Consider the following 57671-nt stretch of genomic DNA (forward strand, 5'->3'; position numbering starts at 1 on the left):
CGGCGGACGACGTCCGGCCGCTGTCCGCCGCGCTGCGGGCCCGGCTGCTCGAACCCGGCGTGTTCTCCGCGCATTGGGTGGACGCGCTGCGGGTCACCGTCGAGGCGGCCGACGCGGACGTGGTCGAATCGGCCCTGGCTGCGATGTCCGGGAAGTTGTCCCTGCTCGACCGACTGATCGCGGCCCACAACGTGTTGCGCTTCGGCGGCGCGCACCGGCTACGTGCGGTGATCGACGGCGGCCTCCTGGGCAGCGGCGCCGCCAGGGTCGCCGGCAAGGCCCTGGAGGCGCACGATCGGGCGCTCGACGCCCCGCCGGCCGGGGCGGGTGCCGGGCTCGACGCGCCGCCCCCGCCGGCGCGCGCCGCGCTCGACGCCGGGCTCGCGGTGCTGAGCGAGCGGATCGAGCGGGAGTCGTCGCCGGCCCGACTGGTGGCCCGGCTGCGCGGATGCCGACGGCTGCCGGACGCGGAGCGGGTCCTGGATCGGCCGTACCGGCGCGACTGGGCGCTGCTGGCGCGCGAGCACGCGCGCGAGCCGTGGCCGGCGGGGGTGCGGCACGCGCTCGCGAGCCGGCCGGACGCGCCCGACGAGATCGTGGTGGCGATGTCGGCCGACCTGCACCCGGCGGAGGCGTTCGCCGCGGCCCGGCGCGGTCCGCGCACCGCACGGGCGGTCGCCGCGCGGGTGGTGCCCGACGGCGGCACCGCCGAGTGGCACGCGGAGGTGGAACGCCTGGTCGAGGCGGGCCTGTTGACCGGCCGCGACCTGGTGCACGAGGTCGGCCACGCGGAACGGGCGCTGCGCTACCTGGCCGACGCCCGGGCGCGGGCCGACCTGTCCGGGCCGGTGCGCGCGGCGGTCGACGCGGCATACGTGGAGGTCGCCGCGCTGACCGTCGACCTGCTGGGGACCGAGGACCGCTCGTGGCAGCGCCTGTTCGCGGCACTGACCGAACGCGACGAACACTGGCGCCGCGTCCACGGCCCGGCCGCCGGAATCGCCGGCCTGTTGACGTACGCGGCCCGCGAACCGCTGGGACCGGCCTGAGTCGGCCCGGCCGGCCCCGCCGTGAGCGGCTCAGCCGGCCAGGTTCTTCTCCAGGTCGCCCAGGATCGAGTTCGCCGCGACCACGCCGAGGCCCAGGTACCAGGTCTCGTCGGGGACCGTGACGGCCTTGCCCTTCTCCACCGCGCCGAGCTTCTTCCACAGCGGGTTGTCGGTGACCCTGCCCTGCGCGGTCTTGTCCGCCGGGCCGTAGGTGCCGACGAAGATCCGGTCGGCGTCCGCCTCGGTGATCCGCTCCTCGGACAGCTCCACCGCCAGGTCGTCGATGTTCTGGTTGGCCGGGCGCGGCAGGCCGACGTCCTGGAGCACCGTGCCGATCAGCGACTTGTTCGCGTACAGCCGGATCTTGCCCGGCATGAACCGCACCATCGAGATGGTCGGCTTGTTCGGACCCAGCTTCTCGCCGAGCGCCTTGGCCCGGGCCTGGTAGGCGTCCAGCTGCTGCTTCGCCTCGGCGGTCTTGTCCAGGGCAGCGGCGTTGAGCAGGAAGTTCTCCTTCCAGGTGTAGCCGGGTCGCACGGAGAACACGGTCGGCGCGATCTTGGCCAACGTGGCGTACTGCTGTTCCGCGCGCAGCTTGCTGCCCAGGATCAGGTCCGGCTTCAGGTTCTCGATCGCCTCGAGGTTGAGGCTGTTGATCGTGCCGACCTTGGCCGGCTTGCCGGCCTTGCCCTCCAGGTAGGCAGGCAGTTCCTGGGAGCCGTCGGTGAACGCGACGCCGACCGGCTGCACACCGAGCGCGGCGACGTTGTCCAACTCGCCGGTGTCCAGCACGACGACCCGCTTGGGCTGCGCCTTCAGCACCACGTCGCCCATCGCGGTACGGATGGTGCGCGGGTACTGGCCCGGCGCCGCGTCGGTGCCCAGGCCCGTGGTGACCTGGCCGGCGTTGCCGAACTCCTTGCCGCCGGCGGCGACGGCGGGCTTGCCGCCCTTGTTGCCGTCGGACGAGTCCGAGCTGCCGCAGGCTCCGGTGAGCAGGGCGGCGGACAGGGTCACGGCGACGGCGGCGATCCGGCGGCGGGGTATCGGCATGGGTCCAGGTTCCTTGGCGCGTGGGGGACGCGGGCCGAACACCGCGGTGCGGCGACGATCGACCCGCCTGTGTTCAGGTAAGGCTTACCTTTCCTCACCCTAGAGGATGGTTGGCGCGGAACCGCCATCAGGGGTGAGAACGGGCATCCGGAACCCGCCGCGTCCGTATCCGTTGACGTGCGCTCCGCGCGGGCGCGAGACTCGGACGTCCGGGGGGGTGGGGACCGTGGCAATCGCCGAGCCGGCCGGACCGCCGGACTTCGAGGCGATCCGCCGCACGGAATACGGCTACCTCGACGAGCAGGGCCTGGTCTACCTCGACCACACCGGCGCCGGCCTGGCCGCACGCCGCCAGTGGCAGGCGCACGCCGCACGCATGGCGGACCGAACCTACGGCAATCCGCACTCCGAACACCCGGCCTCGGTCGCCTCGACGCATCTGGTCGAGCACACCCGCCGGGCGATCCTGGCGCACTTCAACGCCGATCCGGACCACTACGCGGCGGTGTTCACCGCGAACGCCACCGGCGCCTGCCGACTGGTCGGCGAGGCCTATCCGTTCCGGCGCGGCACCCGGTTCGTCCTGCCGATCGACAACCACAACTCGGTGAACGGGATCCGGGAGTACGCCCGCGCGCGCGGCGCCCGCACCGAGTACATCGGCCTGTCCGGGCCGGAACTGCGCCTGGACGGCGAGCGATTACACGCCACGCTGGCCCGCCGTCGGGGCCTGTTCGCGTTCCCCGCGCAGAGCAATTTCACCGGCGTGCGCCACCGCCTGGACTGGATCGACGTCGCCCACGAACACGGCTGGGACGTGCTGCTCGACGCGGCCGCGTACACCCCCACCAACGTGCTCGATCTGGCCGTAGTACAACCGGAGTTCGTCGCCGTCAGCTGGTACAAGGTGTTCGGCTACCCGACCGGCGTGGGCACGTTGATCGCCCGTCGGGACGCGCTGGCCCGGCTGCGTCGGCCGTGGTTCGCGGGCGGCACGATCGAGGCGGTCAGCGCGCAGGGCGGCTGGCACCGCATGGCCGACGACGAGTCCGCGTACGAGGACGGCACGCTCAACTTCCTGGCCGTGCCCGACGTGGCGCGGGGCCTGGCCTGGATCGGGGAGGTGGGCATGGCGGCGATCCACGAGCGGGTCGCCGCGTTGACCGCGCATCTCCTCGCCGGGTTGGCCGGGTTGCGGCATTCCGGCGGCGAGCCGCTGGTGCGGGTGTACGGGCCGGGCACGACGGACGAGCGGGGTGCGACGGTGGCACTCAACGTCCTGGACGCCGCGGGGCGGGTGGTGGACGAGCGGGCCGTGGCGCGCGACACCGCCGCCGCCCGGATCTGCGTGCGCACCGGCTGCTTCTGCAATCCCGGTGCGGGCGAGGCGGCGTTCGCGATCGGCCGACGCACGCTGCGCGGCGCGGTGATGCGCACTGCCGCGTCCGGCGGCACCCTCGACGACTATCTGACCCGGCTCGGTCTGCCCTCGGGCGGCGCGGTCCGGGTCTCGCTCGGCCTGCCGTCCACCCACGCCGACGTGGACGCCTTCCTCGACTTCCTGGTCCGCACCTACCGCGACCGACCTGCCGACCCGAGCGGACTGGCCCCGCGACTGCGCTGCTGATCGCGCCGGCGTGCGCTCACCGCCCGGCCCGGGGGCAGCGGCGGGCCAGCACGGCGCAGGTCGCGGCGACGAACAACGCGGCACAGCCCGCGAGAACGGCCCAGCCGAGCAGCGGCGAGTGGTCGAAGCTGTCCCCGTACGAGGCGAGCAGCGGCGGCCCGAGCGGGGAACGGCTGTGCGCCCAGCGGCCGGACAGGTCCAGGTCGCTGCCCAGGGCCTCGAACGCCCACCGGTTGGTCATCGCGTAGCTGAGCGTGTGCCCGATCGCGGGCATCCGGGGCACCGGTACGAACGCGCCGGAGAAGAGCACCTGGGGAAAGCACAGCAGCGGCAACATCAGGGTGGCCTGGCCCACTTCGGTCACCGCGGCGGAGGTGAGCAGCCCGAGCGCGAGCGCGGCAGCCGAGGCGAGCAGCAGGGTCACCAGGAGGGATCCGTACACGCTCCAGGACGCGGCGGGCAGCCGGTTCATCCCGCGCAGCACGGCGAGCAGCAGTACGTCGGCCAGCACCAGGATCGGCAACAACACGGTGAACTTGGCCGCGAGGTACGGTCCGATCCGCAGCACGGTCAGCCGTTCGCGGCGCACGATCGGCAGTTCCACGCAGATCTGCAACAGCCCGTAGGTGAGCCCGAAGAAGAAGCCGCCGAACGCGATCCAGAACAGGATCATCGCCGCTCCGGACGGACTCGGCGCGAGCGGGTCGAAGGCGCCGGGGCGAAAGAGCATCGCGAACATGGCCACGATCACCAGCGGTGAGCCGATCAGCATCGCGGCGGTCAGCCGGTCCCGGGTGATCAGTTCGAGGTCGCGGCGGGCCAGGATCGACCATTGGCGCAGCGGGTGATCGGCTCTTCCCGCGGCACGGGCCGGACCCGGCCTGCGGACGGCCGCGGGTTTCGCGGGGGCGGGACGTGCCTCGGCCGCGCGAGACCCGGCAGCCGGGTCCGGCCCCCCTACCCCGGCAGATTGCTCCAACTCGGGCTCCAGCGCGCCCAGTTCGGGCTCCAGCTGCAACTCCGGCTCACGGCCCGCGTCCACGCTCGCCCCTCGGGAGGCCACCGCGGCGTACACGTCGGCGTCGGTCGCCACGCCGAAGTGCGCGCACATCGCCCGGGGATCGCCGACGTAGGCGGGCCGTCCGTCGGGCGCCAGGAAGGCCACCCGGTCGCAGCGGGCCAGGTCGGCCGGGGCGTGCGTGGTGAGTACGACGGTGGTGCCCGCGCGGGCCAACGCCTGTAGCAGGGCCATCAGTTCGGCCGCCGCGGCCGGGTCGAGGCCGGACGTCGGCTCGTCCAGGAACAGCACCCTGGGCCGGGTCAGCAACTCGACCGCGATGCCGGCCCGCTTGCGCTCGCCGCCGCTGAGCGTACCCACCCGCTGACCTGCCCGCTCGGTCAGCCCGAGCGCGGCCAGGGTGCGGTCGACGGCATCGGCCGGCCCCTCGCCGGCCGGTACGCGCAGCGCCGCCGCGTAGCGCAGGCTGTGCGCCAACGGCAGCGCGCGGTGCAGGATGTCGTCCTGCGGTACGTAGCCCAAGCCGCGTGCGTCGGGCCGCCCGCCGTCGTGCCGCACCTCGCCCGCACTCGGCGGCCGGATCCCGGCCAGGGTGTCCAGGAGCGTGGTCTTGCCCGAGCCGCTGCCGCCCGCGATCGCCGACACCTCACCGGCCTCGGCGACCAGCGAGACGCCGCGGAGCACGGTCCGCCCGCCCACCGTTCGCTCCACGTCGCACGCCGCGACCCGGATCCCGTGCCCTGTCATGAGCGCCCCCCGACGACTGCCCCCGAACCATCGACGCGTCATGTATAGCCCGTGCGCCCTGCCCCGGGCACCCCGCCGGGGACGATCGGTGTCGGGTTCGCCGAGGTTCGTCGGCGCCGGATCAGTCGTCGAGCAGCCGCATCCGGTGGGCCAGTGCGGCGGCCTCGCCGCGGGTGGCCACCTCCAACTTGGCCAGGATGTTGGACACGTGCACGCTCGCCGTCTTGACGCTGATGAACAACGTCTCGGCGATCTGCCGATTGCTCCGCCCGTCCACGAGCAGGCCCAGCACCTCCTGCTCTCGGGGCGTCAGATCGCCCGCCTGATGCGTCGATCGACCCGCGGTCGACGTCGCGCCGGCGCGGCCGAACGGTTCGAGCCGGGCCCGTCGGGCGAGCAGTTCGATGCGTTCGCGCAGCGGCACGGCGCCCAGGCGCACCGCCGTCTCGTGGGCCCGGCCCAGCACCTCGGCGGCGGCCTGCCGTTCACCGGCGGCCACGAGCGCGGCGCCGAGGTCGGCCTGTACCTGTGCGGTGGGATAGGGCTGCGTGGTCGCCTCCCAGCCCGCCACCACCTCGCGCCACCCCTCCACGGTGTCGGTGCCCTCGGCGCGGTCCAGGTACGCGGTCAGGGTGCGTGCCTGGGTGCGGTCCAGCGCGCAGTCCTGGGCCAGCGCCGCGCCGGCCGCCCGAATCCGGGTCAGGTCCGCCCGGAACGCCTCGGTCGGCTCGTCGTCGGCGTACGCCCGTGCCGCCTCGATCAGCAGCGGGAGGGCGAACCGCTGGTTGCCGACGCCGAAGCCGGCCCGCAGTTCCGCGTCCAGGATCTCGGCCACCTCGGCGCGCCGGCCCCGCGCCCGGGCCAGCGCGATCGCGGCGCCGGACTGCGGGATGCGGTGTTGCGCCTCCTGATGCCTGCCGCGTGCGCTCTCGCGCGCGTGCGTCAGGGGGGCCGCCGCCTCGGCGATGTCGCCGCGGACCAGGCGGGTCATGGCCGACATGCGTTCGGCGTGGCCGGTGGCGCAGCCGTCGGCGTTGTGTTCGCGGATGTCGTCCACCGTCCGGGCCACCTCGTCCCAGCGGCCGAGCGAGAACAGGCTCTCCGCGAGGTTGCCCAGGAGGAACGCGCCGGTGTTGCGGACCACCCCGCGCTCGCGGGACAGGTCGAGCGCGCGCTCGAGCGCGGCCACCGACTCCTCGTGGCGGCCGACGCCCTCCAGGACGGAGGCCCAGTTGCCGAGCACGTAGATCAGCGTGTCCGGCTTGCCGCCCCTGGCCGCCTCCGCGACGTGGACCGCCTCGAGTCCGTACGCGAGCGCCTGCGTCTCGTCCGGCTCGCCGGACCCGGTCAGGAACCAGGACAGCGCCTGGAGCGTGCCGGCGATCATGTCCTGGTCGTCGAGTCGGCGGGCGATCTCCAGGACCTGCCGGGCGATCCGCAGGGCCTCCTGGACGTGCCCCTCCAGGAAGTGTGCGCGGGCGCTTCGCAGGGCCACCTCCGCGTACTCGATCGAGTCGGATCGATCCTGCAACAGGCTTTCGGCGTGCTCCAGTTCGGCCATGCCGGAGCCGCGGCCCAGCCGGTTCAGCGATTTCGCCCGCTGGGCCCAGAGCAGCGCCGCCCGGAGCGGATCGCGTTCCTCGTCGACGAGGTCCAACGCATGGCGCAGCAGGGCGAGTTCGCGGTCGCCGGAGTTGTCGTAGCGGGCCGCGACGATGGCGCCGTCCAGGACCTGCGCGAGCGTGGTGCCGGTCGACTCCTCCGGATCGGGGACCATGTCCCACATCGCGATCGCCCGCTCGTACAGTTCCCGGGCCTCGCCGAAGGCGTATCGATCGGCGGCGGCGACCGCCGCGGTCAGGCTCGCGGGCAGCGCCTCGGCGGGGCGGCCGGCGGCGGTCCAGTAGCGGGCCCGGCGCTCCACGTGGTCGCGGTGCGGGGACAGTTCGCCGCGCTCCAGCAGGGTGTCCTGGGCCCGGGCGAACGCCGCGTACATCCGGGTGCGTTCGCCGGGCAGCAGGTCGCCGAGTGCCGCCTCGCCGACGAGCGCGTGCCGGAAGGTGTATCCCTCGCCGTCCGCGTCGGAGACCAGGACGTGCCCCGACACGGCCGCGCGCAGCGCCGTCTCCAGGGTGTCCGGGTCGAGACCGGCCACCTCGGCGAGCAGCCGGTGCTCCACGCCGATGCCGCCGACAGCGGCCAGCCGGACCACCCTGCGGGCCTGTTCGGGCAGTTGCTCGATCCGGATCAGGAGCAGGTCGCGGAGCGTGTCGGACAGGTCGGTGAGCCGCCCGTCGCGGATGCCGGCGGCCAACTCCTCGACGAAGAACGCGTTGCCCTCGGAGCGTTCGAAGACCTGCCGGGTCAGGGCCCGCGAGGGGGTTTCGCCGAGCAGGCCGGTGAGGTGCTTCTCCACCTGCGGCAGGGTGAGCCGGCCCAGTTCCACCCGGGCCACCGAGCGGATGCGTTCCAGTTCGGCGACCAGGCGGCGCATCGGGTGGCTGCGGTCCATCGCGTCCGCGCGCAGCGTGCCGACCAGCAGGATCCGCCCCCGACGCAGCGAGCGGACCAGGAAGGCGAGCAGTTCGCGGGTGGCCGAGTCGGCCCAGTGCAGGTCCTCGAAGGCGATCACGAGGGTGCGGTCCTCGCCGGCGCGCTCCAGCAGGCGCAGCGCGGATTCGTACAGCCCGGCCCGCTCCGGTGCGGGTCCCACGACGGGTTCGGCGGCGAGCGTCGGCGAGATCCAGGCCAGTTCGCGGCGACGGTCGCCGACCATGGCGTCGAAGTCGTCGCCGAGCGTGGTCGCCAGCGCCCGCAGGATGGCCGAGAACGGCGCGAACGGCAGCCCCTCGGCACCCAGTTCGAGACAGGCTCCGACCGCGACCACGGTCGGCTGCGACCGCCCGGCGGCCTCGGCCAAAAACTCGTCCAACAACCGGGTCTTCCCGACCCCGGCCTCCCCGGTGAGCAACACGACCCGGGGCTCCCCGCGGTCGGCCTCGCCAAGCGCCTCGACAAGTCGCCCCATCTCGGGCTCACGACCAACAAACAGCGGCATCCCGACAAGAACAGTCACACAACGCAGCTTCCCACGCCCCCCACTCGGCCGAACGGATCGGGTGGCGACAACGAGCCCTGCCGAGCGGGCGGACCGCCGGGGGCCGGGGCCGGATGAGCGGGCAGCCGGGCAGCCGGGCGAACGGACCGGCGGCCTGATGGGCGGGCGGCCTGACAGCCGGCCGAGCAGGCGGGCGGGCGGCCGGGGCCGGATGGGCGCGCAGCCGGGCAGGCCGGCCGGCCGCCGGAGGGGCGGGGCCGTGGCGGCCGGCGTGCGGGGGTGGCGGGGCCCGTCAGGTGAGGGTGGGCCGCGTTCGGAGGAGCCATTCGGCGCGGGTGATGGTGTATTCGACCTCGCCGTGTTCGGAGCCCTCGATCGGCTCGGGCCAGTCGCCGAAGTATGTGCGTCGCAGGGTCAGGCCCAGCTTTTCCAGCACCCGTCGCGAGCCCCGGTTCACGGACATCGTGTTCGCCGTCACCTCGCGCAGTCCCGGCTCGGCGAAGCCCCGGTCGAGCAGCGCCCGCGAGCCCTCGGTCGCATAGCCCAGCCCCCACGCGTCACGACGCAGGCGATATCCCAGCTCGACCACATCGACGCCGTCCTCGGCGAGCGGACGCAGCTCGAACCACCCCACGAACCGCCCGCCGTCCCGCTCCCGCGCGGCCCAGAAGCCCGGGAGGCCCCACGCCGGGTACACGTGCCGCAGCCGCGGCAGGACCCGCTCCCGAACGGCCTCGACCGACGTCGGCCGCCCGCCGTCGATGAAGCGCATGACCTGCGGGTCGCCGTCCAGCTCGACCAGATGCGTCAGGTCCGACTCGACGAACGCCCGCAACTCCAGCCGGGGCGTCTCCAGAAAGATCGACATCCCGCCATCCTGGCCGACGGCCCGGCGCCGTGCCGGCCGATTTTCCGGGCCCGCGACTGCGTCGACCCCGGTGCGCGCTCGGCCGCTCGGCTCTCGTACCATGGCCGGCGATCCTCTCGCCGCTGGGCGCTCATGGCGGACAGTCTCCCTGGAAGGACCCGATCCATGGCCGCCGTCGAGACTCGGCTCCGCATATCGGCCCGCCTCGCGCGGGGCGGGCGCATACCCGGCGTGCGGGCCGGTGACCGGTGGGTCGCCATGGGGTTCCTCGTGCTCGCCATCTGGCTCTACCACGACCTGTGGGCCGATCTCGATCACGCCTACCTGGCCTCCGCGGGCCAGGACCAGAACATGTGGGAGTGGTTCTTCGACGCCACCGCCGACGCGGTGCGCGACCTGCGCAATCCGCTGATCTCGGACCTGCAGAACCACCCGCTGGGCGTCAACATGATGGCCAACACGGCCATGCTCGGCCTCGGCGTGCCGCTGACCCCGGTCACCCTGCTGTTCGGCCCGACCAGTACGTGGGCCCTGGTGCTCACCGGCGGCATGGCCGCCAGTGCCTTCGCCTGGTATCGCCTGTTCATCCGCCGGCTCGTGCGCCACCGCGCGGCGGCGGTGATCGCCGGCGGGTTCTGCGGGTTCGCGCCGCCGATCGTCGCGCACGGCAACGCGCATCCGAACTTCGTCGTGCTCTTCGTGATCCCGCCGATCATCGGCGTGCTCATCCGGCTGTGGCGCGACGAGCGCCCGGTGCGCAACGGCATCGTGCTCGGGCTGCTGATCGCGTTCCAGATCTTCATCGGCGAGGAACCGCTGGTATTCGCCGCCACCGGCCTGGTGGTGTTCGGGTTCGTCTACGCACTGGCCCGCCCCGAGGCGGCCCGGGCGGCGGCCCGACCGCTGGGCACGGGACTGCTGATCGCCGCCGCCGTGTCGTTCGCGCTGGTGGCGTATCCCCTGTGGGTGCAGTTCTTCGGTCCACAGCACTACTCCTCGCTCGAACACGAGTCCGGCAACGACCTGGCCGCGTTCACCGCGTACGCGAGCGATTCCCTCGCCGGCGACCGGAGCGGCGCGGCGGCGCTGTCCGAGGGCCCGACCGAGGAGAACGCGTTCTTCGGCTGGCCGCTGGTGATCCTCACCGGATTCCTCGTCGTATGGCTGCGCCGCGAGGCGGTCGCCCGGGCCGCGACGATCACCGCCCTGGTCGCGGCACTGCTCTCGCTCGGGCTGCGGATCGTCGTCGACCACGAGAACACCGGCATCCCGGGGCCGTGGCAGTTGGTGAACAAGCTGCCGCTGTTCGAATCGATCCTGGAATCCCGGTACGCGATGGTCTGCGTTCCCGCGATCGCGGTCCTGTTGGCGATGGCCACCGACCGGGTACTGACCTCGGTGCGGGATCGGCCCGTCGCCGAGCGGGAGTTGCCGGTGCGGCTGATCTGGGCCGGCGTGCTGACCATGGCCCTGCTGCCGATCGCGCCCACCCCGCTGGACGTGGTCGACCGCCGCCCGGTGCCGGCCTTCTTCGCCGACGGACGGTGGCGCCCGTACGTGGACCACGGGTCGGTGGTCGTGGTGCCGCTGCCGAGCGTGGTCGAGGCGTCCGCGCTGCACTGGCAGAGCGTGGCCGATCTGGGCTTTCCGCTCGCGGAGGGCTACTTCGTCGGCCCGTGGGGTCCCGATCGGGTGGGTGTGTACGGCGCCGACTACAGCCCGACCTCGGCGCTGCTGGGCCGGGTCGCGTCCGAGGGCAAGGTCCCCGAGATCACCGACGACCAGCGCCGCGAGGCCCGCGAGGACCTGACCCGCTGGCGCGCCGACGTGGTCGTACTGCCCCCGCACCCGCACGGCGCGGAACTGACCGGGACGTTGACCGCGCTGCTCGGTCCGGGTCGACGGGTCGCCGACGTACAGGTATGGGACGTACGACCGCTCGTGGCGGCGGCCCGGGCCGGATAGGCCGGGCCCGAAACCGCGCACCGGATCAGCGGTATCCGGCCTCGATCTCGGCGAAGTACGCCTTCGCGATACGTGTCGACGCGGTGCTCGATCGAGGCCCGACACGCATCGATGTAGGTCTGGTCGTAGCGGTTCACGCACACCACGCCCGCCACCTCCCGACCGATACTCGACGGCGTCATCCGACTGACGCGCCTCGTCCCGCGAATGTGACCACGGATGTCGGGCTAAGCTGCCGGATGTGCGTCCCGATCTGGTGTGGTATGTCGCGTACGGGTCCAACATGCACGCCGCCCGCCTCGACTGTTACCTGCGCGGCGGCCGACCGCCCGGCGGCGTCCGGGACTATCCGGGATGCCGGGACCCGGCCGCACCGCGCGCGACGCGGCCGGTGGTGATACCGGGCCGGATGTACTTCGCCCTCGAGTCGAAGGTATGGACCGGCGGGCTCGCCCTGTACGACCCGCTGGACCCGGGCCGCACACCCGGCCGGGCATATCTGCTGACGCTCGGGCAGTTCGCCGACCTCGCCGCACAGGAGATGCACCGCGCCCCCGGGCTCGACCTCGACCTCGGCGACGTGGCGACCACCGGGCGGGTGACCCTGGGCCCGGGCCGCTACGAGACGGTGGTCCGCGTCGGTACGGCCGACGGCCTGCCGATACTCACCCTGACCTCGCCGTCCCGCAGCGCCGACATGCCGTGGAACGCTCCCGCAGCCGCATATCTGCACCACCTGAGCGCCGGTCTCGGCGAGGCGCACGGCTGGTCCCGCAGACGCGCCGCCCGCTACCTCGCCGGCTGCCCGGGCGCGGCCGGCACCTGGACCGAGGACACGATCGCCGCGCTGCCGAGCCCCCCGGACCCGCCGAGTCGACCGCTCCCCGATCCGGCGTCATCCCCCGATCGTCCCCCGCGATGTCCACGGATCGGTTGATCACGGCGAGCCGGTGGTCTTGGATGGCCGTGTATCGCGCATGTATGGCGCGTATCGCATCGGGAACTCGGGGGTTACGGCATGACGACCGATTTCGACTCGATACTCAATCCCGGGCTACCCCGGGTGAAGGTGAACGACAGTACGTTCGCCGCCACGAACACGCCCGACCCGCGCCCGGGTTGCGCACCGCAGGCACCCGACGTACACGTCGAGCCGGGCACACTGGACACCGCCGCCGGCCGACTGCGGGAGATCGCGGGGGACTTCCGCACCACCGGCCTCAAGGGCGTCACCGCGCTCGAACCGGTGTCCAGGGCACTCGGCGGCTTCGACCTGGCCAAGGCGGTGGACGCCGCGCACACCGCGTGGCACGACCGCACCATCGCGGTCGCCGACACCCTCGCGGGCCGGGCCGGCGACCTGAACACCGCGGCGACCACATGGCGCAACACCGAGGGATCCGTCTGCACGACCTTCGGAGGCTGACGTGGTCGATTTCATCCACCTGCGCGACGTCGACCTGGGCGCACTCGTCACCGCGGCCGAGATATGGGCCACGCTGCCCGACCGCATGCACACCCAGCACGGCGACGTGGACCGCGACGTGGTCTCCCCGCTCGCCGGCGGCGCCTGGAAGGGCGCCGAGGCCAACGCCGGCATCGGCGAACTCCGGGCCATGTCCGGCCAGATGGAGGACGCGCACACCGAGGCGGCGGCGCTGCGCACGGTGCTGCTCGACGCGGCGAGCGACCTGAAGACCGCCAAGGAGCACCTGACCAAGGCGATCACCGACGCGGCCGACCAGAAGTTGACCGTGGACGACAGCGGCGGCGTGCACTGGACCGCGCCGTCGTACGCCCGCAACCTGCCCCCGGACGACTACGACGCGGTGACGAAACCGCTCGAGGAGGCGGCGAGGGGCATCGCGGACCGGATCGGCCGGGCGCTGACCGAGGCCACCGCCGCCGACCAGCGCGCCGCCTTCGCGCTGAACGCGGACACGCGCGGCGACGATCCGAAGAAGTTCAACGGCAAGGCGGTCGGCGCGGGTCCGGCCCAGGACGCCCGGCGCGCCACCGACCTGGCCAACCGGCTGATGATGCTCGACCCGGCCGAGCGCGGCGAACTGCGCAATCTGCTTGCCGCCAACGCCGACGACCCCACGTTCAGTACCCCGTTCCTGAACCAACAGGGTCCGCGCGGCACGCTCTGGCTGGCGGGGATGATCGCCAAGCTCGGCGGTGTCGATGCACCCAAGGGTTTACAGGAGGACCTGAAGGCGATCCAGGCCGACCTCGGTCGGGTGCTGGCCGCCGGTACCGGAAAGGGTGCCGGACCGCACGTCGATCGCGCGTGGGTCGACGAACTCATGCGGGCGGGCCGGGAGAAGACCGACATCGGGCTGTATTCGTTTCGGCCCTACGGATACCAACTCCTGGGCACCCTGCTCGACACCGGGCATCAGGACACCGATTTCCTGCGCCTGATCGGTCAGGACATGCGCGCCATGGAGCGGGACGATCCCGCCGTATGGATGAGGAACACGCCGTCGGGCGCGATGTACAACGGGTTCCGACTCGACATCGCCGACGGACACGGGGCTGGGCTCGACCCGATGACCGGCCTGATGGCCGCCTTCGGCAACAACCCCGAGGCGTCGAAGGAGTTCTTCGACCCGGCCAAGCACCCCGGCGAGGTCGGCTACATGCTCAAGCGGCACTGGTTGCCGGACTGGGCCGGTGCGGGGCCGATCCCCGAGGGGTACGACCCGCCCGGCCTCGACCAGTTGGGCCGGGCGCTGGAGGCCGCCTCGACCGGGCGGACTCCGGGCGGCGGCTACGGACTGCCCGGCGGCCCGCATCCGCCGCACGACGAGACGATGCGGCAGATCATGCGGGACACCGTCGCCACGCTGGGCGGCGAGGACGGCCTGCGCGGCACGTTCGCGGCCAACCTGCGGGACAGCGTCGGCAACATGGTCGCGTCCTTCATGGGCGACGGCGTGTACGACCAACTCGTCGCCAAGGACGGGCAGAACGGCTCGATGTTCCACGACCGGGACCTGATGCGGGTGATCACCGGCGCGGGCAACGACCCCGAGGCGTTCGCGGTGATGCACGGCGCCACCGTCGAGCACGCCGCCGGCGTGCTGGCCACGCACCCGGTGGTCAAGGCGCCGGGGGCACTGCCGGCGATGGACGTCGAGGCCCGGCAGGCGTTCAACGCGCTGGGCACGATGGACGGTCTGCGTGACGAGTCGATCGTGGCGGCGCGCGAGGCGGGGGTCACCGAGGCGACCTGGAACCGCAAGTACCAGACCCTCGCGAGCGCGCAGATCCTGAGCTACATCCCGCACGTCGGCATTCCCGCCGGCCGGATGATGGACATCTACACCGCACACGCCCTGGCCGCCGACACCGCCGCCCTCGAACACGGCTCCGGGCTCAGCCGGACCGAGAACTACTGGAGTGGCTGGTCCAGTTCGCAGGCGATGGCGGAGGAGTACGCGCGGGCGAACACCACGAATCCGGAGGAGATCGCCGATCTGGCCGAGGACCGCCGGGCCCAGGCGATGGACACCGCCGCCCGCCGACTGGGCCGCAAGTAGCCCGATCGAGCCCGCCGCCCACTCCCCCGGGCGGCGGGCTCACCCGGATCCGCCGACGGCCCCGGCGCGCGACGAAGGCGATCCGGGCGGCACGAGCCCCGGCGGCGGCGTTCGGCCGCTCGTGCCGTCGACGCGCACATGGGGGCGGTCCCAGGGGCGGTCGGCGGCCAGGTGCGCGGCCTCGGCGGCGCGCCACAACCGCCAGAACCAGGCGAGCCCGGGCCCGTCGCGCTCCAGCGCGCGGGCGGCGGCGACCTCGTCCGGGGTGTCGACCAGGATGCGCAGCGCGGTGACCGTGCCGAGTTCCCGCCGGGCCGCGCCGACGCCCTCCAGGACCACCACCGGGGCGGCCGGTATCTCGCGGTAGCCGCCGATCCGATAGGCGGGCCAGTCGTAGCTGTCGCACCGCGCCGCCTCGTGCCGGGCCAGCGGCGCCAACAACTGCTCGCGCAGCCGCGGCAGCCAGCCGAAGAAGTCGCCGGGCCGGGCGAAGTCGTCCAGCCGCACCACGGGAGCGCCGGGCACGTGCGCGGCGAGCGCGTCGGCGAACGTGGTCTTACCGGAGCAGCCGATCCCGTCCACCACGATCAGCCGGGTCCCGCCGACGGACGGCGGGAGCGCCATGGCACGCGCGGCCAACCGGGCGGCCGTCGCGCACCGGCGCGGATCGGGCCGTTCCGGCCGTTCGGTGGACATCGGCGCAGCCTACCCATCACCACGAACACACCCGCCGGGGGCCGGCGGCCACGCAGCCCGTTCCAGTACGTTTGTACCTGTACATCTGTACAACTCGGTGGGGAGGGTGCGTGGCCTGGTTGTTCCTGGGGTTGGCGATCTCGTGTGAGGTGATCGCGACCAGTCTGCTCAAGAGCACCGACGGCTTCACCCGGCTGTGGCCGACGCTGGTGTGCCTGGGCGGCTATGCCGGCGCCTTCTACCTCCTGACGCTTTCGCTGCGCCAATTGCAGGTGGGCACGGCGTACGCGATCTGGTCGGGGCTCGGGACGGTGGCCATCGCCCTGGTCGGCGCGGTGTTCCTGAACGAGCCGATGACCCTGCTCAAGGCGTTCGGGATGGCCCTGGTGATCGCGGGCGTCGTGGTGCTGAACCTGGGCGGTGCGCATTGACCGCGACCCGGGATCCGGAGGGCCGCCGGTTGCGGATCGTGCGCGGCGCCGTCCAGGCCATCGCCGAGGTGGGCGTCGGCAACACCACACACCGCCTGGTCGCGGCGCGGGCCGAGGTCCCGTTGGGGGCGACCACGTACTACTTCGCCTCGCTCGACGACCTGGTCGCCGCGGCGTTGGCGTACGCGTCGGCGGAGACCGTGCGGATGGTGGACGACTGGGCGGCGCGGATCCGGGGCAGCGACGACGTGCCCGGCGTGCTCGCCACGCTCACCGCCGAATACCTCGCGGACCGCCCTCGGGCGCTGGTCGAGTACGAGTTGTATCTGGCCGCGGCGCGCAGCCCCGAGTTGCGCGGCTTCGCCCGGGCCTGGGTCGAGGGGGTCGGCGGCTTCCTGGCCGACCGGTTCGGACCGCCCGCGGCGGCGGCGGCGGTCGCGGTCCTGGACGGCACGATGTTGCAGGTGCTGACCCTGGGCAGGCCGCTGGACGAGGAGCAACTGCGCTGGTCGCTGGCGCGCTGCCTGGCGTCGTGAGCCGGATTCGGGCGCGCCCGGCGCTGCTCGGGCGGGGCGTCCGCGTGCGGTAGGGTCGCAGCAGCGAAGGGGAGTAGCCCCGCGAACCGGTCGTCGACATGCTGGAGCCCTCGGGTTCCCGGTGGCCGGGCCCGGTCATCCCGGGTGGGCGAGACCTTCGGCCAGGCAACGACGCGTCCGCGTTCCTCGCGGACGCACCCCGTCGTGCCGGGCCGAGTGGTCCTCCAATCCGCCGAGCGGCGCTTCGTGAAGACCCGGGGCCCGGCTCTCGCAGAAAGCCACCCGGAATGCACCTCGACCTCCTGGCGATCCTGACCGCCTTCGGGCTGATCTTCCTCGCCGAGCTCCCGGACAAGACCATGTTCGCGTCGCTCGCCATGGGCACCCGCATGCGCCCGCTCTACGTCTGGTTCGGTACCTCGACCGCGTTCGCGGTGCACGTCGCGCTCGCCGTCGGCGCCGGCGGCCTGCTCGGCCTGCTTCCCGGGTGGATCGTCAAGCTGGTCTCCGCCGCGCTGTTCGGCTTCGGCGCGTTCATGCTGCTGCGTGGTGGTGGCGACGACGAGGACGCGGACGGCGGCGGTGCGCGGATCACCGGTTTCCGTGCGGTGTTCTCCACCGCCTTCATGGCCGTGTTCATCAGCGAGTGGGGCGACCTGACCCAGATCACCACCGCCAACCTGGCCGCCACCAACGGCACCTGGTCCACCGCGATCGGCTCGGTCGCGGCGCTGATGTCGGTGTCCGCGCTGGCGCTGCTCGCCGGCCGGTTCATCGCCAAGCGCATGCCGTTGCGGACCGTGCAGCGGATCGGCGGGGTGTGCATGCTCGGCCTGGCGATCTGGTCGCTGGTCGAGGTGTTCACGGGCTGACCCGTGCGGGTTCAGGTCCGGGCGGCCGGGTCGTCCGCCGACTCGGGGGTGGTGCGGCCGAGCAGGCGTTCGTAGCGCTGGCGGGCCGCCTGCGGGGTGCCCAGGCCCAGGCCGAAGGCGATCTCCTGCCAGGTCATCTCGCGCCCCCGGGCCATCCGCAGCAGCCCCGCCTCCAGGTCGTCCATCTCGCCCCGGGCCATCGGGATCAGGCTCAGCGCGGCGGTGATGTCGGCGTGGTCGACCGCCGGCTCGCCGTCGGCGGGCTGGGCGATGCCGCCGAGCAGGAACGACACCAGGCGGATCGCCTCGTGCGGGCCGAGCATGTACGGGTTCACCTGCCGCGCGCGCTGCTCGTCGGTGGCCGCGTGCCGCTCGGCGATCCGGAACAGGGAGGCGTGTACGCGCCGGGCCCGCGCCTGCTCGGGGTCGGGCGCGCTGAAGGGATCGTGGGATTCGGGGGTCTCGAGGGTGTCCGAACTCGACGTCATGGGCACAGCATGCCGAGAGGCACGGAAAGGTGTCAACGAATCGTGTCGCACAGTCCATGTTGAACATCTTGTTCATATGAGATTTCGCCCCCGCCACGGGCGCGGCCGGCCCGCCGGGCGAATGTGATGTAGCCCGCACGGATAAAACGGACATAAATTATATAGCCGACTTCGAGCGGCAATTCATTTCCGGTGGCCGGCGACGGATCTCGACTATTTTCCGTTACCGCTCCGTCACGCCACTCTCCGAGATATGCCCTCGTCATCGCGGGTGCTTCCGACCGAAGCCGGCCGAGATGTCGCCTTTATTCCGCCTTTACGCTCCGGGCAAAGGCTGCGATTCGGTTGTGATCTCCCCATCGCATTGCCTACCTTTCTCGCCGATTCACCTTTCGGGTGAACCCTGCCGCCGGTACGCCGAATCCCGTCGCCGGCAGCGGGATGTCTACAGCGAACAATCCGACGGGAGCGGGGGAACCAGGTGAATCGCCGTGGCCGGGATCGTTCCGGTGACGGCTAGGGGTGAAGTCGCGTGAAGCGACCGGGCTGCTCCAGTCCGAATCCGACAGCTCACCTCGTAGGCGACAGGAGAGGACCCCATTTCATGCTGTCCGCAAACGCTCGCCATCGAGCCGCTCGCCCCGCCAACGTCCGCCGCTTCGTCGCGGCGGTGGGCATCGCCGGCATGGGAGCCGTCATCCCGGTCGCCGGCGCCGGTGCGGCCCACGCGCAGGTCCCCACCACCGACCAGACCCCCACCGGCGCCTCCGCCGTGCTGTCGGCCACGCCGACCGCCGCGGTCGAGAGTGCCCCGGTCCAGGCCGAGGCCGCCGCCCCCGCGGCCGCCACCGCCGCGGACAAGGCCCGCTACCTGGTCCAGGCCGGTGACACGCTGTCCCAGCTCGCGCTGACCAACAAGGTCTCCGGCGGCTGGCAGAGCCTGTACCAGCTCAACCGCGACGTGCTCCTGTCCGGCCCGGACCTGATCGAGATCGGTCAGACCCTGCGGCTGACCGGCTCGGCGCCCGCGCAGCCCAAGGCGGACGCTCCGGCCAAGCCGAGCATCCGGGTCCAGCCGAAGACCACGGTCACCGGCAAGACCGCGCCGAAGCCGACGAGCAAGCCGGCGGTCGACGTCGCGGCCAAGCCCGCCGCCAAGCCCGCCGCCAAGCCCGCCACCGGTGGCTCGAAGGGCAACCAGGCGCCGACCGGCGGTTCCTCGAACGCGTCGAGCAAGGCCGCCCAGGCCGTCGCCTTCGCCAAGGCGCAGGTCGGCAAGCCGTACGTGTACGGCGCCACCGGCCCGAACGCGTACGACTGCTCGGGTCTGGTCCAGGCCGCGTACAAGGCGGCGGGCATCTCGCTGCCGCGCGTGACCAACGACCAGTTCGCGGCCGACCCGCACGTGTCGATCGCCAACCTGCAGCCCGGCGACCTGGTGTTCTTCTACTCGGGCATCAGCCACGTCGGCATCTACATCGGCGACGGCAAGATGGTGCACGCCGCCAACTCGCGCAAGCCGGTGGAGATCGCCTCGATCAACACCATGCCGATCGCCGGCGCCACCCGCCCGAACTGATCGCGCGACCCGGCCGCGGCGGCGCCCGGGTGACCATCGCACAGCAGTGGCGGTGGCAGTAGTGCTCGGCGCCGTGCCCCCGACCGTGGTCGGGGGCACGGCGCCCTCGCGCGTGCGGTGCCCTCGTGTGCTCGTACGTGTGCCCGGTGCTAGCCCTGCGCGGGACGCGGTCGGGCGGTGAGTACCGCCATGTCCAGCGGCAGCGGGCGCAGGTCGAGCAGTTCGAAGCCGCCCTCGGCCAGCAGCGCGCGATACTCCGCCACCGTGCGCTCGCGGCCCCGGGCATTGGTCATCATCTGGATGTCGAAGCGCAGCGGCAACACCGACCCGCACGCCTCCACGATCGGCCGTTCGACGATCGCCAGACGTGCGTCGACCGGCATCGCCCGGGCCAGTGCCCGCAATACGACCAGGCACTCCGGGTCCGCCCAGTCGTGCAGGATCCGGGCCAACAGGTACAGGTCGCCGCCACCGGGCAGCGGATCGGTGAAGAAGTCGCCGACCACCGGGTCGCACCGGTCCCCGCCCGCCGACGCGGCGAGCAACTCCCGGGCGGCGTCGACCACATGCCCCCGCTCGAAGAGCACCCCGCGCGCGGTCGGATGGTCGCGCAACACGCGCAGAAGCAACTCCCCGTCGCCGCCCCCCACATCGACCACGGTCGCGGCCGGCGGCAGGTCCAGGGCGGCTGGCACCGCGTCGAAGACGATCGTGCCGAACGCCATCGCCTCCCGGAACAACCGGGCCTCGTCCGGGTGTTCGGCGAAATACTCGAACGACTCCCGGCCGTGCACCCGGGTGAACGCGTCCTCGCCGGTGCGCACCGTGTGCTCCAGGCCGAGATACGACGTGAAGAACAGACCGCTGTACAGGTCCGCCAGCGCGGCCAGCGAACCGTCCCGATCGGTGCGCAGCAGCGCGCCGCGCTCGGTGAGCCGATAGTGCCCGTCCGCCTCGGCCCGCACCACCCCGTGCCCGGCCAGCAGGCGCAACAGCCGCCCCAGGCGGTCCGGTTCCGCGCCCGCCACCTCGGCCAGGTCGGTCACCGACCGGGACCCGTCACCGAGGTGGTCGGCCAGGCCCAGCCGCGCCGCGACACCGATCGCCTGGGTCACCCACGCGCCGGTGACCAGGTGCAACATCTCGCGTGTCGGGTCCTCGCGCGGCGGGTCCTCCTGTGTCGTGTCCTCGCGCGGCAGGTCCTCGCGCGGGGGCGAACCGGCTCGACCGGCCGCGGGGTTCGAAGCCGCGTGGCGCCGCAGCACCTCGGGATACGAACCGGTGGCCAGGATCTCCAGCCGGCGCGGCCAGCGGTCCGAGGCCGGTTCGCCCGTGCTGCGGAAGTACAGCACGAAGGTGTCCTCGTGCGGGTTGAAGCCGCCGCCGTCCCGGAGCACCTCGTCCCGGGACACCAGCAGGTCGTGCAGATCCAGCAGGGTGACCGGAGTCGGCTCGACCACGCGGAAGGCGAAGTGTGTCTCGCCGTTGCGGGCGCGCTCCTCGGCGCGCAGTCGAGCGAAGTCGGCTCCCGGGACCGGTGCCACGGCGAACAGTTCGAGGTTGCGGCCCTCGCAGGCGGCGACCCCGTCGCCGGGCAGGGCGCATCGGACGATGTGTACCTCGACCGATTCCGCGCGCAGGCCCAGGCGTTCGGCGATCCGGTTGCGCACGACCGTGCTGGGCACGACCTCGGTGGTCCGTAATCCCCAGTGCGGCAATCGGTCGAGCAGGTCACCGAGCCGCTCCGGGAACACGAGCAGCGCGGCGTGGTCGAAGCGGCAGTGCCGGGACACCATGTCCACGACCGCGTCGGGAACTCCCGGCGGCAGCGCGGCCCGGAGGATGTCCGCCGCGCCGTGTCCGCAGACGTGGTCGATCAACGCGCGGATACGCTCGGCGTCCGGATCGGACAGGTGCTCGGGGGCGATCCCGGTCGGGACGGCCGTCGAAGATGCAGGGTTCATCGAAGCTCCGTTTGTCCGTGGTCCGAGGGGTGGTGCGCGCGTCCCGAACGGCCCGGCGGGGGTGCGCGGGTCGGGGCGGGGCGCCATAAGGAGGGAATGGGGAGTCAGGGGGGATGCCCGGGGAGGTGGCCCCGGGGGTGGCGGGGCGTCACGTCGTCAGGTCGCCGATCGGGTCGTCCCCGGCCAGGGCGCCCCGGACCAGGCCCGGCGGTACGTCCAGCAGGTCGATCAACGCCCGGGCGTGCGGCGCCAGTCGGGCACACACGGCGTCGATCCGGGCCGACAGGGTGCGGACCTCGTCGACGGTGAGCAGGCCGGCGGCCAGGAGCCGGCCGTCGTGCGCCGAGACTTCCTCCAGGACCCGGAGCAGGCACAGGTCGTCGAGCACCGGCTCGGCCACCCGGTGCCCGAACATCGAGCGGGCGTCGTGGATCAGCGCCTCGACCGTGATCCGCGCCGCGTGTGCCTCGCCCAGGCGCTCGGCGGCATCGGCGCAGTCGTTGCGCAGGACGAACGGGTCGGTTCCCCGCTCCGCGCCGATCCGCAGCCGCTCGACGAGTTCTTCGTGCAGCAGTCGCTCGCGGGCGCGGAACAGGCCCGCCCAGCCGTGGCGTTCGAGGGGCGCGGCGGAGCGGCCCGAGGCGTCGGGGGCTTGGGGATCGTCGGGAGCGGCCGGGGGCTCGTACTCGACGCCGGTCGCCATCGACCAGCCCGCGTCGAGGAGGATCAACTGGTTGTCGCCGCCCGCCGCGTTGAAGGCCATCGCCAGGCCCTGGTAGTCGATCAGCCGGTTTTCCGCGAAGAAGCCGAAGGCGCCGCACGCCCGCCGGCAGCGCGACACGGCCTGTTCGGCGAGTCGGTCGGTGGTCACCTTGAGCAACGAGGCGGTGCGCATCGTCGCCGGGGGCAGACCCCGATCGGCCGCCCGGTGCACCGGCAACCGCCAACACAGGTCGGTCGCCCGCCGGGCCAGCACCGTCGCGGTCAAGGCCGCCGCGTGGGCGCCGAACAGTGCGCGCTGCTGGTTGCGGTGGGCCAGCGCCGGGGTTTGCGGATCGAAGCGGCCGACCGTGCGGCGCCGGTGGGCATGGGCGAGGGCGATCGCTGTCGCGGCGCGCGTGACGGCGGCCATCCCGGTCGCGATCGCTCCCCACGCGAACCTGCTCTGGCCCTGGCTGCGCCGGCTGCGGGCCGCCGGGTCGAGCGGGTCGTGATGGCCGCCGGGTACCGTGATCGTGGCCCCGTCGCGCAACCAGCGGGCGGCGGGCACCCGGACGTGGTCGAAGCGTACGGCCGCGTAGTCCAGGGGCAGCAGACCGGTCGGCGGTCTCGGCGTGATCACCACCCCTTGGCACGGGCCGGCCGCGTCCCGCAGCGGCACCAGGAACAGCCCGGTGCCCCGGCCGACGCCGTCCACCACGATCCGCGCGCCGACGACCGCCACTCGGGGTACACCGCGAAGTCCCACGTTGGGCGGATACTTGCTCGCTCCGGCATCCGGGGTGTGCAGGTCGAACGCCTCGCCCACCGGGTCCCAGACCGCCTCGGTACGGATGCCGGCGGAGCTGTTGCCCAGGCCCACCTCGGTCATCAGCGCGGCGCCGATCGCGGGGCCGAGGGCCAGTCCGGCGATGTCCTCGGGGCTCGCGCCGAAGTCCAGCGCGGGGCCGAGGGTCATGCAGTGGTGCAGGAACAGCACGTGGAACACGCTCGGGTCGACCATCGCGGCGAGTTCGAGCAGTTCGCGCAGGTACGCGGGATGGTGCAGGAGCGGATCCTCGCCGGATATGCGCTCGTGCAGCCACCGCACCCGACGGTACGTCAGCGCGTCCCGGGCCGGTCCGGCGATCGCCGCGTCGGGCCCCGCCGGCGGATCGAAGAGCATGTCGGCGAACAGCTTGGCGGGGTCGGGGAAAGCGGGTTCGGGGGGCGGAGCGGGGGTGTGTCCCAGGGCGGCTCGCCTGGCGTGCTCGGTCATCCGAGTGGCTCCTGACACAGGGGGTGGCCGCACGACGCCGGGGGCCGGCGGTGCGGTGGTACGACGGGCGGACGGGGTGCGGACGGGGTGGTCACCGATCCGCCGCGTCGAACGGGAGCCGGAGCAACCAGGATTCGACCGCCGCGACCACCGGTCCGGCGTGCGCGTCGAGCACCGAGAAGTGGTCGCCGGGCACGTCGACGCGGGTGTGCGGGAGCGCCCAGTCGGCGGCCCCGACGAGCGGTCGTTCGGCCCGGAGCAGCAGCGTGGGCGTGCCGATCGGCTCCGGTTGCCGGGCGGTCAGGATGCGGAGGTAGGCGCCGGTCGCGGTGAGCCGGGTCGGGCCGGCGTCGAGCGGGTCGGCGGCTCCGGGGCGGGCGCCGGCCCCGGCCTCGGGGCCCGACTCGGGCCCGGCCGTGGGCGCGGCGAGGATCGTCGGCAGCGCCGTGGCGAGGAGGGCGGGATCGGGACGGGATGTGTCCAGCAGGACCACCCCCTCGGCCGGTCGGCCCAGCGCCTCCAGACGGCCGGCCACCGCGTGGGCGATCAACCCGCCGGAGGAGTGCCCGCACACCACGAAGGGCGCCGAACCGTCGCGGCGTTCCAGACCCGCGACGTGTGCCGCGACGAGGGCGTCCAGGTCGCGCGGCAGCGGTTCGCCGGCCAGGAAGCCCGGTTGGGACAGGACGTGGACCGTGCGCACGCCGGCCCAGTGGGCGACCAGGCGGGCGTACTCGTGCGGCCCGCTCATCGGCAACACCGAGGGGAGCCACACCAGATCCGGGTGCACCGCGCCCCGGGCCCGGGTGCGGCCGATAAGAGCGTGGCCGGACGCGGTCGCCGTGTCGAAGGTGGGGCGCAGTCGCGACGCGCTCGCGAGGATGTCCAGGGCGACGGCGGCCTGTCCGTCCGCGCAGGCCCGGCGCACCAACGCGGCCAGTCCGTCGGGCAGTTCGGGACTCGGCACGGCGGATGGGACGGCGTCGACGATCCGGGTCCAGACGTGGGCGGCGAGTCGGGCCGGGGTGGGGAGGTCGAACACGACTCCGGCGGGCAGCCGGACACCGAGCAGATCGGTGAGCCGGCGGCGCAGGCGGGCCGCGGCAAGCGAGTCGAACCCGTGCTCCTGGAAGGCACGATCGGCCGGGATCTCGTCGGCGTCGGGGTATCCGATCACGTCGGCGGCGATCCGCCGGACCAGGTCCGACACGGCGATCCGGCCCTCGGCTTCCGGGAGGGCGCGAATACGGTCGGCGGTTCCGGCTGCGGTGTCGGCGTCGGCGGGTCGGGCGGGCGCGGGCGGCAACGGGGTGGCGGGCGTCGACGTGTCGGGCAGCCAGTACCGCTCCCGCCGGAACGGATACGTGGGCAACTCGACCATGTCCCGCGCCCGCCCGGGGCAGACCGACCGCCAGTCGACGGACACGCCCTGGACATACGCGTCGGCCATCGACAGCAGGAAGCGACGCATCCCGCCGTCGCCCCGGCGCAGGCTGCCCACGGCCACCACGTCCCGCCCGGCCGCCTCCGCGCTCTCGTGCACGGCGTGGGTGAGCAGCGGATGCGGGCTGGGTTCGACGAAGCAGCGGTGGCCGTCGGCCAGCAGCTTGCCGACCGTGGTGTCGAACGCGACCGGCAGGCGCAGATTGCGGTACCAGTACTCGGCGTTCATCCTCCGTGTGTCCAACCGGCCGGGGTCGACCGTGGAGTACAGCGGGATCCGTCCGGCGCGCGGGGTGATCCCGGCGAGTTCGGCGCGCAGGCGGTGTTCGGCTTCGGCCACGTGCGCCGAGTGTGAGGCGTAGTCGACGGGGAGTCGGGCGACTCGCACGTCCTCGGCCCGCAGTTCGGCCAGCAGCGCGTCCACCTCGGGGGCGTCCCCGGCGAGCACCACCGAACGCGGTGCGTTGACGGCGGCGATGCTCACCCGGCCTTGCCGAAGCGCGGCGCGGGCCCGGAGTTCGTCGGCGGACAGCGCGACGGAGGCCATCGCACCGCCCGCGAGTTCGCGCACCACCCGGCCCCGTACGGCGACCACCCGGGCGGCGTCGGTGAGCGACAACGCTCCGCTTATGTACGCGGCGGCCACCTCGCCCTGGCTGTGCCCGACCACGGCGGCGGGTCGTACGCCGTAGGCGCACCAGAGTTCGGCCAGCGAGACCTGCGTGGCGAACAACACCGCCTGGATCACCTCGACCCCGTCCGCCGGGGGGCCGTCGGCGGCGCCGCGCAGGACGGCGAGGGGGGACCAGTGCAGGTGTTCGGCCAAGGCCGCGTCGCAGGCGTCCATCGAACGGGCGAACTCCGGTGACTCGGCGAGCAGTCCGTCGACCATGCCGGCCCACTGCGACCCCTGGCCGGGAAACACGAACACGGCTTCGCCGACCGGTCCGGCGATCCCGCCGACCAGCTCCGGCGGGTCCTGCCCCGCGGCGAACGCGCGCAACGCGGCCCGGAAGGCGGCCGGTTCGTCGGCGATCACGACGGCGCGGTGCTCGAAGCCGGTCCGGGTGCGGGCAAGGGTGTGGCCGACGGCGGCCGGTGTGACGCCGGCCCGGACGGTGGGGTGATCGGCCAACCGCTCGGCGAGCGCCCGCAGCGCGGCCGGGGTCTTCGCGGACAGGACCCACGGTACGGGTCGGCCCGGCGCGGCGGGCCGCGCGGCCGGCGCGTCGTCGGCCTCGTCCGCCTCCGCCACCAGGACATGGGCGTTGGTGCCGCTGATCCCGAACGCCGATACCCCCGCGACGCGCGGGCGGGCGGCGGACCTCGGCCACGGGGTCGCGGCCGTCAGCAGCCGAACCGTGTCGCCCGACCAGTCGACGTGCGGGGTCGGCGCGTCCACGTGGAGTGTGCGGGGCAGGACGCCGTGGCGCAGCGCCAGCACCGTCTTGATCACCCCGGCGATCCCGGCGGCGGCCTGGGTGTGGCCCAGGTTCGACTTGATCGAGCCCAACCACAGCGGAGCACCCGCGCGGCGCCGGCTGCCGTAGCCGGCCAGGATCGCGCGGGCCTCGATCGGGTCGCCCAGCGGGGTTCCGGTGCCGTGTGCCTCGACCGCGTCCACCTGGTCGGCGGTCAGCCCGGCGTCGGCCAGGGCCTGGCGGATCACCTGCTCCTGGGCGCCGCCGTGGGGCGCGGTCAGCCCGTTGCTCGCACCGTCCTGGTTGACGGCGGAGCCGCGCAGTTCGGCCAGGACGGGGTGGCCCAGGCGCCGGGCGTCCGAACGCCGTTCCAGGATCAGTACGCCCGCGCCCTCGGCCCATCCGGCGCCGTCCGCCGCCGCCGCGAACGCTTTGCAGCGGCCGTCGGCGGCCAGCGCCCGCTGCCGGCTGAACTCGACGAACGAGCCGGGGCCCGCCATCACGGTCACCCCGCCCACCACGGCCAGCGCGCACTCGCGGCGGCGCAGCGCCTGACCGGCCAGGTGCAGGGCGACCAGCGACGACGAGCAGGCGGTGTCCACGGTGAGCGCGGGACCGGTCAGGCCCAACTGGTAGGCGATCCGGCCGGACGCCACGCTCGCGGCGTTTCCGGTGAGCAGCCGACCGTCGAAGCGCTCCGGGGCCTCGCCGACGCGGGGCGCGTAGTCCGCGGCCATCATGCCGACGTAGACGCCGGTGGGCGTACCGCGCAGGGAAGCGGGGTCGATGCCGGCCCGCTCCAGCGCCTCCCACGTGGTTTCCAGGAGCAGCCGCTGCTGCGGGTCCATGGCCAGCGCCTCGCCGGGGCCGATGCCGAAGAAGCGGGCGTCGAAGTCGGCGGCGTCGGAGAGGAATCCGCCGTGTCGGACGTAGGAGGTACCCGGGTGGTCGGGGTCGGGGTGGTACAGCCGCGCCGCGTCCCAGCCGCGATCGGCGGGGAACTCGGTAATCGTGTCGCGGCCTTCGTCGAGCACGCGCCACAGGTCGGCCGGGGAAACGATCCCGCCGGGGAAGCGGCAGCCCATCCCGACGATCACCAGGGGCTCGCCGTCGTCCCCGGCGGCCGGCCGCGGCACGGCGGTGTCGTCGGGTTCCGTCTCGTCGCCGAGGGCGAGCAGGTGTCGGGCCAGCGCACGCGGGGTCGGGTGGTCGTAGACCACGGTGCTGGGCAGCGGAACCCCGAAGGCGTCCGACAGACGCAGCGCGAGCCGCACCGCAGCCGCCGACTGCAAACCGAGCGACCCGAACGTGGCGTCGGCCACGACGGGCCCGGCCACATCGCCACCGACCGCGTCCGCCGCAAGCCCCAGAACCAGGTCGAGCACGTCGACCGATCGCCCCACCCAAACCGCCGACCCGGCCGGCTCGGCCGGCTGCGCCGGACAGCCCGAGTCGGCCGGGTCAGTTGGGTCGGCCGCGTCGGCCGCGTCGGCCGCGTCGGTTCGGCCGGCCGCGTCGGCCAGGTCGGTTGGGTCCGTTGGGTCGGTTGAGCTGGTTGAGCCGGTTGGGTCCGCTGGGCAGGCGGGGCGGGCTGGGTGGGCCGGGTCCGCTCGGTCGGCCGAGCCGGTCGGGTAGGGCGGGTGCGCCGGGCAGGCCGAGTCGGTTGGGTCCGCCGAACCGGCCAGGCACACCGTGCGGGCCGAGTCGGGTGGGTCCGCCGAACCGGCCAGGCACACCGAGCGGGCCGAGTCGGGTGGGTCGGCCGAGCCGGCCGGGCAAGCCGGGCAGGCCGAGTCGGTCGGGTCGGCCGGGTGGGCTCGGTCGGTTGGGTCGGTCGGGTCGGGTGTTGTCCGGGTCGGCCGATCTCGGTGGGGTGTCCCCCTTCGGCCCGGCCCGGTCGCGTGCTCCGCACCACTGCCCCGGGTGCCGCCGGATGTCGCGTCGGTTCGGTTCGCCAGCAGCTCCGCCAGCCGGCCGCGCGCGATCTTGCCGGTCGGGGTGACCGGCACCTCGTCGACCACGATCAGCGCCAACGGCCACTTGTACTCGGCGACCTCCCGGCGCGCCAGGTGTGCCCGGATCCCGTCCAGGTCGATCGCGGCGCCCGGGCGCAACGCGGCGACGACACACGGGTATTCGCCCAGCCGGGCGTCCGGGCGCGCGCCGATCGCGACGGTGGCGAACTGCGGCAGCTCGTCGAGCACCGCCTCGACCTCGGCGGCGCCGAACTTCAGCCCGCCGACGTTGATCGACTCGGCATGCCGGCCGTGGAAGGCCACGGTGCCGTCCTCGGCGAGCGCGGCCCGGTCCCCGGTGCGCAACCAGCCGTCGGCGGTCATCGCGGCGCGGGTGAGTTCCGGATCGCCCAGATAACCCCGGAACAAGTGCGGCCCCCGGTACTGGAGTTCACCCACCTCACCCACCGCGCACGGCGCACCGCTCTCGTCCAGCACCCGCACCCGGGCGTCCTGGAGCGGGCGACCGATGCTGCGGGCGGCGACCTCGGGGGGATCGTCCGGGAGCGTGTACGTGCCGGCGCCGAGTTCGGACATGCCCCACTGGACGATCGTGCGGGCCCCGGCGACACGTCGCAGTTCCGCGACCAGCCGGCCCGGCACGGCGGCGCCGCCGGTCCGGACCTCGCGCAGCCGGATCGGCGGGTGGATCCCGGTCCGGCCCACCACGTCGCGCAGTTGCGCCGGGACGGCGAACAGCACCGTGGCGTCGACCCGGGCGGCCAGGTGGGCGAAGGTCTCGACGTCCCAGGCGGGAAGCAGTCCTTGACGGTGGCCGACCAGCACCGACAGGTGGATCGACAACAGGCCGAACAGGTGGGTGAACGCGCTTGCGCTGACGATCGTGTCGTCCGCCCGGACGCGCCCCTCCCGGGCCACCGTCGCGGCGTTCGCGAGCAGTCCGGCGTGGCTGTGCAGGCAGAGTTTGGGCCGGGTGGAGGTGGTTCCGGAGGAGGGCAGCAGGACGAACGGCTGCTCCGGACCCACCGGAACCGGGCGCGGACGGCGGCCGGCATATGCGCGCAGCAGCGCCGCGAACGAGCGCACGTCGGGGGTCTCGGTGACCGTACCGGTCACCAACAGGCGGGTGGGGACGGCCAGTCCCGTCGATATTCGCCGCGCGTCCGCGAGTTCGTCCCGACCGCGCCACTCGGCCGGCAGCACGAGGACCCGGGGCGTCACCCGCTCCAGCAACGACCGTACTTCGCGCGGGCCCAGGGCCAGGTGCAGCGGCACCATGACCGCGCCCAGGTCGGCGATCGCGACATGCGCGAGCAGGAACTCCCAGGAGTTGGCCAGCCGTACCGCCACGGGATCGCCCGGGCGCACGCCGAGGTCCTGGAGCCCGGCGGCCAACGCGTGCGACTCGGCCCGCCATTCGCGCCAGGTCCGGACGTGTTCCCCGTCGGACACGGCGGGTGCGTCGGCCCACGCGGCGGCGGCCTCGGCGAACAGGTCGGGCAGCGTACGCGGGTTCTCGACCCGGTCGTGCATCGTGTCGTCGATCAGGTAGTCGCCCACCGTGATGGCCATCCGCACCTACCCCCGCACACCGAATGGGCCGCCACCCGCCGACCGTTGCGCACACAGGCGGTGACCATGGCGCGCGTATGCGTGTGCATGGTGCGGGTGGGGCGCACATCTTGTCAAGACGAAAGGGTCTTATCGGTCGATCATTTCGATCGGGATGCGGAAGCCGACGTGCGGCGGGCGTTCTCGGCGGCCGACGGAAGTCGCCCGGCATCGGCCCCGAGCGGACTCCGGTCGCGGCGATTTCGGAGCGCCCGTTGTCCGGGTGGGGACGAATTCCGACGCGCATATCGCGCGTGCCGCGCCCGAATTCGACTCCGGTGTGAAATCGACGCAGGCGAACCTGGTACACGTTCCGAATGCGGTCCGGGCGCATTCGGAACGTGTACCGGGCGGATCGCGAGCGCACTCGGTACGTTCCCGGCGCCCGCGTGCCGGACTAATTCGATCCGCAATTCCCCTGTCGTCCCGTCCGATTCCGGACACGTATCGAGCCGGGGCACTCCCTCATGGTCGCCCGACATTCGACGTCGCTCCGGCGGCGGCCGTCCGCACGCGGGGCGATTCGGCGGCGAGCGAAAGGGCGCCCCGCAGGGAGGCGTCCTGGAGGAAGCGGGCCGGGACGACCACCGGCGGGAAGGGCACGGCGGTGCGGATCCGGGCGCGCAGCGCGGCCAGAACACGCGGAGCGGATCGCATCAGGCCGCCGGTGATCGCGATACGTTCCGCGTCGATCGTGATCGCCAGATTCGCGACGTGGAGGGCGAGTTCGTCCAGCGCCTCGTCGACCAGGGCCCGCACTCGCGGATCCGGGTCGGTGAACAGGGCGGCGGCGTCCAGTTCACGGCCGAGCAGTTCGCCGCCGCGCCGGCCCAGGCCGCTGCCGGCGGCGTACTCCTCCAACGGGGCGCGCCCGGCGCCGAATCCGATGTCCGCACGGTCCCGAAGCAGGTAACCGATCTCGCCCGCCGCGCCGTTCGCCCCGGCCAGGACCCGCCCACCGAGCACGATCGCCGCGGCGATCCCGGTACCGAGAGTGAGCAGGATCGCCGGATCCGCCCCTCTCAGCGCACCCCAGCGGGACTCGGCCAGGGCCGCCGCCTTGCCGTCGTTGCCGACCGCGACCCGCTCGGGGTCCAAGTCGAACCCCTCGGCCAGGGTGGTCGCGAGCGCCAGATCCTGCCAGCCGGGCACGTTGGGCGCGAGCAACACCCGGTCGGGCAGCACGATTCCGGGACTGACCGCGCCCACCGCCGCGCAGTGCCCACCGGTGTCGGCCGCCGTCCGTGCGACCAGGTCGCGCGCCGCGTGGATCGCCCGCCGCACCGCCTGTTCGGCGCCTTCACGTGCGTCGGTTTCCAGCCGCTCGCCGGCCAGCACCGTGCCGTCCGGCCGCGCGGTCGCCACCGCGATCTTGGTGCCACCGAAGTCGATCCCGCACACGAAGGACTCCCCCGCCCCCGCGCCCCATGCCTCGGCCGCACCGGGTGCGCCGGGAGCGCCGGATGCCTCGGCCACACCTGGCGCGTCCGGAGCGCCGAATCCCTCGGCGGCAGCGGGATTACGATTCCCGCCGATCGCCCTCATGCGGGCTCCGCGACGCCGCCGCCGGTCGCACCGGCTCCACCCGGCCCGACCTCGCTCGCCGCCGCGGCCGGTGCCGGCTCGCCCTCGTTCTTGCCGTCCACATCCGCCTCGTTCCGGTTCAAGTACACCTCGTCGATCTCCCTCGGCCCGAACGGCCAGGTCCGCTCCACCTTCGCCCAGATCAGGAACGCCAGGCACCCCAGCGCCACCCACGCAAGCGACCACTCGATCGGATGCCGGTCGGGCGAATTCTTGTCCGCGTAGCAGAAGATCGCTATCCACCCGACCAACGAGACCACGGCCGGCACCGGGTAGAGCCACATCCGGTAGGGCCGGCGCAGCCCGGGCTGCCGGCGGCGCAGCACGATCAGCGCGGCGACCTGGGACACCGCCTGCACGATCACCATCACCGCGGTCAGCAGCACGATGATCGTGTTGAAGTCGGTGTGGTTGCCGATCAGGAATCCGGCCGCCGTCACCACGCCCATGGTGACCAGTCCCACGGTCGGGAACCGGTGGCGCGGGTGCAGTCGGGCGAACTGCTTGAAGAACACCCGGTCGCGGGCCGCGTCGTAGGGTACCCGGGAGCCGCCGAGCAGGCCGGCGAACACCGACGCGAAGGCGGTGATCAGGATCAGTACGGTCACCGTCTGCGCCGCGCCCTTGCCCCACGCCTTCTCCAGGACCAGCGAACCGATCGAGGACGAACCGGAGATGGCGTCGGTGTCGGTCACGCCCAGGACGCCGATCTGCATGATCAGGTAGATCCCCATGATGCCCACGATCGAGTAGACGATCGAACGCGGCAGTACCCGGCCGGGGTTCTTGATCTCGGCGCCGAGGTAGGCGGTGGTGTTGTAGCCGAGGTAGTCGTAGATGCCGATGTTGAGGCCGCCGACGAAGGCCAGCCAGAACCCGGTGGTGCCCACGTCGAACGCGCCGTCGGGATAGGTGAAGGCCAGGTCGGCGTCGAAGTTGGTGTAGCACGCGATGATCACCGCACCCACGCTGATCAGCATGACCACCCACATGACGGTGCTGAGCAGCCCGATCGACTCGATCCGGCGCCACAGCAGCAGCACCACGAGCACCACCACGCCGACGCCGACGACGTCGCCCTCGGTCTGCGACATCGAGGGCCACAGGTATTGCAGGTACTGCACCATGCCCAGCACGCCGGTGGACATGATCAGCGGGATGAACAGGATGGCCGTCCAGACGAACAGGAACGGCATCAGCCGGCCCGTGCGGTACTGGAACGCCTCGCGCAGATAGATGTACGTACCGCCCGCGCCCGGCATGGCGGCGCCGAGTTCGGCCCAGATCAGGCCGTCGGCGAGGGCGAGCAGCGCGCCGGCGAGGAAGCCGAGGATGGCCTGCGGACCGCCGAAGGTGCCGACCATCAGCGGGATCGTGACGAACGGTCCGATGCCGCACATCTGGCTCATGTTGATCGCGGTTGCCTGGAACAGGCCGATCCGGCGGACGAATCCGCCGTCCGACGTGGTCGTTCTCGGGCCGGCGCTCATCGTGGACCTCCTACAGAGGGGTACCCCCGGGGACCGCCGGGGGCCGGAACGATGGTGCGGAGAAAGGGAATTCGGACAGCCGCCGAGTGCTCGGGGCGGTCGGTTCGTTAAGTTAAATTCCTTAACTAATCGTCGTCAAGAGCGCCCGGGGATCGAGGCCACATCTTTGCCCTTCCGTGGCGGTTACAGTGGCGCGACCACCTTCGATGCCGCTGACGGAGAGCCGATGACCCCAGGAGGTATCCCGCCGGAACCCGACGCGCCCGCCGTGGCGCACTGGAACCGGGGCGTGCTGCGCAGTCACAACGAGCGCGTGCTCCTGGACCGGGTCCGCGCCGCCGCACCCATCTCGCGCGCCCAACTGGCCCGCGACACCGGCCTTTCCAAGCCGACGGTGTCCACCGCCCTCGATGCGTTGGAACGCGCGGGACTGGTGCGCCCGGTGGGCCTGGAGACCGGCGCGCGGGGTCGGGCCGCGCTGCTGTACGAGCCCGATCCGACGGCGGGCTACGTGGTGGGGATCGACGTCGGGCGGTCCTGGATCCGGGTCGCGGTCGCCGACCTGGACGGCCGGCTGCTGGCCCGGCAGGACCGGCACAACCGGGCCCGTACCTCGGCCACCATGCTGACCACCGCCACCGACCTGGCGCGGACCGTGGTCGCCGACGCCGGTTTGGAGCCGACCGCCGTGGTGCACACCGTGATCGGCTGCCCGGGCGTGTACGACCGCGCGGCCGACCGGATCCGGTACGCGGTCAACCTGCCCGGATGGGGTCGCCCGGGGCTGCGCGGCCGGATGGAGGCGGCGCTGGGCACCACCGTGGAGATCGTCAACGACGCCAATCTGGCCGCGCTCGGCGAGTACCACGGCGGCGCCGGGGCGGGCTGCCCGCTGTTCGTGTACGTCACCGTCGGCACCGGCCTGGGCATGGGCATCGTCGCCGACGGGCGGCTGTTCCCGGGCGCGGGCGGCGCGGCGGGCGAGATCGGCTTCCTGCCGCTGTCCCCGCGCCCGTCGGACCGGGTCGGGCACGGTGCGAGCGGCCCGGTACCGCGTCGCGGCATGCTGGAGGACGCGGTGTCCGCCGACGCGGTCGTGCGCGGCGCGCGGGCGCTGGGGATGACCGGACCGCTCACCGCGAAGACGGTCTTCGACGCCGCCCGGCGGGCGGAGGAGCCGGCCGCGAGCGCGGTCCGGCACGAGGCGCAGCGGCTCGCCCACGTGGTGGCCTCGGTCGCCGCCGTGCTGGATCCGGAGCTGGTGGTCCTCGGCGGCGGGATCGGCGCCAACGCGGACCTGCTGCTCGGCCCGATGACCACCGAACTGCACGAGTTGACCCCGCTGCGTCCGCGGGTGGCCGCGAGCGGCCTCGGCGAGGAGGCGGTCCTGCTCGGCGCGGTGGCCACGGCCGTCGCCACCGCCCGCGACCGGGTCTTCACCCACCACACGATGGGCCAGGGCTGACCGGAGGCCGGCCTCATCCTCGGCCGACGACCAGCGGTCGCGGTTGCCGCGCCACCTCGCCCAACCGGCCGATCAGGCCGCGCAGCACCTCCGCGTCGTCCCCGCCGGCCGTCCGGAGGCGATCCCGCAACACCCGCACGGCCTCCGCCCACGTGCCGTCGGCGACCCAGCGGCGCCGGCACGCGGCGACCGTCCGCCACGGCCCGAACCGGGGTGGCAGGTCGGACCAGCGCACACCGGTCCGCATCCGGTACAGCACACCGTCGACGACCCGACGCAGCGCCGGTCCCCGGTCGCCGCCGGGCCCGGATCCGGGCCAGAGCGGCGCGAGCAACGCCCACTCCCGGTCGGTGAGTTCGGTGTGCTCGCCGACCACCGACAGGGTGATCAACCGGTCCGTATCGGCGCTGTGCCCGGAGGCGTCACCCAGGAGGTTCGCCCGCCCCCACGCGCCGAGCGGGCGCAGTGCCCCGTTCAGCGACGTGCCCAGCGGCGTGAGCGAATACTCGACCCGCAAGGGCAGTTCGTCGAACTGCTCACGACGCACGATGCCGTCCTGTTCCAACTCGCGCAGATGCGAGGCCAGTACCTTCTCGGTGATCCCGGGCACCAATCGGCGCAGCTCGCCGAAGCGACACGGGTGCTCGTTCAGCGCCCACAGGATGAGCACCTTCCACTTTCCGCCGACCACCCCCATGGCCGCGTCGATACCGCAGACGTACGCCCCGGGCCTGCCCCTGCTCCCGCCCGTTCCCGTGTCCGTGCCCGTCATGTCGTCCGTCCTCCGCCCGCTCGTAACCCGTGCACCGTCCCCGCTTCGGCACCGCTCGGGCCGTCCCGGCGACCGGCGTCGCGCGAGTACCCACTTCCAAGTGCGTACTTGCCCGCCCGGACGCCCGTGACCAGCCTGATCGGCATGGAACCCGACATCGGTACGACCGATCCCACCATGCCCGCGCCCACCCCGAAAACCCCACTCGCCGTGCTCGGCCTGGGCGCCATGGGCGGCGCACTGGCCCGCGCCTGGCTCGCCGCCGGACACCCGCTGACCGTCTGGAATCGCACTCCGAGCCGGGCGGAGCCGTTCGCCGCCGCGGGGGCGACCGTCGCCGCGAGCGCCGCCGAGGCGGTGGCCGCGGCCGAACTGGTCGTGGTGTGCCTGCTCGACCACGCCTCGGTCGAGGAAGCCCTGGCCGGTGTGGACCTCGCCGGCCGGGATCTGGTCGACCTCACCACGACGACCCCCGCCGAGGCCCGCGCCGGCGCCGCCCGGGCCGCCGAACGCGGGGCCCGTTTCCTGGCCGGCGGGGTGATGGCGATCCCGCCGATGATCGGCGTCCCCGGGGCCGGCGGCTACGTCTTCTACAGCGGCTCCCGGGACGTCTTCGACGCCCACGGCGACACCCTGGCCGTGCCGGCGGCCGGCCGCTACACGGGCGCCGACGCCGGTTTCGCCGCGCTGCACGACGTGGCCCTGCTCAGCGCGATGACCGGGATGTTCGCCGGCATCACGCACGCCTTCGCACTGGTGCGCGAGGAGGCGATCGAACCGACCGCCTTCGCCCCGCTGCTCGCCGAATGGCTGACCGCGATGGCGCCCACGGCGCACCGCACGGCGGCCCAACTGGTGGCCGGCGACTACGTCTCGGGCGTGGCCTCCACGCTCACGATGCAACTCGCGGGCGCGCCGACCCTTTTGCGCACCGCCGCCGAGCAGGGCGTCAGTCCCGAACTGCTGCTCCCCTACCTGGCGCTGATGGAGCGTCGCGTCGCCGGCGGACACGGGAACGAAAGCGGGACGGGGCTGATCGACCTGCTTCGCGGCTGAGCCGGGTCCGGATCCCCCGCCCATCCCGGACGCGGGGGTCCGAGCCGGCCCGGATCCGCACCGCCGATCCCGAATGCGCGGAGCTCGACCCGAATGCGCGGAGTCGAGCCCGGCTCGACTCCGCGCACCCGAATTCCCTTGCGCCGGCGCCTGTTCGATCACTCGAATCGGTAACACCCGGTTGGTATCCGGGCCGGTCGGCCCCGTTCCGCTTGATTCGAGGTCTGGACCAATAGTCGGTTTGGTATAGACCATTGACACTGTGTCGATGGCACTCCTAGCGTGGCCGACGCACGCCACGGGGGCGGACATCGATCGGGCGACGACAGGTCGTCCGACACGCCGCCGTGCCGCGAGCCGACGGCCGCGTCGGATCGCGGAAACGGGATGACGGCACGGCCGTTCGGTCGGCGCGTGACATCCCTCGGGCGACGGTGGCGAGGGGGTCGACATGGACGACGAGTACACGCTTTCCCGCACCGGGTCGCGGGAGCGGACCGAGCCGACCGGGGGCGCCGGACCGCGTGCCGGGGAACGGGTCGGCGGATTGTCCTTCGGCCAGGAACGCCTGTGGTTCCTCGACCGCTTCGAACCCGGCGACGCCGCCTGGAACATCCCGTGGTCGGTGCACCTTTCCGGCCCACTCGACATCGAGGCGCTGCGTGTCGCATTCGCGGGCGTCGTCGCCCGACACGACGCGCTGCGCACCCGATTCCCCGACGACGAGGGACGCCCCGTCGCCGTGGTGGCACCGCCCGGCCCGGTCCCGATCGAGATCGTGGACCGGGCCGGGCCGAGTGCCGACGCAGCGGAGCGCATACTCGCCGAGCGGGTCAACGCCGGCTTCGACCTCGCCGCCGCACCGCCGCTGCGGGTGACCCTGATCCGGCTGGACGACCGCGAACACGTGTTGTGCGTGGTGCTCCACCACATCCTGGCCGACGGCTGGTCGCTGAATCTGCTCCGCCGCGAACTGGAACTGCGCTACCGGGCGCACCGCGACGGCGTGGAACCGGTCTTTCCCGCACTGCCGTCCTACCTCGACCACGCCGCCAGGCAGCGAGAGCACGACCCCGACACCGAACGGGCCGTCGACTACTGGCGCCGGCAACTCACCGACCTGCCCGCACTCGACCTGCCGCTGGATCGCCCGCGCACCGCCGCGCCGTCCTCCGCGACCGCCTTCCACACCCGGCGCCTGACCGGCATCGGCCCCGCCCTGGACCACGTCGCCCGGACCCGGCGCTGTACCCCGTTCATGATCCTGCTCGCCGGCTACCAGGCCCTGCTGCACCGGTACGGCGGACAGCGCGACTTCGCCGTGGGCGCGCCGATCGCCGGCCGCGGTGATGTCGAACACGAGGGCCTGATCGGCTACTTCTCCAACACCCTGGTACTGCGCGCCGACCTGCGGGGGGAGCCGACCTTCGGCGAACTGCTGCGCCGCACCCGACGGACCGCGCTCGGCGCGTACGGCCACGACCGCATCCCGTTCGAGCAACTGCTCGCCGAACTAAGGGTGGACCGCGATCCGGCCGCGCCCGCCCCGCTGTTCCAGACCCTGCTCACGGTGCACACCCAGGACGAGGACACCGGGCCCGCCCGCCGCTTCGCCGACCTGGACGCCCGAGAGGTGGACGGCGGCCACCGCGCGGGCAAGTTCGACCTCTCCGTGGACATCCGACGCGACGGCGACGACCTGGAGGCGGTCTTCGGCTACCGCACCGCGCTGTTCGACGGGTCGACCGCCGTCGCCCTGGCCGCCCGCCTGGAAACCCTGCTGCGCGGCGCCCTCGCCGACCCGGACACCCCGGTACACCTGCTGCCGCTGCTGACCGACGCCGACCGCGACCGACTGCGGATCCGACCCGAACCCCTCGCCGAATCCGTCGAATCGGTCCCGGCGGCCATCGCCCGGGTCCCCGGCGACGGCATCGCCCTGCGCACCCCCGACGGCCGCGTCACCTACCGCGAACTCGCCCTGCGCGCCGACGCCCTGGCCGCCCGACTCCGCACCGCCGGGGTCGAACCCGGCGCCGTCGTCGGGGTGATGTGCCCACGCGGCGCAAACGCCGTCGTGGCCATGCTCGCCGCCTGGCGCGCGGGCGCCGCGTATCTGCCCCTGGACCCCGATTACCCGCCCGCGCGCCTGGAGTTCATGCTCACGGACAGCGGGACCCGGGTGGTGGTCACCGATGTCGCGCACGCCGAGGGCCTGCCCGCGACGATCACACCGGTGCTCGCCGACGCCGCGCCGCACGGCTCACCCTTCACGCCCGTCGAACCCACCGCCCAGTCCCCCGCGTACCTGATCTACACCTCCGGCTCCACGGGCACCCCCAAGGGAGTCCTGGTCCCGCACGGCGCGCTCGCCGCCCGGGTGCGCTGGATGCGAACCGGCTACCGGATCGAGCCGAGCGACCGGGTCCTGCAGACCGCCTCGCTCAGTTTCGACACCCACGCCGAGGAGCTGTATCCGACCCTGGCCGCCGGCGCCACGCTCGTCGTGCCCGCGCCCGACGCCACCCTGCCCGACGTACTCGCCGCCGGCGACGCGGACGACGTCACCGTGCTGGACCTGCCCACCCCCTACTGGCACGAACTCGTCGCAACCGGCCCCGACACCATCGCCTGGCCGCCCGCGCTGCGCCTGCTCATCCTCGGCGCCGACCAGGTCCGCCCCGGCGCGGTCGCCGCCTGGCGCGCCCGCTTCGGCGACCGGGTCCGCCTGGTCAACTCCTACGGGCCGACCGAGACCACCGTCATCGCCACCACGGCCGACCTCGGCGCCGCCGACACCCGCACACGCCCGCCGATCGGCACCCCGATCGACGCCACGCACACCGTCGTCGCCGACGCGTACGGCAACCCCGTCCCGCCCGGCGTACCCGGCGAACTGCTGATCGGCGGCGCCGGCGTCGCACACGGCTACCTCGGCCGCCCCGGCGCCACCGCCGCCGCCTTCCGGCCCGACCCCGACGGCCCGCCCGGCGCCCGGCGCTACCACACCGGGGACCGGGTGCGGCTGCGCGCCGACGGGCGGTTGGAATTTCTCGGCCGGCTCGACGCCCAGGTCAAGGTGCGCGGCTACCGGATCGAGCCGGGCGAGGTGGAGGCCGCCCTCCTGGCCCACCCCGGAGTACTCCAGGCGGCCGTAATCGCCCGGGACGAGGCACTGGTGGGCTACGTGGTTCCCACCGCCGACCTGTCCGTGCCCGAACTGCGCGCCGACCTCGCCGGCCGACTGCCCGCGCACCTGCTGCCCGGGGCACTGGTCCGACTGGACCGGCTCCCCCTGACCCCGAACGGCAAGCTCGACCACCGCGCCCTGCCCGCCCCCGACCGGCGCGCCGAACAGGCCCACGGCTACCTCGCCCCGCGCACCGACGCCGAGGAACTGGTCGCCGACATCTGGATCGACGTGCTCGGCCTGGACAAGGCCGGCGCGCTCGACGACTTCTTCGAACTCGGCGGCCACTCGCTCCTGGCCACCCGCGTGGTCGCCCGGATCGCCGCCGCCACCGACCTCGTCGTACCGCTGCGCACCCTGTTCACCCACCGCACCCTCGCCGGATTCGCCACCGCGATCGAGGAGCTTTTGGTCGCCGACCTCGCCGCGCTCGACGACGACACCGCCGAGCAGCTGCTCTCCGCCGAGAGGAACCGTTCGCAGCCATGAGCACCGAGTCCCCCGCGCGCGACACACCGCTGTCCGCGACCAAACGCGAACTCCTGGAACGCCGGCTGCGCCGCCGCGTGCCGACCGGCCCGGTCATCCCCCGCCGGCCCGAGGGCACCGTGCCGCCGCTGTCCTACGCCCAGGAACGCGTCTGGTTCATGGAGCAGTTCGCACCCGGCACGGCCGCCTACACCATCCCGGTCGCCCGCCGGCTGCGCGGTGCGCTCGACGTCGACGCCCTGGAACGGGCCCTGGCCGATCTGGTCGACCGCCACGAAACCCTGCGCTCGCGCTACCTCGTGGACGAGGACGGGCAGCCGTTCCCGGACATCGCCGCGACCCTCCCGTCGGTACTCACCCGCGCCGAGGCGGCCGACACGGCCGAGGCCGAGCGGCTGGTCAACGCGGGTGCCGCGGCGTCGTTCGACCTGGCCGAGGGGCCCCTGCTGCGGGCGCTGCTGATCCGCCTGACCGACACCGACCACGTGTTGCTGCTGACCGTGCACCACAGCGTCAGCGACGGGTGGTCCAGCGAGATCATGGTGCGCGAGATACTGGCCGGCTACGCGGCGCATGCCACCGGCAGCGCGGCGCGGCTCCCCGAGTTGACGGTCTCCTACGGCGACTTCGCTCTGTGGCAGCGCGAGCGGCTGACCGGCGAGACGCTTGTGCGCGAGACCGCGTACTGGCGAACCGAGCTGGCCGGCGTCGAACCGCTCGAACTGCCCACGCGCGGACCACGCCCGGCCCGGCAGACCTTCGCCGGCGCCGGACACGCCTTCGAGATCGACCGCGAACTCCTGGACCGGCTCACCGCCCTGGCCCGCGAGCGCGGCGCCACGCTGTACATGGTGCTGTTGGCCGCCTTTCAACTCATGCTCGCCCGGCACAGCGGGCAGCGCGAGTTCGCGGTCGGCTCGCCGGTCGCCGGTCGGCCGCATCCCGAGGTGGAGAACCTGGTCGGGATGTTCGTCAACGTGGTGGCGCTGCGCGCCCGCACCGGGGGCGATCCGACCTTCGCCGAACTGCTCGACCGCACCCGGGAAACCTGCCTGGAGGCGTACGCGCACCAGGAGTTGCCGTTCGCCCAGCTGGTCACCGAGCTCAACGTGGCGCGCGACGTCACCCGGTCGCCCGTGTTCCAGGCGGTGCTCGCGGTGCAGAACTACACCACGGCGAACGCCGGCGACGACCGGACCGGGTTGACCGTCGAGGCCTTCGGCCTCCAGGCCGGGGGCACCCGGTTCGACCTGGAACTGTTCCTGATGGAGTGGCCGAACGGCCTGTACGGCGCCTTCAACTACAACACCGATCTGTTCGACGAGACGACCATCGCCCGCCTGGGCCGGCATCTGGGTCGGCTGCTCGCGGTACTCGCCGACCGGCCCGACGTCCCGGTGTCCACCCTCGACGGTCTCGACCCCGACGAGCGCGACCTGGTCCTGACCCGATGGAACGACACCGCCGCGCCGGTCCCGGAACAGGCCACGCTGGTCGACCTGATCGCCGACCGCATCGCCCGCACCCCCGACGCTACCGCCGTGGTCCTGGACGAACACACCCTGACCTATCGCGAACTCGACGCCGCCGCGGATCGGGTCGCCCACCGCCTCCGGGCCGAGGGGGTCCGCCCCGGCGACCTGGTGGCGGTCGGCGCCGAACGCTCCCCCGAACTGGTCGCCGCGCTGCTCGGCGTGCTGCGCGCCGGCGCCGGGTACACCCCGCTGGATCCCGAATACCCTTCCGAGCGGCTCGCGTTCATGCTTGCCGACTCGGGCGCGCGAGTCCTGCTCACGCACCGGCGGCTGCCGATGCCCGCCGACTGCGCGGCCGCGGTGATCGCCCTGGACGACCTGGCCGACTGGCCCGACCCGAAGCCCGGCGCCGGTCCCGCCGACCTCGCCGCGCCGACGCCCGACGACGTCGCTTACATGATCTACACCTCCGGCTCGACCGGCCGCCCCAAGGGCGTGCCCAACACCCACCGCGGGATCGTCAACCGGATCGCCTGGATGCAGGACACCTACCGGCTGGGCCCCGACGACGCGGTGTTGCAGAAGACCCCGGCGAGCTTCGACGTATCGGTCTGGGAGTTCTTCTGGCCGCTGACCGCGGGTGCCCGGCTGGTCCTCGCCCGCCCCGGCGGGCACAAGGACGCCGGCTACCTGCGCGACGTCATCGCCGAACAGGGCGTGACGGTGGCGCACTTCGTGCCCGCGATGCTGACCGTGTTCCTGGCCGAGGAGGACGTCGAGCGCTGCGCGACGCTGCGCCGAGTGGTGTGCAGCGGCGAGGAGTTGGCCCCGGACAGCGCCCGCGCGTTCCGCGAGCGGCTGCCGGATTGTGCGCTGGCGAACCTGTACGGGCCGACCGAGGCCGCCGTGGACGTGACCGCGTGGGAGTGCGCGGGACCGCTCGCCACGGTGTCGATCGGCGCGCCGATCCACAACACCCGGGTGTACGTGCTCGACGACGCGATGCGACCCGCACCGCTCGGCACGCCCGGCGAGCTGTATCTGGGCGGGGTCCAGGTCGCGCTGGGCTACCACCGACGGCCCGGACTGACCGGGGAACGCTTCGTCCCGGACCCGTTCGGCGCGCCGGGTGCCCGGCTCTACCGCACCGGCGACCTCGCCCGGTGGCGACCCGACGGGACCCTCGACTTCCTCGGCCGGATCGACGGCCAGGTCAAACTGCGCGGCCTGCGGATCGAACTCGGCGAGATCGAGGCGGCGTTGCGGGCCCGCCCGGAGGTGGACGAGGCCGCCGTGGTGGTCCGTGAGGACGCCCCCGGCGACAAGCGCATCACGGCATATGTGGTGCCCGCGGTCACGCGACCGGCCGTGGGTTCCGCCGGCAGGGCCGAGATGCCGGGCTCGGGTCCCGCCGTGGAGGCCACCAACCCCGACCCGGACCTCGACGCCGACGACTTCGACGCCGACGACATCCGGGCCGCGCTCAAACGCACCCTGCCCGACTACATGGTCCCCGCCGCGTTCGTCGCGCTACCGGCGCTTCCCCTGACCCCCAGCGGCAAGCTCGACCGCAAGGCGCTGCCCGCGCCCGCCGCGCGCCGCTCCAAGGGAGCCGCCGCCGCGCCGCCGACCACCCCGGCGGAGCTGCTGTTCGCCCGGATCTGGTGCGACGTACTCACCCTGCCCGAAGTCGGCGTCGACGACGACTTCTTCGACCTGGGCGGACACTCCCTCCTCGCCACCCAGGTGGTCGCGCGAGCCCGCAAACAGCTCCCGGAGATCGGCGGCCGGGCGGTCAGCGTGATGGACGTCTTCACGCACAAGACGATCCGCGAGATCGCCGCCCTGTCCACCCTGTCCGCGGCCGAACGCGGCCCGGCGCGGCTGCTGTACCGGCTGAGCAAGCCCGTCCCGGCGGCACGGCGCACCCTGTCCCTGGTCTGCGTGCCCTACGGCGGCGGCAGCGCGGTGGTGTACCAGCCGCTGGCCGACGCGCTGCCGGACACCCACGACCTGTGGTCGGTGGCCATCCCCGGACACGACGTGGGCGTCACCCAGGAGCGGCTGCCCTTCGACGAACTCGCCCGGCGAATCGTCGCCGAGGTGCAGGAACGGGTCGAGGGGCCGATCGCGCTCTACGGCCACTGCGGCGTCGGCAGCGCGCTGATCGTCGCGGTGGCCCGGCAACTGGAGGCCGCCGGACGAGAGTTGGACGCGGTGTACATCGGCGCCCAATTCCCCTTCGCCCGCCCTCGCGGGCGGGTGTTGTCCGCGCTGAGCAAGGTGGCCGCGCTCGAACCGCTGCTCGGCGACCGGGTGTACGCCAACTGGCTGACCTCGATGGGCGCCGACATGGCGGACCTGGACGGTGACCAGATGAGGTTCATCATCGGCAACATGCGCCGCGACTCGGTGGCCGCCGAGGAGTACTTCACCGAGGCGCTGTCCGACAACCGCCCCCGGCTGCGCGCGCCGATCGTCTCGGTGATGGGCGACCGGGACCCGGCCGCCGACTTCCACGAGGAGCGTTTTCGCGAATGGCGCACCATCGCCGACCGGGTGGCGCTGGTGATGCTGGACGAGGCGGGCCACTTCTTCCTCAAGCACCGCGCGGACGACCTCGCCGAGGTGATCACGCGCGTACATCCGGCGGTGGACGCGGGCCGCACCGATGCGCTGCCCACCCGCGAGGCGGACGGGCCGTGGTGGTTCCACGGCACCGCCGGACCACCGGACGACCCCGGCCCGGACCGCGCCGGTGCCGGTGCCTCGCCCGGCCGCGAACCCCAGCCCGGCATGGGCCGGTTCCTATCGGTGGCGTTCAGCCAACTGGTCTCGATCACCGGCTCCGCGCTCACCGAGTTCGCGTTGCCGATCTGGATCTACCTCGAGACCGGCTCGATGGGCCGCTTCGCGCTCTACGCGGTGATCGGCATGTTGCCGGGCATCCTGATCGGCCCCCTCGCCGGGGCGATCGTGGACCGGATGGACCGGCGCAGGGTGATGCTCCTCGGCGACCTGGCGGCCGGCGGCACCCAGGGTGTGCTGTTGCTGCTCCTGGTCTCGGGTTCGCTGCATCCGTGGCACATCTACGTCCTGCTGGGCGCGCTGTCCATGGCGCTCACCTTCCAACGCCTGGCCTACGCGTCGGCGGTGCCGCAACTGGTCCCCAAGCAATACCTCGGACACGCCAACGGCATCGTGCAACTGGCTGGCGGCGTCGCCCAGTTCGTGGTTCCACTGATCGCTGTGGGGCTGATGGCCGGCATCGGCCTGCGCGGCATCCTGATCCTGGACGTGATCAGCTACACGATCGCGATCACCATCATCGCCTTCGTGAAGTTCCCGCGCACCCTCCCTTGGCGGCGGCGCGAATCGCTCACCGCCGAGATCAAGCACGGCTTCACCTACTCGTGGCGCCATCGCGGCTTCCGGGCCATGCTGCTCTGGTTCGCCGTGCTGAACCTGTTCCTGTCCCCGCTGTTCCTGCTCACCACGCCGCTGGTGTTGTCCTTCGACTCACTCGGCGGCGCCGCCCGGGTGTCGATGGCGGCCGGCGCCGGGGTGATCGTGGGCGGCATCGCCATGGGCTTCTGGGGCGGCCCGCGCCGGCAACGGCTGCGCGGCATGCTTTGGTTGGCCGCCGTCCTGGCCGGGGCGTCCGCGTTCACCGGATTGCACGCGAGCCTGTGGGTGGTCGGGATCGGCGCCTTCGGGATGTCCTGCGCACTGTCCCTGGTCAACGGCGTCTACACGACCATCGTGCAGGTCAAGGTGCCCCAGCGGTTCCACGGCCGGGTGTTCGCGCTGAACACCCTGGTCGCCTGGTCCACGCTGCCGATCGGACACGGCGTCATCGCGCCGCTCGGCGCGAAGCTGTTCGAGCCGCTGATGACCGACGACGGGCCGCTCGCGGGCTCGATGGGTCGGCTGATCGGACACGGCGAGGGGCGCGGCATCGGCCTGCTCTACCTGGTGTTCGGCGCCGCGATGCTCGCCCTCGTGCTGATCGGCCTGCGACTGCCGGTACTTGCCCACTTCGACCGGGACGTCCCGGACGCACCCGCCGACGACGAGGTCGGCATCCAGGAACGCGAACGTCGGATCCGGGCCCGGGCAGCCGAGTCGGCGCCCGCCCTCGCGGAGGTGTCGAGATGAGCATCGGAATCCGACCGCGACCGCCGGCCGCCGGCCGCCGCGCACCGGAGAGCCTGCCCGCACTGCTCGCGCATCGCGCCGAGATCGAGCCGGAGCAGCCCGCGATCCTCAGCGGACGCGAGAAGTTGACGTTCGGCTCCTGGCACTACCGCGCGGACGCGGTCGCCGCCGGGCTGGCCGAGCGCGGCATCGGCGCGGGCGATCGGGTCGCGCTGCTGTACGGCAACGGCGACTGGATCGACTACGCGACCGCCTATCTGGGCGCACAGCGCGCCGGGGCGGTCGCGGTGCCGATGTCGGACCGGCTCGCCCCCGCCGAGGTACGGCACCTGCTCGCGCACAGCGGCGCGGCGGCCGTGCTGCACCGCGCCGAACTGGTCCCGCCGGACGCGGGCACCGGCGCGTGGACCGCCCCGGTCGAGGACATCGAGACCTACCCCGTCGGCGACCTGCCCACCCCGTCCCCCGGCGACCTCGCGCAGATCCTGTACACCTCCGGAACCACCGGCACACCCAAGGGCGTTGCCGCGACCCACGCCAACCTGGCCTACGGGTGCACGCTGGACGCACGGCGTCGCCCGCTCGGCCACTCGGCGCACTTCCTGCACGCGTATCCGGTGGGCACCAACGCCGGGCAGACCATGCTGATCAACGCGCTCGACGCGAAGGCGACCGCGATCGCCGCCCCGCGCTTCACCCCGGGACACTTCGCCCGCCTGATCGAGCGACACGCGGTGGGCAGCGTGTTCGTGGTACCGGCGATGGCCATCGAACTGCTCGGCGCGGACCAGGCGCACCGCCACGACCTGTCCAGCGTGCGTCTGCTCGGCTCCACCGCCGCCGCCCTGCCGCGCCGGGTCGCGGTGGGCCTGGCCCGGCTGTTCCCCCAAGCGCAGATCGTCAACTACTACACCTCCACCGAGGCCGCGCCCGCGCAGACCACGATGTTGTTCGACCCCGAACACCCGGGCTCGCCCGGCCGACCCGCGTCGCTGCGCGACCTGCGGGTGACCGACGAGCGCGGGCGGGTGTTGCCGGTGGGGGAGACCGGGGAGGTCTGGCTGCGCACTCCGACCACGCCCCGCTCCTACTACGGCGAGGAGGGCGACTCCCGGGTGTTCTCCGGGCGTTGGGTGCGCATGGGCGACCTCGGCTATCTGGACGCGGAGGGTTTCCTGTACCTGGTCGACCGCGAGCGGGACGTGATCAAGTCCGGTGCGTACAAGGTCTCCACGTTGCAGGTCGAGGACGCCCTGCACGAGCACCCGGGCGTCCTGGACGCGGCCGCGTTCGGTGTACCGCACCCCGTGCTCGGGATGACCGTCGCGGCCGTCGTGGTGCCCCGGGGCGAGCTGACCGCGACCGAGCTGCGGGTGTTCCTGATGGAACGGCTCGCCGCCCACGAACTCCCCGGGCACGTGGTGTTCCGGGAATCCCTGCCGCGCAACGAGGGCGGCAAGATCCTCAAGCGCGAGCTGCGCCGGCTCCTGGACGACGAGGTCCGACCATGACTGTGACGAACGATCAGATCCCCTGGAACGATCGTATTCCGCCGAACGATTCCCGGGTCCCGGGGGCCGGGGGCGTCGACACCGGCGCCGACCCCGGTCCGGCGCTCGACACGCTGCCCTTCGTGCCGTTGTCCGCCGCCCAGTTGGGCGTCTGGGTGACCGAGCGCACGTTGCCCGCCGAATCCGCCTACCACCTCTCGGTGCTGCTGCGTTTCGACGGCCCGCTCGATCCGGACGCGCTGGCCCGCGCGTGCGCCGCCACGATCGAACGGCACCCGATACTGGCCGCGGCGGTCGGGGAGGCCGACGGCACGCCGGGCCTGGTGCCCACGACCCCCGCGCCGATGCGCCGGGTGCCGGCCGACGAGGCGGATCCGGACACGCTGATCCGGGCCGAACTGGGCCGCCCCTTCGACCTGTACGCCGGTCCGCTCGCCCGCTTCACCCTGTTCTCCCTCGCGCCGGACCGGCACACGCTCCTGGTGACCGCGCACCACGTGATCTTCGACGGCACGTCGAAGGAGATCGTGGTGGCCGCCCTGGCCCGCGCCTACCGCGCGGCGCGCGAGGGCGGGACCCCGGTCGGCCCGGCAGCCGCGGCCTCGGACGGGCGCGGCGCGGTCGACGAGTTCCGGGCCGGGCCGGCGCCGGCCGATCACCCCGACAGCACCGGCGTCTGGGCCCGGCACCGCGAGGAGCCCGGCCGGGCGATCCTGCCGGGGCTGCTGCCCACCACGCGGGCCGGCAGCGAACCGGCGCCGGGCACCACGATCCCGTTCACCCTGGGCCCCGAGACGGTCGACGCACTGCACGAGACCGCCGTACGACTGGGCGTCACCCACTTCGAACTGCTCCTGGCCGCCTGGCACGCGCTGCTGTTCCGCTACGGCAACGCGCGAGTGCGCACCGCGCTCGAACTCACCACCCGCACCCCGGCCGAGGCACGCCGCGTCGGGCTGCACGTCAACGAGCTGCCGGTCTCCTCGCGGCCGCGCGCCGGACAGGGCTTCGGCACGTTCGCCCGCGAACTGCGCGCCGAACTGCGGGCGATCTACGCCTTCCGCGACGTGCCGTACAGCCACACCGTGCGCGGTCTCGGGCCCAGGACCGCGCTGACCGAGCTGACCGTGAGCTATCGGCGGCGCACCCGCGTGGTCGAGCCGATCTTCCCCGGGGTGGAGACCCGGGTCGAGTGGATCGTGCTGCCGCCGACCGCGCGCAACACCGCGCATCTGCAACTGGTCGAGGGCCGGGACCGGATCGACGGCGCGCTGCACGTCCCGACGGACGGCTTCGTGCCGGACGCGGCCGCGCGTATCCCGGGCCACTTCGCCACCCTGCTGAACACCGCGCTGGCCGACCCCGAACTGCCGCTCGGCGACCTGCCGCTGTTGTCCGAGCGGGAGTTGGTCCGGGTCCTGCACACCGACAACGCCACCGACACGCCGTATCCGGCCGGGGACACCGTCGTCGAGTCGTTCGCCGCGCGCGCGGCGGCCGCCCCCGACGCGGTCGCCGTCGTGTGCGCGGGCCGGTTCCTGACCTACCGCCAGGTGGCCTCGGCCGCCTACGTGTTCGCCGAGCGCCTGCACCGGGCGGGGATCGGCTCGGGCGACCTGGTGGCGATCGAACTGCCGCGCACCGGCGAACAGGTGGCCGCCGTCCTCGGCGTGCTCGCGGCCGGCGCCGCGTACCTGCCGCTCGACCCGGGATATCCGGCCGAACGGCTGGCCTTCATCCGGTCGGACGCGCGCATCGCGGCAATCGTCCGGGACGCGGGTGCGGGAGCGGGTGACGGTCCGGGCGACTCCGCCGCACCCATCACGTCCGACCGAGTGCCGGACGTACCCGCGGAGTCGGTCCGGCTCCGCCTCGTCGCCCCCGTCGAACCGCTCGTCCTGGCCGCCCCCGACCTGAACGGGCCCGACCTGTTCGCGGCCGAGCCGGGCCGGGTCCGGCCGCCCACCCGGCCCGCGCCGAGCGATCCGGCCTATGTGATCTACACGTCCGGCTCGACCGGTCGGCCCAAGGGTGTCCAGGTCCCGCACCACGCGCTGGCCAATCTGCTCGCGAGCATGCGCGATCGGCTCGGCGCCGGTCCCGGCGACCGCTGGCTCGGGTTGACCTCGCTGTCCTTCGACATCTCCACGGTCGAACTGCTGCTGCCGCTGACCACCGGCGCCCGGGTGGTGCTCGTGCCCGACGACCGGCACCGGGACGGACCGGCGCAACTGGCCCTGCTGGAGCGGCACGCCGTCTCACACGTGCAGGCCACCCCCAGCGGCTGGCGGGTGCTGCTCGCGGCCGGCCTGCACCGTCCGGGGCTGACCGCGATCACCGGCGGCGAGGCGCTGCCCGCTGCGCTGGCCGCCGAACTGCGCGGCGCGGTGGGCCGGTTGATCAACGTGTACGGGCCCACCGAGACCACGGTGTGGTCCACCTACGCCGAGGTCGACACCGAGGCCGCGCCCGGAATCGGCCGGCCCCTGGCCAACACCCGCGCGTACGTGCTCGACGGCCGGCTGCATCCGGTCCCCGAGGGCCTCGTGGGCGAGTTGTTCCTGGGCGGGGACGGCGTCGCGCACGGCTACCTCGGCCGCCCGGGGCTGACCGCCGAGCGGTTCGTGGCCGACCCGTTCGGGCCGCCCGGCGCCCGCCTGTACCGCACCGGCGATCTGGTCCGGCACGCGCCCGGCGGCGGGCTGGACTACGTCGGGCGCACCGACGCCCAGGTCAAGCTGCGCGGACACCGGATCGAACTCGGCGAGATCGAGAGCCGGCTCGCCGCGCACCCCGGCATCGCCCAGGCGGCGATCCGGCTGCTCGACCCGGACGGCGAGAACGCCCGCCTGGTCGGCTACCTGGTCCCCGAGCCCGGGCAACCCGCCATCGCACCCGACGAACTGCGCGCCTTCCTCGCCCACACCCTGCCGAGCGCCATGGTGCCCACCGGCTTCGTGGCCCTGGACGCCTTCCCGCTGACCCCCAACGGCAAGCTGGACCGGGCCCGCCTGCCCGAACCGGCGCCCACCCGGCCCGAACCGGGCGACCCCACCGACCCGTTGCGCCCGGCCGACGAACTCACCGAAACGGTACGGGCGATCTGGGCCGAGGTGTTGCGCCTGGACGACATCGGCGTGGACGAGGACCTGTTCGACCTCGGCGGCCACTCGCTCACCATCACCCAGATCGCCGCCCGGATCCGCAAACGCCTCGGCGTCGAGGTCCCGCTCGACGTCTTCTTCGACACCCCCACCGTCGGCGGCGTGACCGACGCCGTTCGCGACCTCCAGGAGCCGTGATGCGCAACGATCCCGAAACCACCGCCCCCGAGACCGACCAGGAGACCTACCGCGTGGTCGTCAACGACGAGGAACAACACTCGTTGTGGCCGCTGCGCACCGAACCGCCCGCCGGCTGGGTGCCCACCGGCTTCGTCGGCACCCGCGAGGAGTGCACGGCGCACATCGACCGGGTCTGGCCGGACATCCGGCCGCTGAGCCTGCGCCGGCGACTGGCCGGGGACGCGGCATGAGAGCGGACCCGCTGCGCGAACGGGTGGCCACGCTGATCGCCGACGTGAGCGGCGGCGAGGTGAGCGCGCACGAGGTGTTGGAATCGACCGGCTCGCTGACCGCGTCCGGGGTGAGTTCACTGACCTTCCTGCGCCTGATCGACGCCCTGGAGGGCGAGTTCGACGTGTTCTTCGACCTGGACGCCGACCTGGACTTCGTCGAGGACCTGGACTCGCTGGTGGCACACCTGACCCGACACGGCGTGGCGGTGGGCGATGGTTGAGGACGAGTCGGCGAGAGCCCGGGTCGCGGCCGAGGCGCCGGTCGCGGCCCCCTACGAGGTGCCGGCACCCTTCGCGGTCTCCGCCGACGACCCGGTCCGGGCGCCGCTGACGTGGGGTCAGCGGGCCATCTGGCAGGCCATTCGGCGCACCGCGCCCAGCGACCACTACTTCAACATGACCCGCGTACTGCCGATCGCCGACCGCGGAGAGCCGGTGGACGTGACCCGGGCGAGCGCCGCGCTCGGCCGGCTGATGGAGCGTCACGACGCTTTGCGCACCCGGCTCGTGCCCACCGACGGCGAGCCCCGACAGGCCCGCCACTCGGTGGGCACGCTGCCCGTGGAGGTATTCGAGGCGGCGCTGATCGAGGACGCGGACACGGTCGCCGCGGCGGTGGCCGAACGCCTCGGCGCCACCCGCTTCGACTACTTCGACGCCTGGCCGATCCGGGTCGGCCTGGTGGTGCACGGCGGCCGGGTCCGCTACATCGCGCTGGCCCTGTGTCACGTGGCCACCGACGGGCACGGCGTCGAAGTCCTGGTCCGCGACCTGCGGTTGCTGATCCGGCGCGGGTCGGCGGGCGGCCCGGCCGCGGGCGGGCCGCTGGACCTGGCCCACGAACAGTCCACGACCATCGGACTGCGCCGGGGCGAATCGGCCCTCGCGCACTGGGAGACGCACTATCGGCGGATCGCCCCGACGGTATTCGCGGACGTGATCGCCGAACCGGCGGCGCCGCGCTTTCGCACCGTGCGCCTGGTCTCCCCCGCGCTGGCCCGGGCCGCCGACGCGGTCGCGCTGCGGCATCGGGTCAGCCCGTCCGCGGTGCTGCTCGCGGGCGCGGCCGTGTTGGCGGCGCGCGCGGGCGGCCGGGACACCGCGGTGATGTTGCCGATCGTCGCCAACCGGTTCCGGGCGGACAGCCGCGATCTGGTCACCACGCTGTCCCAGGAGGGGCTGTTCGTGCTCGACCTGGACCTCGGCGCGCGCTTCACCGACCTGCTGCCCGCCGCGTGGCAGGCGTCGCTGCGCGCGTATCGCAGCGCGGGCTACGATCCCGACCGGTGGAATGCGCTGATGTCCAGGATCACCGCCGAACGCGGCACCCCCATCCGGCCGTTCTGCTGCTTCAACGACATGCGCCTGGTGGAGCGGCCGCCGGAGCCGGGACCGGAGCCGACCGCCGCCGAACTGGACGTGGCGCGCAGCCGCAGTCGGGTGGAAACAGCCGGCGGACACGAGTTCATCGCCTGCCGATACTGCATGCACGTGGTCGCCGAGGGCGACGCGCTGGCGGTCAGCGTCACCGGCGACACCGCCTATCTGCCCGTACACGCGCTGGAGGCACACCTGGTCGCGCTGGAGGATCTGCTGGTGCGCGCCGCCGCCGGGCGGGAGGTGCCGATCGGCGCGCTGACCGGGTTCGCGGAGCGGGTGGCGGAGCCGGTCGCATGAGCGTCCTGGCGTATGCCGGCGCCACGTCCGTCGCGGCGGGCGACCGGCTGCGCTTCCACCTGGCCTCGACCGACGGCGGCCCGGTGCGCGGCGAGGTCACCGTCATCGACGCGACCACCGACCACGTCCTGACCCGGACCCGAGTGAGCGGCGAACACTGGGAGTTGTCCGTCCCGCCGGATTGGCCCAGCTCGCTGTACCGGGCCGTGTTCGACGACGGCACACCGCTCGCCGGGGACGAACCCCTGGACCACGAGGCCTGGTTCGTGGTCCGCGCGGCGCACCCCGGCACGGCCGCGTCGATCCTGGTGTCGGTGCCGTTCGCCACCTGGCAGGCGTACAACCGCTCCGGCATGCCCGGCCGGGGGCTGTACTACGCCGAACAGCCGGACCGGGCCGCCCGGGTCACGTTCGACCGACCCGGCGGCGGACCGCCGCCGGAGCGCTGGGAGGAGGGCCTGCTGCGCTGGTTGCGGGCCACCGGCCGGCCGGTCGAGTTCTGCTCCGGCCTGGACCTGCACGGTGGGAACGAACTCCTCGCGCGCTACCGACTGTTGGTGATCAACGGGCACGACGAGTACTGGTCGCGGGAACAGCGCGACACCGTCGAGGACTTCGTCCGGCGCGGCGGCAACCTGGCCATCTTCGCCGGGAACACCGCGTGGTGGCAGATGCGCCTGGAGGACGACGGCCGCACCATGGTCTGCCATCGGGACGCGGTCGCCGACCCGATGGCGGCGATCGATCCCGAGCGGGTCACCGTGGAGTGGTCCAGCGCACCGGTACACCGGCCGGAGAACACGATGACCGGGCTCAGTTTCCGGCGCGGCGCGGGTGCGTGGGGCGAGGGGATGAAGGTGATCCGCGAGGAGGCGTACATCGCGCGGTTCACCGACCACTGGGTGTTCGCCGGCACCGGCCTTGCGGACGGCGACAAGTTCGCCCAGGGTGCGCTCGGCTACGAGACGGACGCCGCCGAACTGGACTGGAGCACGGGTGTCCCGCGCGCCACGGGCCGCGACGGCACCCCGCCGTCGTTCGTCGTGCTCGCCACCGCCGACCTGCGGCACTGGGCGCGCTACGGGCAGGGCGGCGACGCCGTGATGGGCACGTTCCGGCTCGGCGCGGGCACGGTCTTCAACGCGGGCACCATCAACTGGGGCAGTGCGCTGGCCGATCCGGTGGTCGACCGGGTCACCCGCAACGTGCTGGACCGGCTCGGCACCGCCGCGCAGCCGCAGTGGGAGGTGATCGGCCCCGCCGCCGACATCCGCGCGCTCACCGCCTGCGAGGACGTGCTGTTCGCGGTGGACACCGAAGGGGCGCTGATCTGCCGGGACACCGGCGGGCAGAACCTGCCCTGGCGGGCGATCGGCGCCGCGCCGGGGGTGCGCGCCCTGGCCGCGGCGCGGGAGGCGGCCGGTCCGCTGCCGCTGGAGGTGTACGCGGTCGGCGGAGACGATCGGCTGCTGCGCCGGCCGCCGGTGACCCGGCCCGCGCCGTGGATCCCGGTCGCCCGACTGCCCGAGGGCACCCTCGCGCTGGCGCTGTGCGACGGCGGCGTCTTCGCGGTGGACGCCGCCGACACGCTGCACCACGTGTACGCGACCGAGCTGCCCGCCGACCCCGACGCGCCCGCGCCCTGGCGCGTGCTCGGCCCGGCGGGCGGCGCGATGGCCCTCGCCGCGATGAACGGCCGGCTGTACGCCGCCGACGGCGCCGGCCGGCTGCACACCCGGCTGCCGATCGTGGGACCGGCCGCGTTCGTCCCGCTGCCCGGTGAATCGGCCCCGCCCGACACCTGCCGCACGCTGACCGGCCACGCCGGGAGCCTGATCGTCACGGCACCGGGCTGCCGGATCCGCCGGCGCTCGGCGGTGCCGCCGCCGACGCGGGGCTGAGCGCCTATCCGCCGAGGTCGACCCAGTGGTTGTCGTGACGGAGGAAGAACCGGGCACGTTCCTTGTCGGTGAGGTGTTCCAGCTCGGGGATGCCCTCGAAGTAGGCCTCTCGGGGCGCTCCCGGGGCGAACTGGAGCAGCATCGAGGCCGGCTCGCCGGATTCGTTCCGGAACGCGTGCAGGCCGCCGACCGGTACGTAGAGGAAGTCCCCGGCCCTGGCGTCGCGCCAGTCCCGGCCGTCGAACAGCCGGATCGTGCCGGAGAGCACGAAGAACGACTCGGAGATGGTCCGGTGGAAGTGCGTGCCGGGACCGCTGGGCACCGCGTGCATGTCGACCCGGTACAGGCCGTACTCGCCGTCCGTGGAGTCGGTGGTGGCCAGGTAGTGGTAGGTCGCGCCGGCGGTGATCAGCTCGGGCGGGTGCTCGGCGGGGCGGAACCGGGCGTTGACCTCGCCGGAGTCGCCGCGGTAGCGGGTCCCGGGGTAGCCGAGGCTCTGCGGATCGTCGGGGACGTCGGGGAAGGACATCGCGGGCTCCTCGTCGGACGTGCCACACGGTCGCGTCGCGTGCGGTCGGGTGACGTGTGGTCGGGTGGCGTGTGGTCGGGTGGCGTGTGGTCGGGTGGCGTCCTTTCGTAACGCATGCGGGTGGGTCGGGGCGGGAATCGTCGGGGATCGATCGAAGAATCGCGCTCGGGTACTCCCGGTCGTCCCGGCAGCCCGGTCGGTCTCGGTCGCTCCTCATCGCTCCTCATCGCTCCCGGACCGATGAGTTTCCGGTGGACGCGCAGTCGAAGCATGTGTCGACTCGAAAAGCACGGGACCAACACGGCGACACCGCGACGAAGGGCAGCGCCATGAAGATCACCCTCACCACCTTCCTCACCATCGACGGCGTCTACCAGGCCCCGGGCGGCCCGGAGGAGGACCCCGCAGGCGGCTTCGAACACGGCGGCTGGTCGACGCCCTACGGGGACGACGACTTCGGCCGGTTCATGGTCGGGGTGATCGGGCGTGCGGAGGCGTTCCTGCTCGGGCGGCGGACGTACGACATCTTCGCGTCCTATTGGCCCGCGATCACCGACCCGGCCGACCCGATCGCCGGGCCGCTGAACACGCTGCCCAAGTACGTGCCCACCAACACCCTCACGTCGGCCGATTGGCACAACACCCGGCTGCTGCACGGCGACCTCGCGGAGGAGGTCGGCACGCTCCGGAAGCAGGACGGCGGCGAACTCCAGATCCACGGCAGCGGCGCGCTCGCCGGGGCGCTGCTGCGGCTCGGCCTGATCGACACGATGCACCTGCTGACGTTCCCGGTCGCCCTCGGCGCGGGCAAGCGCCTGTTCGAACCGGGTGTACTGCCGACCGCGTTCGCGCTCACCGGTTCGGAGGTCACCGGGAAGGGCGTGGTGATCACGTCCTACGAGCGTCGGGGCGCACCCACCTACGGCAGCTACGAGCGTCCCGAGCAGGGGTAGCCGGGGGTGGCCGCGAGCCCGGAAGCACACGCACCGACGGCGCGCCCGACACCCACGGGGGGTGTCGGCCGCGCCGTACGGATCGCGGGGCCGGGAGTCCGGTCCCGGGAGCCGGGCCGGGTTCGGCGTTCCCGGGCCACGACTCGCGAGCTGCCGGGCCCACGACGCTCCGGACTCAGGCCTCCTGGATGAGACCGATCGGGTTGTCGTCGGCGTCCTTGAGCACGGCGGTGCGCTTGCCGCCGCCGACGTCCCTGACGTCCTGGACGGGCTGCGCGCCGGCCTCGACCAGGGACGCGAAGGTCGCGTCGATGTCCGCGACGTGCCAGTAGGAGATCGGGCCGTGCTCCCACTTGGCGTGGCCGTTCGGGTCCAGGCCGATGTCCTGGCCGTCGACGTGGTAACCGACGTAGTAGGACTCGTCCATCACCGGGTCGACGCCGAGGATCCGGCTGTACAGCTCCTTGGCCTCGGCGAGATCCCGCACGGGGTAGATCACCGTTTTGATGCCTGTGGTCATACTGCGCTCCTCGGGAGGGCCGGCCGGCGCCCGGGTCCGGGTGCGGTTCCGGGTGCGGGTCGGCGTCGGGGGCTTTCGCCTTGACGGGTGCGGGTCCGTTGTCGGTCCGTCGAGGGGATGACCCGCGCGGGCGGAGAAGTGTGACCGGTCCGGTGAAGTTCTCCGGGGCGCTACGGGGTGGGGCCGGGCCGCCTATGGGGCCCCGCCGTGGGGTCCGTTGCGGGCCCGCTGTCGGCCCGCCTCAGCCCTGCGGCGAGCCCGCCCGGATCGGCGCGCCCGGCCCGGCCCGCTCGCCGGACGCCGCCGCCGCGTACAGCACCTCGCGCAGCCCGGGCAACGTCTCGCGGTCGGGGCGCCAGACCAGGCGCAGGGTGAGGTCGGGGGTGTCCAGCGCAAGCCTGACCAGGGTGCCGGCGGCCAGTTGGTCGGCGACCGCGAAGTGCGGCAACAGCGCGATGCCCAGCCCCTGTTCGGCCCACGCCCGGGTGACCGCGACACCGCCGGCCCGGACCCGCTCCACCTCGGCGCCGAGCAACCGATCGCCGGCCAGCCGGAACGAGCAGGCCGACGCCCCGTTGACCAGCAGTCGATCCTCGCGCAGATCGGCATCGGTGATCCGGTCCCGGTCGCCCAGCGCATGCCCGGGCGCGGCGACCAACGCCAGTCCGACGGGTTTCAGGTCGACGAACGCCAGCGCGGCCGGCGGTGGTTCGAACCCCAGCTCGCCCAGCCAGGTGCCGGTGTCCAGGAGCAGCGCCGCGTCCAGCCGACCGGCCACCACGGCGGCCAGGAGTTCGCCCCGGTCGGTGTCCGAGACCACCTCGACCCGCAGATCGGGCCGGCGGGCGGCGAGCCGGCCGAGCACCGGGGGCACGTGGGTCACGGCGATGCTCTCCAACGCCCCCAGCCGTAGCAGCGGCGCCGCGGCGGCCACCTCGCGGCGGGCCTGTTCGGCCTGGTCGAGCAGCCGGTGCGCCCACTCCCGCATGCGCTCCCCGGCCGCGGTCGGCGTCATGCCCCGGGGGCCTCGATCGAACAGGAGTACGCCTACGGACTTCTCCAGGACCCGGATCTGCTCGGAGACCGACGACGGCGCGATGTCGAGCGCATTGGCGGCCGCGGTGACCGTGCCGAAGCGGGCGACCGCCTCGAAGGTGCGGAGCTGGCGAAGTTCCATGGCGGGGCAACCTCCCCCGAGCATTCGGATATTCCGAACGGGGCGTACGGTCGGGCCGGTCGAGTCGAGACCGCCGGTCGGCGGACAGTGGTGCACCGCGATCCTCGGCCTCTCCCGGGTCGCTCCCCACCGCCGCTCCATTCCAGGAGAACCCTCGATGCCACTCGTCGATACACCCGTCGCGACCTCACACGCCATTACATCGAGGTCGCGCACCCG

General features: G+C 73.3%; 37 protein-coding genes and 1 riboswitch (2 of these 38 only partly in view). Of the genes, 22 read left to right on the forward strand and 15 right to left on the reverse strand.

What is annotated here, in order from left to right; all coding sequences use genetic code 11:
* Window positions 1–1049, forward strand: the end of a protein-coding gene (locus B4N89_RS31570) for a hypothetical protein (protein ID WP_078979900.1). It extends 3457 nt beyond the left edge of the window; the window shows 1049 of its 4506 coding nt (coding positions 3458–4506); the start codon falls outside the window, past its left edge; its stop codon occupies window positions 1047–1049.
* A gap of 30 nt (window positions 1050–1079) precedes the next feature.
* On the opposite strand, the gene B4N89_RS31575 is transcribed toward B4N89_RS31570, so the two are convergent.
* Window positions 1080–2102 carry an ABC transporter substrate-binding protein gene (locus B4N89_RS31575; RefSeq protein WP_078979901.1) on the reverse strand — a complete coding sequence of 341 codons (1023 nt, stop codon included), beginning with the start codon at window positions 2100–2102 and terminating at the stop codon, window positions 1080–1082.
* A gap of 226 nt (window positions 2103–2328) precedes the next feature.
* Between B4N89_RS31575 and B4N89_RS31580 the strand changes: the two genes are divergently transcribed.
* Window positions 2329–3729, forward strand: coding sequence for an aminotransferase class V-fold PLP-dependent enzyme (locus B4N89_RS31580; protein WP_235619025.1), 1401 nt, complete (start codon window positions 2329–2331; stop codon window positions 3727–3729).
* A gap of 16 nt (window positions 3730–3745) precedes the next feature.
* On the opposite strand, the gene B4N89_RS31585 is transcribed toward B4N89_RS31580, so the two are convergent.
* The 3 genes from B4N89_RS31585 to B4N89_RS31595 form a co-directional block, all read right to left on the reverse strand.
* Window positions 3746–5494: an ATP-binding cassette domain-containing protein gene (locus B4N89_RS31585; protein WP_101897392.1), complete on the reverse strand. Its 1749-nt coding sequence runs from the start codon at window positions 5492–5494 to the stop codon at window positions 3746–3748.
* Window positions 5495–5615: 121 nt separating this feature from the next.
* Window positions 5616–8552, reverse strand: a complete 2937-nt coding sequence (locus B4N89_RS53105) for a helix-turn-helix transcriptional regulator (RefSeq protein WP_078979904.1) — start codon at window positions 8550–8552, stop codon at window positions 5616–5618.
* A 292-nt stretch (window positions 8553–8844) separates the two neighbouring features.
* On the reverse strand, window positions 8845–9420 hold the full coding sequence (locus B4N89_RS31595; RefSeq protein ID WP_078979905.1) for a GNAT family N-acetyltransferase: 576 nt from the start codon (window positions 9418–9420) through the stop codon (window positions 8845–8847).
* 165 nt (window positions 9421–9585) lie between these two features.
* Between B4N89_RS31595 and B4N89_RS31600 the strand changes: the two genes are divergently transcribed.
* From B4N89_RS31600 to B4N89_RS31615, 4 genes are all read left to right on the forward strand, one after another.
* Window positions 9586–11385 (forward strand): glycosyl transferase, encoded by a 1800-nt coding sequence (locus B4N89_RS31600; protein ID WP_078979906.1) that lies wholly within the window; start codon window positions 9586–9588, stop codon window positions 11383–11385.
* Window positions 11386–11626: 241 nt separating this feature from the next.
* Window positions 11627–12322, forward strand: a complete 696-nt coding sequence (locus B4N89_RS31605; RefSeq protein WP_235619026.1) for a histone deacetylase — start codon at window positions 11627–11629, stop codon at window positions 12320–12322.
* Window positions 12323–12403: 81 nt separating this feature from the next.
* On the forward strand, window positions 12404–12811 hold the full coding sequence (locus B4N89_RS31610) for a WXG100 family type VII secretion target (RefSeq protein WP_161500888.1): 408 nt from the start codon (window positions 12404–12406) through the stop codon (window positions 12809–12811).
* 1 nt (window position 12812) lies between these two features.
* Window positions 12813–14933 (forward strand): DUF6571 family protein, encoded by a 2121-nt coding sequence (locus B4N89_RS31615; RefSeq protein WP_078979908.1) that lies wholly within the window; start codon window positions 12813–12815, stop codon window positions 14931–14933.
* A gap of 39 nt (window positions 14934–14972) precedes the next feature.
* Here the strand turns inward: B4N89_RS31615 and B4N89_RS31620 are convergent, their stop codons facing one another.
* Window positions 14973–15629: a uridine kinase family protein gene (locus B4N89_RS31620; RefSeq protein WP_078979909.1), complete on the reverse strand. Its 657-nt coding sequence runs from the start codon at window positions 15627–15629 to the stop codon at window positions 14973–14975.
* Window positions 15630–15739: 110 nt separating this feature from the next.
* Between B4N89_RS31620 and B4N89_RS31625 the strand changes: the two genes are divergently transcribed.
* The 3 genes from B4N89_RS31625 to B4N89_RS31635 all read left to right on the forward strand — a co-directional run bounded on the left by B4N89_RS31625 (window position 15740) and on the right by B4N89_RS31635 (window position 17468).
* Complete coding sequence (locus B4N89_RS31625) at window positions 15740–16060, forward strand: DMT family transporter (protein ID WP_078979910.1); 321 nt, start codon at window positions 15740–15742, stop codon at window positions 16058–16060.
* The gene (locus B4N89_RS31630) at window positions 16057–16596 is read left to right on the forward strand and encodes a TetR/AcrR family transcriptional regulator (RefSeq protein WP_078979911.1); all 540 of its coding nucleotides are present in this window, start codon (window positions 16057–16059) and stop codon (window positions 16594–16596) included. Before B4N89_RS31625 ends, B4N89_RS31630 begins: the two co-directional genes overlap by 4 nt.
* Before the next feature lie 287 nt (window positions 16597–16883).
* Window positions 16884–17468: a TMEM165/GDT1 family protein gene (locus tag B4N89_RS31635; RefSeq protein ID WP_078979912.1), complete on the forward strand. Its 585-nt coding sequence runs from the start codon at window positions 16884–16886 to the stop codon at window positions 17466–17468.
* A gap of 11 nt (window positions 17469–17479) precedes the next feature.
* Here the strand turns inward: B4N89_RS31635 and B4N89_RS31640 are convergent, their stop codons facing one another.
* Complete coding sequence (locus tag B4N89_RS31640; protein ID WP_078979913.1) at window positions 17480–17956, reverse strand: DNA-binding protein; 477 nt, start codon at window positions 17954–17956, stop codon at window positions 17480–17482.
* Window positions 17957–18397: 441 nt separating this feature from the next.
* Window positions 18398–18554, forward strand: a riboswitch (cyclic di-AMP (ydaO/yuaA leader).
* Between the two features lie 6 nt (window positions 18555–18560).
* Here B4N89_RS31640 and B4N89_RS31645 point away from each other — a divergent pair.
* Window positions 18561–19535: a peptidoglycan endopeptidase gene (locus B4N89_RS31645; RefSeq protein ID WP_078979914.1), complete on the forward strand. Its 975-nt coding sequence runs from the start codon at window positions 18561–18563 to the stop codon at window positions 19533–19535.
* A gap of 149 nt (window positions 19536–19684) precedes the next feature.
* Here B4N89_RS31645 and B4N89_RS31650 read toward each other — a convergent pair whose 3' ends face one another.
* From B4N89_RS31650 to B4N89_RS31670, 5 genes are all read right to left on the reverse strand, one after another.
* Window positions 19685–21499, reverse strand: a complete 1815-nt coding sequence (locus B4N89_RS31650) for a methyltransferase (protein WP_078979915.1) — start codon at window positions 21497–21499, stop codon at window positions 19685–19687.
* 148 nt (window positions 21500–21647) lie between these two features.
* Window positions 21648–23477, reverse strand: a complete 1830-nt coding sequence (locus B4N89_RS31655; protein ID WP_078979916.1) for an acyl-CoA dehydrogenase — start codon at window positions 23475–23477, stop codon at window positions 21648–21650.
* A gap of 91 nt (window positions 23478–23568) precedes the next feature.
* On the reverse strand, window positions 23569–29889 hold the full coding sequence (locus tag B4N89_RS31660; protein ID WP_078979917.1) for a type I polyketide synthase: 6321 nt from the start codon (window positions 29887–29889) through the stop codon (window positions 23569–23571).
* Between the two features lie 504 nt (window positions 29890–30393).
* Window positions 30394–31473, reverse strand: coding sequence for an ROK family protein (locus B4N89_RS31665; protein WP_078979918.1), 1080 nt, complete (start codon window positions 31471–31473; stop codon window positions 30394–30396).
* The gene (locus B4N89_RS31670) at window positions 31470–33002 is read right to left on the reverse strand and encodes an APC family permease (RefSeq protein WP_235619027.1); all 1533 of its coding nucleotides are present in this window, start codon (window positions 33000–33002) and stop codon (window positions 31470–31472) included. The genes B4N89_RS31665 and B4N89_RS31670 overlap by 4 nt, the downstream gene beginning before the upstream one ends.
* Before the next feature lie 226 nt (window positions 33003–33228).
* On the opposite strand from B4N89_RS31670, the gene B4N89_RS31675 reads away from it, so the two are divergent.
* The gene (locus B4N89_RS31675; protein WP_078979919.1) at window positions 33229–34467 is read left to right on the forward strand and encodes an ROK family transcriptional regulator; all 1239 of its coding nucleotides are present in this window, start codon (window positions 33229–33231) and stop codon (window positions 34465–34467) included.
* Between the two features lie 13 nt (window positions 34468–34480).
* Here B4N89_RS31675 and B4N89_RS53110 read toward each other — a convergent pair whose 3' ends face one another.
* A complete protein-coding gene (locus B4N89_RS53110) occupies window positions 34481–35239 on the reverse strand; it encodes a winged helix-turn-helix transcriptional regulator (protein ID WP_078979920.1) in 759 nt (252 codons plus the stop codon).
* 144 nt (window positions 35240–35383) lie between these two features.
* Here B4N89_RS53110 and B4N89_RS31685 point away from each other — a divergent pair, with 144 nt between their 5' ends.
* From B4N89_RS31685 to B4N89_RS31725, 9 genes are all read left to right on the forward strand, one after another.
* Window positions 35384–36295: an NAD(P)-binding domain-containing protein gene (locus tag B4N89_RS31685; RefSeq protein WP_235619028.1), complete on the forward strand. Its 912-nt coding sequence runs from the start codon at window positions 35384–35386 to the stop codon at window positions 36293–36295.
* A 451-nt stretch (window positions 36296–36746) separates the two neighbouring features.
* Window positions 36747–39974, forward strand: a complete 3228-nt coding sequence (locus B4N89_RS31690) for a non-ribosomal peptide synthetase (RefSeq protein WP_078979921.1) — start codon at window positions 36747–36749, stop codon at window positions 39972–39974.
* On the forward strand, window positions 39971–45607 hold the full coding sequence (locus B4N89_RS31695) for a non-ribosomal peptide synthetase/MFS transporter (protein ID WP_078979922.1): 5637 nt from the start codon (window positions 39971–39973) through the stop codon (window positions 45605–45607). Before B4N89_RS31690 ends, B4N89_RS31695 begins: the two co-directional genes overlap by 4 nt.
* Window positions 45604–47118: a class I adenylate-forming enzyme family protein gene (locus tag B4N89_RS31700; protein WP_078979923.1), complete on the forward strand. Its 1515-nt coding sequence runs from the start codon at window positions 45604–45606 to the stop codon at window positions 47116–47118. The genes B4N89_RS31695 and B4N89_RS31700 overlap by 4 nt, the downstream gene beginning before the upstream one ends.
* A complete protein-coding gene (locus B4N89_RS31705; RefSeq protein ID WP_078979924.1) occupies window positions 47115–50420 on the forward strand; it encodes a non-ribosomal peptide synthetase in 3306 nt (1101 codons plus the stop codon). Before B4N89_RS31700 ends, B4N89_RS31705 begins: the two co-directional genes overlap by 4 nt.
* Window positions 50420–50653 carry an MbtH family protein gene (locus B4N89_RS31710; protein WP_078979925.1) on the forward strand — a complete coding sequence of 78 codons (234 nt, stop codon included), beginning with the start codon at window positions 50420–50422 and terminating at the stop codon, window positions 50651–50653. Before B4N89_RS31705 ends, B4N89_RS31710 begins: the two co-directional genes overlap by 1 nt.
* Complete coding sequence (locus tag B4N89_RS31715) at window positions 50650–50916, forward strand: acyl carrier protein (RefSeq protein ID WP_078979926.1); 267 nt, start codon at window positions 50650–50652, stop codon at window positions 50914–50916. Before B4N89_RS31710 ends, B4N89_RS31715 begins: the two co-directional genes overlap by 4 nt.
* On the forward strand, window positions 50909–52372 hold the full coding sequence (locus B4N89_RS31720; protein ID WP_078979927.1) for a condensation domain-containing protein: 1464 nt from the start codon (window positions 50909–50911) through the stop codon (window positions 52370–52372). Before B4N89_RS31715 ends, B4N89_RS31720 begins: the two co-directional genes overlap by 8 nt.
* Entirely contained in the window at window positions 52369–54273 is a 1905-nt protein-coding gene (locus B4N89_RS31725; RefSeq protein WP_078979928.1) for a N,N-dimethylformamidase beta subunit family domain-containing protein, read from the forward strand. Before B4N89_RS31720 ends, B4N89_RS31725 begins: the two co-directional genes overlap by 4 nt.
* A gap of 4 nt (window positions 54274–54277) precedes the next feature.
* On the opposite strand, the gene B4N89_RS31730 is transcribed toward B4N89_RS31725, so the two are convergent.
* Window positions 54278–54802, reverse strand: coding sequence for a cupin domain-containing protein (locus tag B4N89_RS31730; protein ID WP_078979929.1), 525 nt, complete (start codon window positions 54800–54802; stop codon window positions 54278–54280).
* A gap of 329 nt (window positions 54803–55131) precedes the next feature.
* On the opposite strand from B4N89_RS31730, the gene B4N89_RS31735 reads away from it, so the two are divergent.
* Entirely contained in the window at window positions 55132–55755 is a 624-nt protein-coding gene (locus B4N89_RS31735) for a dihydrofolate reductase family protein (protein ID WP_078980644.1), read from the forward strand.
* A gap of 175 nt (window positions 55756–55930) precedes the next feature.
* On the opposite strand, the gene B4N89_RS31740 is transcribed toward B4N89_RS31735, so the two are convergent.
* On the reverse strand, window positions 55931–56275 hold the full coding sequence (locus tag B4N89_RS31740) for a VOC family protein (protein WP_078979930.1): 345 nt from the start codon (window positions 56273–56275) through the stop codon (window positions 55931–55933).
* A gap of 241 nt (window positions 56276–56516) precedes the next feature.
* Entirely contained in the window at window positions 56517–57452 is a 936-nt protein-coding gene (locus B4N89_RS31745; protein ID WP_078979931.1) for a LysR family transcriptional regulator, read from the reverse strand.
* A gap of 157 nt (window positions 57453–57609) precedes the next feature.
* Between B4N89_RS31745 and B4N89_RS51820 the strand changes: the two genes are divergently transcribed.
* Window positions 57610–57671, forward strand: the 5' portion of a protein-coding gene (locus B4N89_RS51820) for an MFS transporter (RefSeq protein ID WP_235619029.1). The gene runs 616 nt beyond the window's last position; the window shows 62 of its 678 coding nt (coding positions 1–62); it begins with the start codon at window positions 57610–57612; the stop codon falls past the right edge of the window.

Source organism: Embleya scabrispora, from assembly GCF_002024165.1.
Lineage (GTDB): Bacteria > Actinomycetota > Actinomycetes > Streptomycetales > Streptomycetaceae > Embleya > Embleya scabrispora_A.

Excerpts from the sequence above, each read along its gene's own strand:
- B4N89_RS31575 (WP_078979901.1), bottom strand. The coding sequence starts at position 2,102 with ATGCCGATACCCCGCCGCCGGATCGCCGCCGTCGCCGTGACCCTGTCC.
- B4N89_RS31585 (WP_101897392.1), bottom strand. The coding sequence starts at position 5,494 with ATGACAGGGCACGGGATCCGGGTCGCGGCGTGCGACGTGGAGCGAACG.
- B4N89_RS53105 (WP_078979904.1), bottom strand. The coding sequence starts at position 8,552 with ATGCCGCTGTTTGTTGGTCGTGAGCCCGAGATGGGGCGACTTGTCGAG.
- B4N89_RS31595 (WP_078979905.1), bottom strand. The coding sequence starts at position 9,420 with ATGTCGATCTTTCTGGAGACGCCCCGGCTGGAGTTGCGGGCGTTCGTC.
- B4N89_RS31600 (WP_078979906.1), top strand. The coding sequence starts at position 9,586 with ATGGCCGCCGTCGAGACTCGGCTCCGCATATCGGCCCGCCTCGCGCGG.
- B4N89_RS31610 (WP_161500888.1), top strand. The coding sequence starts at position 12,404 with ATGACGACCGATTTCGACTCGATACTCAATCCCGGGCTACCCCGGGTG.
- B4N89_RS31620 (WP_078979909.1), bottom strand. The coding sequence starts at position 15,629 with ATGTCCACCGAACGGCCGGAACGGCCCGATCCGCGCCGGTGCGCGACG.
- B4N89_RS31635 (WP_078979912.1), top strand. The coding sequence starts at position 16,884 with ATGCACCTCGACCTCCTGGCGATCCTGACCGCCTTCGGGCTGATCTTC.
- B4N89_RS31640 (WP_078979913.1), bottom strand. The coding sequence starts at position 17,956 with ATGACGTCGAGTTCGGACACCCTCGAGACCCCCGAATCCCACGATCCC.
- B4N89_RS31645 (WP_078979914.1), top strand. The coding sequence starts at position 18,561 with ATGCTGTCCGCAAACGCTCGCCATCGAGCCGCTCGCCCCGCCAACGTC.
- B4N89_RS31650 (WP_078979915.1), bottom strand. The coding sequence starts at position 21,499 with ATGAACCCTGCATCTTCGACGGCCGTCCCGACCGGGATCGCCCCCGAG.
- B4N89_RS31655 (WP_078979916.1), bottom strand. The coding sequence starts at position 23,477 with ATGACCGAGCACGCCAGGCGAGCCGCCCTGGGACACACCCCCGCTCCG.
- B4N89_RS31660 (WP_078979917.1), bottom strand. The coding sequence starts at position 29,889 with ATGGCCATCACGGTGGGCGACTACCTGATCGACGACACGATGCACGAC.
- B4N89_RS31665 (WP_078979918.1), bottom strand. The coding sequence starts at position 31,473 with ATGAGGGCGATCGGCGGGAATCGTAATCCCGCTGCCGCCGAGGGATTC.
- B4N89_RS31670 (WP_235619027.1), bottom strand. The coding sequence starts at position 33,002 with ATGAGCGCCGGCCCGAGAACGACCACGTCGGACGGCGGATTCGTCCGC.
- B4N89_RS31675 (WP_078979919.1), top strand. The coding sequence starts at position 33,229 with ATGACCCCAGGAGGTATCCCGCCGGAACCCGACGCGCCCGCCGTGGCG.
- B4N89_RS53110 (WP_078979920.1), bottom strand. The coding sequence starts at position 35,239 with ATGACGGGCACGGACACGGGAACGGGCGGGAGCAGGGGCAGGCCCGGG.
- B4N89_RS31685 (WP_235619028.1), top strand. The coding sequence starts at position 35,384 with ATGGAACCCGACATCGGTACGACCGATCCCACCATGCCCGCGCCCACC.
- B4N89_RS31690 (WP_078979921.1), top strand. The coding sequence starts at position 36,747 with ATGGACGACGAGTACACGCTTTCCCGCACCGGGTCGCGGGAGCGGACC.
- B4N89_RS31695 (WP_078979922.1), top strand. The coding sequence starts at position 39,971 with ATGAGCACCGAGTCCCCCGCGCGCGACACACCGCTGTCCGCGACCAAA.
- B4N89_RS31700 (WP_078979923.1), top strand. The coding sequence starts at position 45,604 with ATGAGCATCGGAATCCGACCGCGACCGCCGGCCGCCGGCCGCCGCGCA.
- B4N89_RS31705 (WP_078979924.1), top strand. The coding sequence starts at position 47,115 with ATGACTGTGACGAACGATCAGATCCCCTGGAACGATCGTATTCCGCCG.
- B4N89_RS31710 (WP_078979925.1), top strand. The coding sequence starts at position 50,420 with ATGCGCAACGATCCCGAAACCACCGCCCCCGAGACCGACCAGGAGACC.
- B4N89_RS31715 (WP_078979926.1), top strand. The coding sequence starts at position 50,650 with ATGAGAGCGGACCCGCTGCGCGAACGGGTGGCCACGCTGATCGCCGAC.
- B4N89_RS31720 (WP_078979927.1), top strand. The coding sequence starts at position 50,909 with ATGGTTGAGGACGAGTCGGCGAGAGCCCGGGTCGCGGCCGAGGCGCCG.
- B4N89_RS31725 (WP_078979928.1), top strand. The coding sequence starts at position 52,369 with ATGAGCGTCCTGGCGTATGCCGGCGCCACGTCCGTCGCGGCGGGCGAC.
- B4N89_RS31730 (WP_078979929.1), bottom strand. The coding sequence starts at position 54,802 with ATGTCCTTCCCCGACGTCCCCGACGATCCGCAGAGCCTCGGCTACCCC.
- B4N89_RS31735 (WP_078980644.1), top strand. The coding sequence starts at position 55,132 with ATGAAGATCACCCTCACCACCTTCCTCACCATCGACGGCGTCTACCAG.
- B4N89_RS31740 (WP_078979930.1), bottom strand. The coding sequence starts at position 56,275 with ATGACCACAGGCATCAAAACGGTGATCTACCCCGTGCGGGATCTCGCC.
- B4N89_RS31745 (WP_078979931.1), bottom strand. The coding sequence starts at position 57,452 with ATGGAACTTCGCCAGCTCCGCACCTTCGAGGCGGTCGCCCGCTTCGGC.